Consider the following 56,719-nt stretch of genomic DNA (forward strand, 5'->3'; position numbering starts at 1 on the left):
CAACCCGATTCATCAGGACCCGGAGCTTGATCGCCCGGTAGGTCTGCCGCGGCGTGGGCCGATCCGCCGCCTGCTGCGCTGGGGCGGCTTTGGCTGCTTGCTGGTAATCGCCCTGGTGTTCGGCGGTTTTCTGCGTTTTGCCGATTCGGTGACGACACTGAGGCCGCCGGCCGAGCCGAAAGCGGATGCGATCGTGGTACTGACGGGCGGCTACCAGCGCATCGACCAGGCCGTGGAGCTGTTGCAGAAGGGTGCCGGCAGGCGCTTGCTCATCTCCGGCGTCCACCCGACGACGACGCCGGCACAGATCCGCAAGATGACGCAGGGTTCGGCCGATCTCTTCTCGTGCTGTGTCGATATCGGCTACGATGCGATCGACACGATCGGCAATGCTGAGGAAGCTTCGAACTGGATCCACGCCAAGGGATACCGGAGCGTTCTGATCGTCACCAACAATTACCACATGCCGCGAAGCCTCGCCGAACTCTCCTATGTCGATCCCGACATCGAGTTCATCGCTTATCCCGTGGTCAATTCGGATTTGAAGAGCAGCAACTGGTTCACCGACCCAAATGCGATGCGCGTCATGCTTGCCGAATATGCGAAAGTGCTGCTGGCCGGCGCCCGCAACATCACCGGCTTCGGCCGCCACACCGGGCTGCGCTCGGCAAATGCGTCCGGCCAGCAATAGAGCCGCGCGTCGGATAGGACGCTCCATCGCCTTGAACGTTGCGCATAATCCGTTTCGAAAATCGATTCCGATTTTCGGGGTCATGCGCTATCTCTCACGTCTGCGCAATTCCGGACGCAAAACCGCTGCGCAGTTTTGCTGGAATTGCTCTAGGCTTTTACATCAGGGCGTCATCAAATGCTTTTTATGACCGGCAATATCGTGTAGGCCGGTCGCGTGAGCATGCCTCGGGAAAGTTTCATGATCGCTCTGCGTTCCGTTCTCTTCAACACGATCTTCTATGCCAACCTCATCATCCGGATGATCGTGCTCTCACCCTACTATTTCGCGGTGCCGCGCAAGATCGCCTATGCGATCCCGAAGAACTGGGCGCGCTCCAACCACTGGCTGATGCGGGTGATCGTCGGCACCACCTTCGAGATCGAGGGACTGGAGAACCTGCCTGACGGCAGTTACATCCTGGCGCCGAAGCATCAGTCCTTCTGGGATACCTACGCACTGCTGCCCTGGCTGAAGGATCCGGTCTACATCCTGAAGCGCGAGCTGATGTGGATTCCGCTCTTCGGCTGGTATGCGAAGAAACAGCGTATGATCCCGGTCGATCGCGGCGCCCGCGGCAAGGTGATGGTGGAAGTGCTGAAACGCACGAAGGAAGAACTGTCGACCGGCCGCCAGCTCATCATCTATCCCGAGGGCACCCGCCGCCCGCCAGGCGCAGAGCCGCTCTATAAATACGGCATCGCCCGCATGTACCGCGACCTTAACCTCCCCGTCGTGCCGGTCGCCATGCATCCCGGTCTGTTCTGGCCGCGGCGGAGCATTCGTCGTTATCCCGGTCATTTCAAGGTGAGAATCCTGCCGCCGATCATGCCGGGAATGGATCCGGACGCCTTTTTCGCCCATCTGATCGAGGTATCCGAGCGGGCAAGCGACGAGCTTCTGCTCGAAACCGTCGAGCGAAATCCGCATCTGCCACTCCCGCCGACGGCGACAGAAAGGCTGGCGGAGCTGCGCAAACTGAACGCGGCGACGGCCTGAGACTACAGCACTTTGATTCGCTGCATAATTTTATCCTTCAATCGCTTCCGATTTAAGGAACTGTGCAGTAGTCGGCGCGCAGCCTCTCCACTTCGTTGACGACCTGCTCCAGCCAATGGTCGCGAATGCCCATCTGCTTCAGATGCGCAAGCGTATTGAAGACATAGGCATCATTCGGACCTGACTGGCCGTTTGCTTCGTTCACCACCCGTGCCGCCGCAAGCGCATCGAGCGCGCCGGCATATTGCTCATGCTCGCGATCGGTGATGTAGGCGACCGCCTCCACCCGGCGCCGGCCGGCAAGCTGCAGCCGCACCCGGCGCTCGAGGTAGACATTGGTGACCAGCTCGCGTGCGCGGAGATAATCGATCACCTCATCCCATTTTTCCGCAGAAATGCGGAAAGCCATGCCGCGGCAGGCGCCCCCCCTGTCGAGACCGAGAACCAGGCCCGGATTGTCGCGGGTGCCGCGATGGACAAAAGAGCGGACGCAAAGCGAACGCCTGTAGCCGTAGACCAGGGCCTCTGCCCGCTCCATGAACTCGAAGCCCGGATTCCACATCAGCGAACCGTAGCCAAATACCCAAAATTCGTCCATATCGCACGCCAGACCGGAATCACCTTTGTGATTCACCATTGGAGAACATCATGGCAGCGTCAAGCCGATCCGGCAGCAGCCAATCCGGCAGCGGCAAGAAATTCTGGTTGCTGGGCGGAGGCGTCCTCCTGGTAATCGCGCTTTATACCGGCGGCTGGTTCTATGCGGCGTCAGCATTGAAGACCACCGTGCTGAAAGCCATCGCGCCGCGCGATCAGGCAGGCGTCAGCGGCGAATGCTCCGATATCGAATTCCGCGGCTATCCCTTCCGTATCGGCCTGTTCTGCTCCAAGATCGACGTCGACGACAATGTCAACGGCGTCTCCGCCACCTTCGGCGCGCTGCGCTCGGCAGCACAGGTCTATGCGCCCGGCAATATCGTCTGGGAACTCGATTCGCCGGCCGAAATCCGCACCAGCAACGGGCTTTCGATCTCGGCCCAATGGACGAACCTGCAGGCGAGTCTTGCAACCAGGCTGCAGGGCGTCGACCGCAGCTCGACCGTCATCGAGGGTCTGAAGGCGATGGCCGTCTCCTCCTACACCGGCCAGACCATCAGCTTCGATGCCGCCCGCACCGAAATCCATCTGCGCCAGAACGGCGCCGATCTCGATGGCGCGATCTCCGTGCAGGATGCGAATACAGCCATCAAGGACTGGCCGCAGATCTTTCCGAAAATGTCTGCCAGCATCGATCTGACCGTCGCCGGCAAGGCCGGCCTGATCGACGGCAGCGACCGGAGCGGCCTCAATGGCACCACCGGTGAACTGCGCCGCATCGTCGCCGACATCGGCGATGGCAAGGTGATGACGCTGACCGGCCCCTTCTCCTTCGACGAACAGGGGCTGCTCTCGGGAAAATTCAAACTGGAGATCGAACAGCTCGGCCCCTGGGGCGACAGCCTGAAACAGGCCTTTCCGGATATCACCTCGACCGTCAACACGGCAACGAAGCTCTTGAAAGCGCTCGCCGGCGGCGGCGACAAGGTCTCTGTCGATCTCGTCGTCGATCGTGGCAATGCCACCGTCAGCGGTTTCATCCCGCTCGGCCGGATTCCGCCGATCTGATGCATCTCGCCCAAAAGTGTCCAGCGGTTTTGGGATAACGGGATGCATAGGAAATAGGAAAAGCCTGAAGCGCGTCGCATGATTCCGGTTCGACGCGATGCGCTTCAGGCTATTTGCTTGATGAAGAAGACTTCCGGCACCGATTGCAGGCCGGGCAACTCGATCGCGCCAGTTTCGGAAAATCCGTTGCGGCGATGCCAGTCCTGAGGTCGGCTTTCGTCGCATTCGCTCGAGGTCATCAGCATGCGGGCGCCGTCGCCGCGCATGGCTTCTTCCCAGGCGAGAAACAGCGCCGTTCCAACGCCCGACCGGCGATGCTCGTGCAGGACGCGGATCATTTCCATATAGGGAACCCTGCCCCAGAAACGGGAGAAGCGTAGGAAGCCGACGATCTCGCCGGCCTCTCTGGCAACCAGATATTCGCCGAGCGCGACGCAGCGCGATACCCATGCCTCACCGGCGCCGGCATCCTCGCGAACCAACCAGTCAATATCCGCCCGGCCGGCACGTGCCACCTCCACCATCGCGGCGGCTACTTCTTGTCCAGCGCATGACGGCCGAAATCGGGCGCGTCGACATCCTGGCCGGCCTGGACGATTGAACGGCGGATGGCGCGCGTGCGGGTGAAGAGTTCGAAAATCTTGTCGCCCTCGCCCCAGCGGATGGCGCGCTGCAGATAGGCGAGGTCCTCCGAGAAGCGCGCCAGCATTTCGAGGATCGCATCGCGGTTGTGCAGACAGACGTCGCGCCACATGGTCGGGTCGGAGGCGGCGAGGCGGGTGAAATCACGAAAGCCAGAGGCGGAATATTTGATGACCTCAGACTCCGTCACCGTCTCCAGATCGTCGGCTGTGCCGACGATATTGTAAGCGATGATATGCGGCAGGTGCGAGACGATGGCGAGCACCTTGTCGTGATGCTCGGCATCCATTTCGTCGACCTTCGAGCCGAGCGATTCCCAGAAGCTGCGCAGCCGCTTCAACGCTGCCTCGTCTGTGCCGGCGACCGGCGTGAAAATGCACCAGCGGCCTTCGAACAGGCCGGGAAAGCCGGCATCCGGGCCGGATTTCTCCGTACCTGCCAGCGGATGGCCGGGGATGAAATGCACATTATCAGGCATATGCGGCAGCATCTGCGCAATGACAGAAGCCTTGGTGGAGCCGACATCGGTGACGATGGCCCCGGGCTTCAGGCTTGCCGAGATCTCCTTCGCCACACTTTCCGAAGCGCCGACCGGCACCGAGACGATCACCAGATCGGCATCCTTGACGGCATCCTGCGACGACGTCGTGTAGCGGTCGCCGAGGCCGAGTTCTTCTGCACGCTTCAGCGTATCGGGGCTGCGTGTGGCGACGACGATCTCCCTTGCAAGACCAAGCCGTTTGATGTCGTAGGCAAGCGAAGAGCCGATCAGGCCGATGCCGATCAGCGCAATCCGGTCGAACTGCACGCTCATGCCTGATGTCCCATGAATTCGGTGAGCGCGGCAATCACGCCGCGATTTGCCTCCTCGGGACCGATGCTCATGCGCAGCGCATTGGCGAATCCATAGCCGCGCACAGCGCGCAGGATGTAGCCGCGGCTCGTCAGCAAATCGTCGGCATCCGCAGCGCGCTTGCCGTCGATCTCGGGGAAATGGATGAGGACGAAATTGGCGACGGACGGCGTCACCTTCAGCCCGATCGCTTCAAGCGCCTGGGTGAGCGTCTCCACCCACATCTGGTTGAAGGAGACAGTCTGCTGGATGAAGGCCTGGTCGCGGATGGCAGCGGCAGCGGCGGCGATTGCCGGCGCGTTCAAGTTGAACGGCGCGCGCACGCGGTTCAGTGCGTCGACGATCTCGGCGGGCGCATACATCCAGCCGACGCGCAACGCCGCAAGACCATAGGCCTTCGAGAAGGTGCGGGTCATCACCACGTTGGCATTGGAGGATACGACCTCGATGCCGGCTTCATAATCGTTGCGGCGCACATATTCGGCATAGGCGGCATCGAGCACGAGGACGACATGTTTCGGCAGTCCGGCCTGCAGGCGACGGATCTCGCTGACGGAAACATAGGTGCCTGTGGGGTTGCCGGGATTGGCGATGAAGACGATTTTCGTCTTCTCCGTCACCGCGGCAAGGATGGCATCGACATCGACGGTGTAGTCCTTCTCCTTGACGACGACAGGCGTGGCGCCCGCACCCAGGATCTGGATCTTGTAGACGAGGAAGCCGTGCTCGGTGATGATGCCCTCGTCGCCGGCGCCGAGATAGACATGGCAGAGCAGGCCGAGCAGCTCGTCCGAACCATTGCCGCAAAGGATGTTTGCCGGATTGAGACCATGCACGGCGGCGATTGCCTCGCGCAGTTCGATCGCCTGCCCGTCAGGATAACGCCCCAGATTGTCGGCAACCGTCTTGAAGGCCTCGATTGCCTTCGGGCTGGCGCCGAGCGGCGTTTCGTTGGACGAAAGCTTGTAGACGCGGGCAACACCCGGCGCATGTTCCTTGCCCGGCACATAGGCTGCGATATCGAGAATACCGGGACGCGGAACGGGCTTGCTCATCTCAACGCTCATGGGTTCGACCTTGGAATTGCCGGAAATCCGGGCTGAAAAACACCAAGTGGCATTAAAGCGGAATGCGATTGTTGTCGAGAGGTATGGGCGTGACACAAGCAGTTGGAGACCGCCGGGAGCGACGTCAGCTCCTGCATAATTCCCTAAATCGGAATCGATTTAGGGATAAAATTATGCAGCATTCAAAGTGCTACAGCGTCCTTTGCGCGTCTGAAAAGACGCGCGGCGCTGTCGTGCGTGTTGTCGGCACGCCATGCGGTGCGAGAACCGGCACGAAGACGCGGCGGGAGGCCCGCGCCGCAACCGGCAGCCCCTGATAGAGCCGCTTCTGCGCTTCGACGATGATGACGCCCGAGAAGGCCGGCCACAGCGTTCGGCCGATCCGCTCGAAGGCGCGGCGAAGGCGCAGGATGGTCCTCAACTTCGAGGGCGGGAAGAACAGCGCTTCAGCCGTCGCGCCCGGGGTGAAATTCGTCTCGCGCAGCAGATTGGTCAACTGACCGCGGGAATAGGGCCGGCCCGAACCGAAGGGTGTATGCTCCATGCGTGCCCAGACGCCGCGTCGGTTCGGCACGACGATGACCAGCCGTCCACCCGGCGCCAGCACCCGCCAGAGCTCCTTCAGCGTCTCGCGCGGGCTTTCGGCGAATTCCAGCGAATGCACCATCAGCACCCGATCGATCGACGAATCCGGCAGCGGCAGTTCCTCGTCGAAAATCAGCGCCGTCGTCGAGAGCGAGCCCATCGGCCAGTTCACCGCGCCCTGCCCGGCCGGCATGAAGGCGAAGGTGCGCTCGGTATCGGCCTGGAAACGGTCGAGGAAGGGCACGGCATAACCGAGGCCGACCAGACGCTCCTGCGGCAGCCGCACCCAGAGCGATGACAGCGCCATGGCGATCGACTGCTCGGCAAGACGTCCAAGCTCGGAGTGATAGAACTGGCGTAGGTCGACGATATCGGCGTGCATTGCGACAAATGTTATCAGCGGGCGGTTGGACTTCAAGGCCGGAACCTCTACATTTCCGCGAGACTCCTGGGATAAGGGATTATTGAACGATGAAACCTTTGGAATTAGACGTTTTTCTCTGCCGCACCGACAATTTCGGCGTTCTCGTGCACGATCCGGAGACAGGCTTTACCGCGGCGATCGATGCACCGGAGGAGGCGCCGATCCTGGAAGCGGCGACACGTCGCGGCTGGAAAATCACCCATATCTTCACCACTCATCATCACACCGATCACGTCACCGCCAACCTGGCGCTGAAGGAGCAATTCGGCTGCGAGATCATCGGCCCGATCAACGAGGCCATCGCCATTCCCGGCCTCGATCGGACGATGGCCGATGGCGACAGCTTCCTTTTCGGCGATCACACCGTCAACGTCATCGAGACGCCCGGCCACACCGCCGGCCACATCTGCTATCACTTTGCCGACGACAAGCTGCTGTTTGCCGCCGACACGCTGTTTGCGCTCGGCTGTGGCCGGCTGTTCGAACGTCCGGCTGCCGACATGTGGCATTCTCTGCAGAAGCTCGCCGTTCTGCCCGATGAAACCGCCGTCTATTTCGGCCATGAATACACATTGTCCAATGCCCGCTTCGCGCTGACCGTCGATCCCGACAATGAGCGACTGAAGAGCCGTGCCGCCGAGATCGAAGCCTTGCGCGCCGACGGCAAATTCACCATCCCGACGACATTGGGGCTGGAAAAGGAAACCAACCCGTTCCTGCGCGCAGCCGATCCGGCGATCCGCCGCAATCTGCTGATGGAAGGCAAGACCAACGAGGAAGTCTTTGCCGAGATCCGCAAGCGCAAGGACAATTTCTGATGTCGCCCGAGGACATTATCCGCGAACTCGGCATGCAGCCGCATCCCGAAGGTGGCTGGTACGTGCAGACATTCCGCGATACGGCGGGCGGAGAACGCGGCCACTCGACGGCGATCTATTATCTGCTGACCAGGGGACAGCGTTCGCACTGGCATCGCGTCCACGATGCGGCCGAGGTCTGGCATTATTACGCCGGCGCGCCGCTCTCGCTGCACCGCTCGGAAGACGGAACGGCAAGCGAGACACTGACGCTCGGGCCCAACCTGTCCGCAGGCGAGCGGCCGCAGGCGATCATTCCCGCCAATTGGTGGCAATCAGCCGAAACCCTCGGCGATTTCACCCTGGTCGGCTGCACCGTCTCGCCCGGCTTCGAATTTTCAAGCTTCGAGATGGCGCCGCCCGATTGGAAGCCCGGCCGCTGAAACCTACTCTGCTGCCGCAGACTGAGCCGGAATCTTGCGGCGGAACATGTCCTGAGCGGCGAGCACCGCCCCGCCGGTGACGAGCAGGCAGGCAAGAGCAATGCGCCAGCCCAGCTCGGCAAATCCGAACAGCACCAGAATAAGCGTCGAAAGCAGTGGTGCTGCGTAACTTGCCGCGCCGAGGATCTGGATATCGCCGTTCTTGACGCCGTAGTCCCAGGCGTAGAAGGCCGCCCCGACCGGAAAGAGCCCGAGCCCGGCGACGGCGACCCACTCGAAACTCGTTGCCGGCCAGACGGTCGTCTCCAGGCCGTGATGGCAGAACAACGACAGCATGGAGGTCGCAAGGCAGAAGCCGGTGACGACATCCGTGGAGACGGCGTCGAAACGCCGCGTCAGCAGCGAATAGCCGGACCATGTGAAGGCGCAGAGAAAGGCGGCACCGTAACCGACGGCATAGGCGCCGTCGAAATCGATGCCGTTGCGACCGACGATCAGGAAGGTACCGCAAAGTCCGGCAAGCGCACCCGCCACATGATACCAGCGCAACCGTTCGCCCGGCAGCAGCGCCGAACCGACGACGATCAACAGCGGCCAGAGATAGGCGACCAGCCCCGCCTCCACCGCCGGCGCGTTCCGGAGCGCGGTAAAATAGAGGAAGTGATAACCGAACAGCCCCGCAATGCCGGTTATCCAGACCTTGGCCGGCTGCTTCAGCAGCGCCAGTCGCGCGGGATTAAGGATAAGTACCACAAGGCCGGGAATGCTGCCGATCGCAAAGCAGACGGCCGAAAGCTGGAACGGCGGCATCTTGCCGGAGGCGGCCGTGAACAACGCCAGGAACGACCACATCAGAATGGCCGTAAAGCCGATCAACGTCGCGCGAAGCTTCACCTGTCCCCCTTCACGGAGGCAGAAGCCCCGTCAGCTGTTGCTGCCGTATTTGACGGCAGTGATCGTCACCATTCCATATTCGGTTGGAATGCGCACATAAACAGGAGCGTATACATTTGCCGCGTCCGACTTGGCAAACCAGATTTCCATGCGATCGCTCTTGCTTAGATAATCGATGTCCTTGCGGCCCTTCTTGTAGCCCGAGCGCGGCACGAAGCGGACGCTGCAGACGGTCGCCTTGCCCTTGAACCCATTGGTGGAAAAATCCTCGTCGCCCTTCGGCGACAGCACCAGATCCATGCGCGTCTCGCCGTCGAAGATCGGCAGCGTCTGCGAGCAGACCTTGGTATCGCCGGTGAAGACCAGGCCGGAGATCGGATCGAGCACCGAGCGCATGTCGCGCGGCGTGACGTCGATCCAGTTCTTCGGACGCTTCGGCATCGGTGTCGTCGTCGCCGAGATGATGTTGCCGTTGCGGTAGCTGACCTCGTAGACGCGGGCCTTCCTCTTGCCGCTCTTGTAGTAGAGCGAGTATTTCTGCGCCTGCAATCTGTCATTGCGCACGACGCCGCTCACGCTGGTCTTGGCCGAAATCGTCGTGATGAGATCGGCAAGACCGGCGGAATTGATGCTCCCGGCGATCTTGTAGCTGTGATCGTCCTCGATCTGCGTCAGGAACGCGGCGCGCGCGATCGGCAGCCCGGCGAGCGCCACCCGGTATTCCGTCCGATGCTGGATTTCGGCCGCCGATGCCGGTATGGCAAGAAGTGCGGCGATGGCCGAAATGAAAATCCGTCTGCCCGAATGAGCCATGGAAAAAAGCCTTGTCTTGCTGCGCGCTGGCAACCTTTGCTGAGCGGTCTATACTCCTGCCGCGAAGGGAAGAAAACAGCAGCTTTTTGACAGAATTGCGGGAAAGGCCAAGGTTTGGCTTGACGCGAGCAGCCTGTCTGACTATAGAACCGCAACTTTCCAATCATGCCCGTTGGATTGCGCGCCTGGCTTTGCCGGGAATGGCAATTCGATGGCCCGAGAAAAACAAGAATAGGTGTTCCATGTCCCGCGTGTGCGAATTGACCGGCAAGGCCGTCCTGACTGGTAACAATGTCAGCCATGCCAACAACAAGACCAAGCGCCGGTTCCTGCCGAACCTGTGCCAGGTCACGCTGATTTCCGACGCTCTCAACCAGCGTTATCGTCTTCGCGTTTCGGCTGCCGCTCTTCGCACCGTCGAGCATCGTGGCGGCCTCGATGCCTTCCTGCTGAAGGCCAGCGAAAACGAATTGTCGATGCGCGCGCGCCTGTTGCGCCGTCAGATCGCCAAGAAGACCGCCGAAGCCGCTGCTGCGTAAGCTTCTGCCCTTCTTTCATACGGCTTCAAAAGGCTTGAACGGATAATACCGGACAAGCCTTTTGCTTTGCCGGTTTGCTCCTCCAACTGGTGGCATCACCCAGGATAAAAAAATGCTGAAGACCCGCTATACCATCGCCTATGTCGCGCTGATGACGCTCGTCGTCGTCGCCTCCAACTTCCTCGTCCAGTTTCCGCTGAACGCCGAAGTCGCCGGTATCAACCTTGCCGACATCCTGACCTGGGGCGCCTTCTCCTATCCGATCGCTTTCCTGATCACCGATCTGACCAACCGTCAGTTCGGCCCGAAGGCAGCCCGCAAGGTCGTCTTTGCCGGCTTCGTCGTCGGCGTGACGCTCTCCTTCTTCACTTCGGTGCCGCGCATCGCCATCGCCTCCGGCTCGGCCTATCTCGCCGGCCAGCTACTCGATATCGCCGTGTTCAACCGCCTTCGCCGCCAGGCCTGGTGGCGCGCGCCGCTGGTCGGCTCGCTGATCGGCTCGGCGCTCGATACGGTGATGTTCTTCTCGTTGTCCTTCGCCGCGTTCTTCGTCTTCCTCGGCCCGAACGATCCCTTTGCGCTGGAAGCAGCCCCCATCCTCGGCGTCTTCGCCACCGAGGCTCCGCGCTGGATTTCCTGGGCGATCGGCGATTTCGCCGTGAAGATGATCGTCGGCCTCGTCATGCTGCTGCCCTATGGCGCGCTGATGAACGTGCTGCGGCCGATGCAGGCCGCTCGCGCCAGCTAATCACGGACGCCGCCGGACCGCACCGGCGGCGATCGCGGGATGCAGCAGAGCCTCTGCAACCAGATCGTCGATATCTCGTGACGAATCGAGCCGCAACACCGGCGCCGTCTGCGTTTCCAGCCATTGTTCATGCACCGCAAGGCTGCGACGCTCGGGGCCGGCCGTGTCATAGCTGGCCGCCCATTCCAGGAATTCCCCGCTTTTAACTTCCATATCGCCACCAGGCCCGATCCTGTTTCCATATCGGGCAATCTCCCGCGCGCGGATGCGCGCCATTCGAAGCCCCGGCTCGATCCTGAGGAATAGGATCAGATCATAAAGCGGCTCCAATGGCCCACCCCATTTCAGCGCGGATCCGGAGAGCCGTGTCGCTTCATCGAGGAGCAGCCGGATGCGCTCGTCGGCATTCCTCGGCGTCGTGAACGGCGGATCGGTCGGCATCCAGAAGAAATCGTCAGTGTCGAGATGGGCGATATCGAGCCTTTCGGCAAGCGCACGGCCGAGCGATGTCGTACCGGAACCGGACGCGCCCATGACATGAATATGCACCATGAATCTCCCTCCGAAGACTGCTCTCCCGATGCCGTGGGGGATAGCCGAGGCATATGACATCGGTCTGACGTCTAGAGCGCCGTGCGTCCTTTAGGACGCACAAAGGACGCTCTAACATTTTGAATCTAGGCATCGTGCTTTCCGAAAATCGATTCCGATTTTCGGGCCGATGGCTTGGATTAATTCCGCTCCTGGGAACTCGGCGCTGCCCACGCGGCCTCTTCCGAAAGCCGGAATTCCAGCATCAGATTGCGCTGCAGGATCGAATGATTGTCGTCCGACACCAGAATGATATGGGTCGTGCCGTCGGCGGCCTGAAAAGCATCGAGCCCTTCCATATTGTCGATCTGCGAGTTGAAATTGCCTTCCAGCAGCAATTCGCCTTCAACGACGGCGCCAGGCCTGATATCGGCACCCTTGATGCGCCGAAGACGCATGCCGATGCCTTCGGCCATGTTGAAGCGGCGTTCCAGCAGCAGCAGGTCGCCGTTCGGCAGGAAAGCGCCGTCCGTGATGTCGAAGCTGCCATCCCGCTCGACCGAGAAACGCCCTTTCAGTGGCCCGCTGAGAATGGCCGCCAGCCGGTTGCCGTCATTGTCGAGACCACGCTCGGAGACGATGACCACCCCGCCTTTGAGCGGGCTCGATGCCGGCGCCACGGTGATGGTCTCGATGCCGCGATTGTCGTCCAGCATCGTCCGCGGGATGAGGATCGGCAAAGTGGCGATCGCGCCCGAATCGGCAAAGCCGGGGTCGGAATAGACATCGACGCGATGGTGCTGCTCGAAGGAGACCAGGATCCGATCGCCGTCAAGCGCCAGGCCTTCGGCATCCATATGTCCCTTCCCCTCGAAGCTGCGCCCGGCGCTGTTCTTCATCGGCGTGATCTCGACATCCGAAAGGCCGGAAAGCCTGCCCTTGAGGTCACGCTCGATGCTGCCGGTCAGCCACTGGCCGGTATCGAGCACGACGACGAAATGTTTTTGGTCCTGCCGGAAACGGATGGAGGAAAGCGAGCCGAACAGCGCTCTGCTGGAGACCATCTCCAGCCCGCCGAGAAATTCCAGCGATCCGAATTTCGTCTCCGAAGAGCCGATCCTGAAATCAGAGATTTGCCGGCTAATGACCGGCACGTCATCACCGGCCCATGACGGTGAAGCGCCGGCTGCGATGCAGAGAGCGATCGACGCCGCACGGCAGAGGCGCTTGACCGTCATTCTTCCCGCGGCGTCAGCCGGCACGGCGTATCCGGCCGCCGCGCGGCTGGGCGGATTGGTCTTCGAACAGCGAGGCAAGCTGCTCGGTCATCGCACCGGCGAGCTCGTCCGCATCGACGATCGTCACGGCGCGGCGATAGTAGCGCGTCACGTCGTGACCGATGCCGATCGCCAGCAACTCGACAGGCGAGCGTGTCTCGATCTGTTCGATGACGGCACGCAGGTGCCGCTCCAGATAATTGCCCGGATTGACCGACAGCGTCGAATCGTCGACCGGCGCCCCGTCCGAGATCATCATCAGGATGCGGCGCTGCTCACGGCGCGCGAGCAGGCGATTATGCGCCCAGATCAGCGCCTCGCCGTCGATATTTTCCTTGAGCAAGCCCTCACGCATCATCAGCCCGAGATTGGCGCGCGCGCGCCGCCACGGCGCGTCGGCCGACTTGTAGATGATATGGCGCAGGTCGTTGAGGCGGCCCGGCGTCTGCGGCTTGCCGCCGGCGAGCCAGCTTTCACGCGCCTGCCCGCCCTTCCAGGCCTTGGTCGTAAATCCCAGGATCTCGACCTTGACACCGCAGCGCTCCAGCGTGCGGGCGAGAATATCGGCGCAGGTGGCGGCAACCGTGATCGGCCGGCCGCGCATCGAGCCGGAATTGTCGATGAGCAGGGTGACTACCGTATCGCGGAACTGGGTGTCGCGCTCCATCTTGAAGGAGAGCGCCTGCATCGGATCGATGATGATGCGCTGCAGCCGGGCCGGATCGAGATAACCCTCTTCCAGGTCGAAATCCCAGGAGCGGTTCTGCTGCGCCATCAGGCGGCGCTGCAGCCGGTTGGCGAGACGGCCGACCGCGCCTTGCAGATGCGCCAGCTGCTTGTCGAGGAAGGCGCGCAGGCGCTCCAGCTCGGCGGCGTCGCAGAGTTCCTCGGCGGTGATGATCTCGTCGAACTCTTCGGTAAAGACGTGATAATCGACCTTTTCGTTGAAATCAGCAAAAGGCGTGTTCGGACGGCGGGTCTCGCCCGGCGTTTCCGAATCGTCCTCGCCCTCTTCCATCATGTCGTCGTCGGAGATTTCGGCGCCTTCGGTCTCGCCGTCCTCCATCTGCTCGTCGGCGACCTCGCTGTCCTCGACAGGGGCGGCATCCGTGCCGGCATCCTCGTCGACCTCGTCCTGGTCCTGCTCGTCGCCGCTCGACTGGTCTTCCTGCTCCGACTGGTCGTCATTGTCGGCATCGCTGTCGTCGTCACCGTATTCCTCGGCCATTTCCATGGCCGACAGCATGTTGCGGATGACCTTGGCGAAGGCCTGCTGGTCGTTGATCGCGCTCGACAGGTTGTCGAGTTCGGACCCCGCCTTATCCTCGATAAAGTCGCGCCATAGGTCGAGCACCTTGCCGGCGGAGGCCGGCGGGCGCTGGCCGGTCAGCTTCTCGCGCACCATCATCGCAACGGCTTCGCCGACCGGTGCGTCTTCCTGACGCTCGATGCCAGTGAAATTCGCCTTGGAATATTTCTCGTCCGTCATGGAGCGCAGGTTCGACGCCATGCCCTCCATGCGCAGCGCGCCGATCGATTCGACGCGCGCCTGCTCGACCACATCGAAGATCGCCCGGGCGTCCGAGCCCTGCGGCGCCATCGTCGCATGCACCTTCTCGTCATGGCAGGCAAGGCGCAGCGCCATCGAATCGCCGAGCCCGCGGGTGACCGCCAGCTCATGCGCCGTCGGCCGCTTGGAAAGTTCCGGCAGCCGAATGCGCTCGCCGCTCATCCCCGGCCGTTCATTGGCGAAGGTCACCTCGACATCACCGTCGCCGGCGATCGAGCGCACGCATCCGGTTATCGCCCGGCGCAATGGCTCGACGTCGACAGGCGCGCCGGGTTTTGCTTTCGAATTGTCACCGCGAGCTGCCATGATCGGTCGGTCTCAAGCCCCGAGAACGATGTTGGCGGCACTTTCCTTCAGCTCGACGCCGAAGGCGCGCTGATAGTGTTCGGCGACCAACGGGCGTTCCAGCTCGTCGCACTTGTTGAGGAAGGTGACGCGGAAGGCGAAGGCGAGATCGCCGAAGATCTCGGCGTTCTCAGCCCAGGTAATGACCGTGCGCGGGCTCATGACTGTGGACAGATCACCGTTCATGAAGGCCGCGCGCGTCAGGTCGGCGACGCGCACCATCTTCGAAACCGTCTCCCGGCCGTTCTTGTCATTGCCGAAGCTCTTCACCTTGGCGGCGACGATATTCACTTCGTGATCATGCGGCAGGTAGTTCAGCGTGGTGACGATCGACCAGCGGTCCATCTGCGCCTGGTTGATCTGCTGCGTGCCGTGATAGAGGCCGGTCGTGTCACCGAGGCCGATCGTGTTCGCCGTCGCAAACAGACGGAAGGCCGGGTGCGGCCGAATGACGCGGCTCTGGTCGAGCAGCGTCAGGCGGCCGGAGGATTCGAGCACGCGCTGGATGACGAACATCACATCGGGGCGGCCGGCATCATATTCGTCGAAAACGAGCGCGACATTGTGCTGGTAGGCCCAGGGCAGGATGCCATCCTTGAACTCGGTGATCTGCAGCCCGTCCTTGACGACGATCGCATCCTTGCCGACGAGATCGATACGGCTGACATGGCTGTCGAGGTTGATGCGCACGCAAGGCCAGTTGAGCCGAGCCGCCACCTGCTCGATATGCGAGGACTTGCCCGTGCCGTGATAGCCGGAAATCATCACGCGGCGGTTATGGGCGAAGCCTGCGAGAATGGCGAGCGTCGTGTCGCGGTCGAACAGGTAGTCGGTATCGAGGTCCGGCACATAGGCGTCGCCCTTGCTGTAGGCGGGAACGCGAATGTCGGAATCGATGCCGAAGGCCTCGCGGACCGAAACGGTGGTATCGGGCAGTTCTGATATATCCAGGTCGATCTTGCTCATCATGTCTCCAAGGCGGGTGATGCCACCCGGCCATACTATCTCAGGCCATGTCGCAACCGTGACGCCGCGTTTTTTATTCCGCGCCCGTCCAGGTCGGAACGTCGGCGATGCTTCTCCGGGACTGAAACGAAACCTCGGCGGGATAATGACCGCGTGCGAGCATTCTTGAAAGAGTCCCGGACAAGAAACGCCGCGTCCGGAAGGTCGGCGGAGGCGATGTCGGGAAAACGCACAAATATGAGCCGCGTTTGCCTGCGGCCTCAGCCGATTTGGACCATACCCGATTGAAGCCCAAGAGCAAGGACGGGAATTAACAAAAACCGTTCTGCTTCAACAATTGATAGGCCTGGATGACGGCGCGGAAACGCTCCTCCGAGCCGCGGTCGCCGCCATTGGCATCGGGATGGTGTTTCTTCACCAGCTCCTTGTAGCGGCTCTTGATCTCCGCCGATGTCGCATTGGCGTCGAGACCCATCGTTTCGAAGGCCTTGCTTTCCAGCGATTTCAGCTTGCGCGCCTGGGGAAAACGCGGCCCGCTGCCCTTGCCGCCTTCCTTGACGAAGCCGAAAGGATCGCGAACACGCGTATAGGCGCCGGAGCGGATCTCCGAATGCAGCGGACTGTCCTTCGCCGCCTTGTTGACGCCGACCGTCCATGTCGGCCGGTGGCCGGTGATCGCCTCTTTCTGGTACCGCGCGATCTCGCCGTCCGAAAGACCGGAGAAATAATTGTAGCCCTTGTTGTATTCCTTGACGTGCTCGAAGCAGAACAAGAAGAACTGGCCTTCCGCATTGCGGCCGACGGGAGCGCGATGCGCCCCCTTCTTGTCGCACCCGTCCCATTGACAGGTAGGCGGCGCCTGCTCTGTTTCCGGCTCGCGTTTGCGGCGTGTTCGGATGCGATCGAAATATTTGGAATCAAGTCTCATGACGGCGCTAATTATGGGGCTGTCGCGAAGCGACAACAAGAATTGACAAATGGGAATGTTGCAGGCTTGGTAGGAACCCTTTTCGCGAACCAGCAAGACCGGATGATGACCCTGCGAACCCGCATCGAAGAAAAACTTGTTGAAGCCTTCGCGCCCGAACGCGTAAGCGTCATCGACGAAAGCCATCTGCATGCCGGCCACCAGCCCGATATCACCGGCGCCGGCGAAACCCATATGCGGGTGAGGATCGTTTCCGGGAAATTCGCCGGCATGTCGCGGCTGGCGCGTCACCGGGCGATCACCGACCTGTTGAAACCGGAGCTCGATGCCGGCCTGCATGCGCTGGCCGTCGAACCGGCTGCACCTGATGAACCGACCCGCTGGTAGCGGCACGCAACCCATATAGGCATTGGCCGTCTACGATCCAAGCAGAATCAGGCTGGCTTTGCGCCGTCTTCTCCGGCCGGGCGGATGCGCAGCTTGGTGATGCGGTTCTTCTCCCGCTTCATGACGACGAAACGCTTGCCGTAGAAGGTGAAGGCCTGACGCTCTTCCGGGATGGTCATCGATTCGTGGATGACGAGGCCGGCGATCGTCGTCGCCTCCTCATCGGGCAGGTTCCAGTCGAGCGCGCGGTTCAGGTCGCGGATCGGAACGCCACCGTCGACGACGACGGAACCATCGGCCTCCTGACGCACGCCCTGTATCTCGATATCGTGTTCGTCGGAAATGTCGCCGACGATTTCCTCGAGAATATCCTCCAGCGTGACGATGCCCTGCACCTCGCCATATTCGTCGACGACGACGGCGAAATGCTGCTTGCGCCGCAGGAAGGCGTTGAGCTGGTCCTCGAGATTGGTGCTGTCGGGCACGAACCACGGCTTCTGCGCGATCTTCACGATATCGAGGTTCTGCGGCTCCATGTTCGGCTCGGCAAGCGCCCGCAGCAGATCCTTGGCGTGGACGACGCCGATGATGTTGTCGATCGTGCCGCGCCACAACGGCATGCGCGTATAGGGGCTTTCGAGGATGGCGCGCACCACCGCCTCCGGCGAATCTTCGGCATTGATCGCCCGCATCGCGGTGCGGTGAACCATGATGTCGGAGAGCTCAAGCTCGCTGAGATCCAGCACACCGCCGAGGCGGTCGCGGTCGGCCTTCACCACCGATCCCTCGCGGTGCAGCAGGTCGACGGCGCCGCGCAACTCCTCATGCGCCGTCAGCATCGATGTCTCGCGTGAGAGATTGATACCGAACAGCGAAAGAATCTGCCGGACGATCGCATTGACGAAGGAGGAAACCGGGCCGACGACGGTGACGAAGAGCTTGGCCGGAACGGCGATGGCGAGCGCGAAGCGGTCGGGCGTCGAAATCGCCCAGCTCTTCGGCAGCACTTCGGCGAAGATGACCAGGATGACGGTCATCGCAAGCGTCGCAAGCGCCACGCCGGAATTGCCGAACAGCCCGAGGAAAAGGCTGGTGGCGATCGAGGAGGAGAGAATGTTGGCGAGATTGTTGCCGATGAGCAGCGCGCCGATCAATCGATCGCGCCGTTCGATCAACTGCCGGACGAGGCCGGCGCGCTCGTCGCCGTTCGCCTCCAGTGTATGGATGCGGCTGCGCGAAACGGCGGTAAGCGCGGTTTCCGAGCCGGAGAAAAAGGCTGACATGAGCACGAGCGCCGTGATCGAAAGGATTTCCGGCCAATATGTTTCCAGAAATGCCAGAGCGCCTTCGATCGCTATCAAGGGTGTTTTTCCCTGAGAAAGCTGATCACTTCGGATGCCGGCACGTCGTCGGCGACGAAGGACTGGCCGATGCCGCGGGTCAGGATGAAGGTGAGCTTGCCGCTCTTGACCTTCTTGTCCTGGGCGATCGCGTCCATCAGCGTTTCGGCCGGCGGGAGTTCGCCTGGAATGTCGGACATCCGGGTCGGCAGGCCGACCTCCTTCAGATGCCGCTCGACGCGCCGCGCCTCGTCCGGGCTTGCAAGGTTCATTCGTGCGGAGAATTCGTGCGCCAGCACCATGCCGATCGAAACGCCCTCGCCATGCACGAGGCGGGAGCTGTCATAGGCGGTCGCCGCTTCCAGCGCATGGCCGAAGGTATGCCCGAGATTGAGCAGCGCCCGCGGGCCGTTCTCGCGCTCGTCGGCAACGACGACGTCGGCTTTCGCCTGGCAGCTCGCGGCAATCGCCTCGATACGCGCGGAGCCGCCGTTAAAAACCGCCTTCCAATTCGCTTCCAGCCAGGCAAAGAAATCCGGCTTGTCGATCAGCCCGTATTTCGCGACCTCGGCGTAACCTGCGCGGAATTCACGCTCGCTCAGCGAATTCAGCACATCCGTATCGGCCAGAACCAGGTCCGGCTGATGGAAGACGCCGATCAGATTCTTGCCGTGGCGGGAATTGATGCCGGTCTTGCCGCCGACGGAGGAATCGACCTGCGACAGAAGCGAGGTCGGCACCTGGACGAAGCGCACGCCTCGACGGACGATGCCGGCCGCAAATCCCGAAAGATCGCCGATGACGCCGCCACCGAGCGCGATGACGTAATCGTTGCGCTCGACGCGGGCTTCGAGCACCTTGTCGCAGACAGTGATCAGATGCTCGAAGCTCTTGGTCTTCTCGCCGGCCGGCAGGACGACCTCAGCCGAGGCGATACCTGCTTCATCCAGACTTGCGACAAGGGCTTTGAGATAGAGCGGCGCGACATTTTCATCGGTGACAACAGCCGCCTTGCGGCCCTTGAGGCGAGAGGCGATCTCGGCGCCGGCCCGCGCAATCAGCCCCGGCCCGATCAGGATGTCGTAGGCGCGCTCGCCGAGCGGCACATGCACCGTTCGGATGGCGGGGGCGGAGGTTATCGCATTCATGACGCTGCACTTTCCTTCTGAGCTTCGATCAAGGCCTTTAAGACTTCGTCGGCCATGATTTCCTTGCGGACGTCGCGCGAAAGCACGGTCAGATCGGCCTGCGCATAGATCGGATAACGCGCATTCATCAGGCCTTCGAGCGTCTGCTTCGGATTTTCGGTCTTGAGCAGCGGCCGCGTGTCGCGCTTGGCGACCCGGTCCCAGAGCACGTCGAGATCGGCCTTCAGCCAGACGGAAAGGCCGCCCTTCTTGATATGTTTGCGCGTCCGGTCGTTGATGAAGGCGCCGCCTCCGGTGGAGACGACCCGCGGCCCGCTCTTCAGCAGCCGCTTGATCACCCGCGCTTCCAGCGCCCGGAACTCCTGCTCGCCATAGGCGGCGAAAAGCTCGGCGATCGTCATGCGCGAAACCCGCTCGATCTCGAGATCGCTGTCGATGAAGGGAATGGCAAGCTGGCTGGCGACGATGCGCCCGACGGAGGATTTTCCGGCGCCCATCAGGCCGACAAGGATCAGATTGCGTGAACCGAGCGCGGCGCGAGCTCTGTCTTTCAAGCTGTCAGCAACGGTCAGCAGTTGTTCACTCATCGGTCCATTCACACTTTGTTTGCAAACGGTATCGACAAATGCAGATGGAGCGTCAAGTCGCGGACAAGGGAATCATGGCTTGAATACCGCTTCTTGCACTTGCAGATAGGCTTCTTATAACAGAAGCAGAGCATGAAGGAGTTGCTGGATGCCGACCCTGTTCCGTTTCCTGTTCGTCTGCGCGATCCTCGCCGGGACGGTCTACGGAGCGATGCTGGCGCTTGTGACCTTCGTGGAGCCGCAGCAGCGTGACGTGACGATCCGCATCCCGTCCGAGCGGGTCAATCCGCCCGCCACGGGCGCGATCGACACGACCAGGAAGTGACCGGCATGGTGGATCTCGGTCGCGTCCATGTGGAATCTTTCCTGGAAATGATGAGCGCCGAGCGGGGTGCTGCCGCCAACACGCTGCAATCCTATGAACGCGATCTCGACGACGTCCGCTCCTTCCTGAAGGAGCGCAGCGTAAGGCTTACCGAAGCCGCCTCCGCCGATCTTGCCGCCTATCTCTCCTCGCTCGCCGGAAAGGGCTTCAAACCCTCCTCGCAGGCGCGCCGGCTTGCGGCCATGCGGCAGTTCTACAAGTTTCTCTATGCCGAGGGCCTGAGGACCGACGACCCCACAGGCATTCTCGATGCGCCGAAGAAGGGCCGTCCGCTGCCGAAGACGATGGGTGTCGAGGAGGTCGGCAGGCTGCTTTCGCAGGCCGAGGCCGAAGCGGAGGATGCGGCTCCGGGCCAGTTGCACCGCCTGCGCATGCTGGCGCTGCTGGAACTGCTCTATGCCACCGGAATGCGTGTCAGCGAACTCGTTTCGCTTCCTGCCCGCGTGCTCGATCAGGAAGGCCGGTTCCTGATGATCCGCGGCAAGGGCAACAAGGAACGGCTGGTGCCGCTGTCGCATTCGGCGATATCAGCCCTGAAATCCTACGGGCGCCTGCTGGCGGCGGAAAATGCAGCAGTGAAGGAACCGCAGGAAAGCCCCTGGCTGTTTCCCTCCACCTCGAAGGAGGGATACCTGCCGCGCCAGGTTTTTGCCCGCGACCTCAAGAACCTGGCGATCCGCGCCGGCCTGACGCCGTCGCTGATCTCGCCGCATGTCATGCGCCACGCCTTTGCCAGCCACCTGCTGGCGAACGGCGCCGATCTGCGCGTCGTACAGGAACTCCTCGGCCATTCGGACATTTCGACCACGCAGATTTACACACATGTCCTCGAAGAGAGGCTGCAGCAGCTTGTCCAGACGCATCACCCCCTTGCCAAACAGGCGAAAAAGCACGAATAGGACCGGCGACATGGGGCGGAGCCAGGAAAACGCCCCGGGCACAAGGAACGGAAACGCACCTCATGCACAATTATCTCGACTTCGAAAAGCCGATCTCCGACCTCGAAGGCAAGATCATCGAGCTGAAGAAGCTCGCAACGGAAGACGAGAGCATCGACACCACCGATGAGATCGGCCGGCTGGAGGTTCGCGTCCGTGAGGCGATCGTCGAGATCTATTCCAAGCTCAACCCCTGGCAGAAGACGCAGGTCGCCCGCCATCCGCAGCGCCCGCATTTCGTCGATTACGCCAAGACGCTGTTCCAGGAATTCACGCCGCTCGCCGGTGACCGCAAGTTTTCCGAGGATGCCGCGATCCAGGCAGGCCTTGCCCGCTTTCGCGGCCAGCCGGTCGCCGTCATTGGCCAGGAAAAGGGCAACGACACCAAGAGCCGCATCAAGCACAATTTCGGCAGCCCCCGTCCGGAAGGCTACCGAAAGGCGATCCGCATCCTTGAAATGGCCGATCGTTTCGGCCTGCCGGTGATTTCGCTGGTGGATACGGCAGGCGCCTATCCCGGCGTCGGCGCCGAAGAGCGCGGCCAGGCCGAGGCGATCGCCCGCTCGACGGAAATGTGTCTCGGCGTCAAGGTTCCGCTGGTTTCCGTCGTCATCGGCGAAGGCGGCTCGGGCGGCGCCATCGCCATCGCCACCGGCAACAAGGTCTATATGCTCGAGCATTCGATCTACAGCGTCATCTCGCCGGAAGGGGCCGCCTCCATCCTCTGGCGCGATTCCACCCGCGCTCGGGAAGCGGCGACCAACATGAAGATCACCGCCGAGGACCTGAAATCGCTCGGCGTCATCGACGGCATCATATCCGAGCCGCTCGGCGGCGCGCACCGCGATCCGGACAGCGTCATAGCCGCAACCGGCGACGTGATCGCCAATGCTCTGGCCGAAATGGCATCCCGTTCAGGCGAGCAGCTGCGCAACGACCGCCGCCAGAAATTCCTCGCCATGGGCCGCAATCTCTAGCGGACATTCGGGTCTTCGCCGATTGGGGCCAAATCTTGGCCACATTGATGTTATCTGTAACACTCGCGCTTGCGGGGACGTTCGTGGCAAAGTCATAGGCTGGTAAGGTTTTATAAAGTATAAGCCGCCTATGATTCCTTCTGATGCCCGGACTCCATAGGCGGACCGGGTCGCATTATCATTATGGGCTAGTTTGGATGCGCATACGTCATTTTGCCTATATTTCCCTCATGGCGCTGGCTCTGTCCGGCTGCAATGACGCGTTGGAAACCGCGCAAGTCGATCTTTCCAAGGTCAAGAACAAGGTCGAGCAGCCGCTTCCCAGCCATATCCTCGCTCAGATGTCCGCCAAGGGCATGGACCGCAATTCGCCGATCATGATCCGCATCTTCAAGGAAGAAGGTGCCATGGAGATCTGGAAGGCGAAGACCGACAACCGTTTTGACAAGATCGCCGATTACAAGATCTGCGCCTGGTCCGGCCGTCTCGGCCCGAAGGTAAAGACCGGCGATCGGCAGGCGCCGGAAGGTTTCTACGACCTGACGCGCGCCAACCTGAACCCCAATTCCAAATATTATCTGGCGATCAACACCGGCTTCCCGAACCGCTACGACGCGGCGAACGGCCGCAGCGGTTCCGATCTGATGATCCACGGCGCCTGCTCCTCCTCCGGCTGCTATTCGATGACCGACCAGCAGGTGCTGGAGATCTACGCCTTCGCCCGCGACGCTTTCAAGGGCGGCCAGGCGACGGTGCAGTTGCAGGCCTTCCCCTTCCGCATGACAGCGGAAAACATGGTGAAGCATCGCCTCGACAGCAGCTACGACTTCTGGAAGATGCTGAAGGTCGGCTACGACAATTTCGAAGTGACGAAGCGCCCGCCTGAAGTGAATGTCTGCGAGAAGAAATACGTCTTCAATCAGCAGGCAACCGACGGCGGCGCCTTCAATGCCGCCGGCAAGTGCCCGGCTATGTCGACGCCGCCGGCGCTGACCGCGGCTCTTGCCTCCTACGGCAAGACCTACGATGCCGATTATGCCAAGGCGATGAGCAAATTTGACGGCATGGCCTGGTACGATCCCACAGAAGCCGAGCGCAAGGCCGTGGTCGCCAAGCTGCGCAAGGGCCGCGAACTTGCTTACGCCCCGACCGGCACCTCGCTGGAAGCCGGCCGCATGGTCAAGGTCGCCGAACTCGAAGACCTGATGGCCAAGCGCACCGCGCAGGGCCTCGCCGCCAAGACCGCGCCGGGCGCCACGCCTGTGGCACCTGCCCAGCCGCAGGCAGTGGCAGTCGCTGCCGCAACACCTGCGGTCGTGCCGGTGCCGATGCAGAACCCGCTGGCCTTTGCGGCGCCCGAACCGCAGGAAACGGCGGAAGCCACGGCAAAGAAGCCGTTCTGGAAATTCTGGGCGAGGAACTGAACGGCTTGAACCCCGTTCTCTACGATCTTCGCGGCCTGAAATGCCCATTGCCCGTGATCAAGACACGCAAGAAGCTCGCCGCCATGGCGAGCGGCACGCTCATTCGCGTCGACACCACCGATCCGCTTGCTGTGATCGACATGCCGCATTTCTGCAATGAGGACGGCCACGAACTGGTCGAGACCGAAAAGACCGAAAGCGGCCACCGCTTCCTGATCCGCAAGCGCTAAAGCGCGTCGCGATCTTTCAGATTCGCTTGCCGCACTTTAGGTCTTTGTTTTCCGCATGTCTTTGGCGCAAAACCGCTGCACACTTTTGCGCGACATGCCCTAAATTCTAAGGCCGGGAATAGCGAGCGGGTTGTCGGAGAGCGCCGCACGATCGGGCATATCGATGCGCGGCTTGCCGAGGAAGGCGTCGAAGAGATCCTTCACGAAGGCTTCCGGCAGATCCCTGGTGATCAGCACCATGCGTGTGCGCCGGTCTTCCCCCGGCCAGGCGGGAAGCCGCACCGGCGGATGGAAAATGCTCTGCACCCCATGCAGCACCAGCGGCCGATCCGGCCGGTCGGAGACCGACACGATCGCCTTCATCCTCAACAGCTTCTCGCCATGGGCCGAACGCAGGAGATCGATGAACATCTCAAGCGCCATCGGATCGATCGGCTTCTCCTCAATGATCGAGAAAGAACGGATCGAGGCATCGTGACGATTGACGTCATGCGGATCCTGATCCGCATGAGCGTGATGGTGGTGGTGACCATCATGATCATGGCCATGATTGTGATGTCCATCACGACCGTGGTCGTGATTGTGATGCGCCTCGTGCGCATCCTCGTCCTGCAGCCAGCGGCCGACATCGGCAATCTTCGTCGCCAGATCGTAGAGCCCGTTGACCAGCACTGCGGCACTGCCCGCTTCGGCGCTGTCGGCATCCATCATCACGGCACGCGGATTGAGCGCCCGCAGGCGCTTTTCCAGCCCGTCCGTTGCCTCGGCCATCGCCTTTTTCGAGACGATCAGCCGGTCGGCGACCGCCGCCTGCTTGCGCGCTTCCTCGTGATTGTCGAGCGTCTGCAGCCCATTCACCGCGTCCACGACGGTGACGACGCCGTCAAGCTCGAAATTCGTGGCGATGACGGGATTGCCCATGATCGCCTGCATGACCGGCGAAGGATCGGCAAGGCCCGTCGTCTCGATGACGACACGCTTGACCGGCTTGACGCGGCCCGTCTGCACCGCGTCCATCAGGTTCGCCAGCGTATCCACAAGTTCACCCCGCACGGTGCAGCAGAGGCACCCATCGGAAAGTTCTATGATCGAATCGCCGGAACTTTCGACCAGGAGGTGGTCGATGCCGACATCGCCGAATTCATTGATGATAACAGCCGCATCCTTCATCACCGGATCTTTGAGGATGCGGTTGAGCAGCGTCGATTTGCCGGCGCCGAGAAAGCCGGTCAGGATGGTGACCGGAATCCTGTCGTTGAGCGCGCTCATGTCATTTTACCTTAAAAGCTTAAAAGGATGTCGGGCGCGGCATCGGCACCGGCACATTGGCGATCGCTCCCGCGGTATCGCCCCGCGCCATTTTTTCCGGCTGCGCAGCCGGCTGCGGATCCTGGCCCGGAATGAGGCCGGCAAAGACGAATTGCGGATCGTGGTCCATTGGCTGGATGTAGGGCGACTGCACCCTCATGCGGCCGACCTCGTCGCGCGTTTCGCTGCGCACCTTGGCGCCCTTGGCGCTGCAGATGTCGGCGGTGATGTCGGTAACCTGGTCTTGTCCCGAACCGTAGGGCCTCAGCGAACCCAGCGTGTCGTTGCCGGGAAACTGCGCGGTGAAGCCCTTCTGCAAAAGGTTGGCTGTCGCATCCGCGCGCGCCGCAAGGCTGTCGGTGCCGAGCACAACCGAGATCAACGTATGACCGTTGCGGGTCGCCGAACCGATCTGGTTGAAACCCGAGGCGCAGATGAAGCCGGTCTTCATGCCATCGGCGCCGGCGAAGCGGCCGATCAGCATGTTGAGGCTCGGCACGTTCTGCTGACCGGTCGTGAAGCCCTCCAGCGAGAAATAACCGGCATATTGCGGAAAATCGCGGCGCAGCGCCACCGTCAGCACCGCAAGGTCGCGCGCCGTCGTATACTGCCCCTTGCCGGGCAGGCCGTTCGGATTGACGAAATGCGAATCCGTCATGCCGAGCTTCAGCGCCTCGCCGTTCATTCGCGTGACGAAGCCTTCCTGCGTACCGCCAATGGCTTCGGCGACCGCGACCGCGATGTCGTTAGCCGATTTCACCATCAGGATCTTCAGCGCGCTGTCGAGCGTCAGCTTCTGGCCTGGCTTGAAATACATCTTGGCGGCGGGCTGCGCGGCGGCGCGCTTGCTCATGACGATGGGCGTATCGAGGCTGATCTGCCCGGCGCGGATTGCATCGAACACGGTATAGACGGTCATCAGCTTGGTCAGCGAGGCCGGATACCATTTGCGGAAGGCTTCTTCATGCTCGAGCACGCGGCCGGTCTGGACGTCGACGAGAATATGCGGATTGGCCTGGGCAAGCGAAACGGAGCCCAGAAAAACGGCAGTCGCCGCTGATACGAAAGAAAGCGGCCGCAAGGCAGCAAACAAACGGAAGTGGCGCGTCGACACGGTTCGTCCTTCAGATATCAGGAAAATCTCGAAATCTTCCCCTATTTAGCCTATATGGCTATGACATGGCAAAGGTCATTGACTAAGTAATTTCCACAGCCTCACACCCTTGTGATGCGATGAAAGATTGTCGAGATTTCATAACAGGAACGCCGATATGCCGATTTTGAACAGAGCCGCGGAGTTGCAGGACGAGGTCGCCGAATGGCGCCGCCATATTCATGCCCGGCCCGAACTCCTCTTCGCGGTGGAAAATACGGCCGCCTTCGTTGCCGAAAAACTCAAGGAATTCGGCGTCGACGAGATCGTCACCGGCATCGGCCGCACCGGTGTCGTCGGCCTGATCAAAGGCAAGGGCGAAGGCCGCCGCACGGTCGGCCTGCGCGCCGACATGGACGCCCTGCCGCTCACCGAGATCACTGGCAAACCCTGGGCTTCGAAGACACCGGGCAAGATGCATGCCTGCGGCCATGACGGCCATACCGCCATGCTGCTCGGCGCCGCGAAATACCTGGCCGAGACCCGCAACTTCAACGGCAATGTCGCCGTCATCTTCCAGCCCGCCGAAGAAGGCGGCGGCGGCGGCAATCTGATGGTCAAGGACGGCATGATGGAGCGCTTCGATATCGAAGAGGTCTACGGCATGCACAATCTGCCGGGCCTGCCTGTCGGCCAGTTCGCCACCCGCAAGGGCGCGATCATGGCGGCGACCGACGAATTCACCGTCACCATCAAGGGCCGCGGCGGCCACGCCGCCCAGCCGCACCGGACGATCGACCCGATCGCCATCGGCGCCCAGATCGTCGCCAATCTGCAGATGATCGCCTCGCGCAGCGCCGATCCGCTACGCTCGGTCGTCGTCTCGGTGACCAAGTTCAATGCCGGTTTTGCCCATAACGTCATTCCGAACGATGCGACCTTCGCCGGGACGGTTCGTACCCTCGACTCCGAGGTGCGCACGCTCGCCGAGACGCGGTTCCGGCAGGTCGTCGAGGGATTGGTCTCTGCCCACGGCGCCGAGGCCGAAATCAGCTTCCACCGCAACTATCCCGTCACCGTCAACCACCCCGATGAAACCGAGCATGCGGTGGCCACCGCCAGCGCCATCGCTGGCGAAGGCAACGTCAACGCCGAGATCGACCCGATGATGGGCGGCGAGGATTTCTCCTACATGCTGAACGCCCGCCCCGGCGCCTTCATTTTCATCGGCAACGGCGACAGCGCCGGCCTCCACAACCCGGCCTACGACTTCAACGACGAAGCCATCGCCCACGGCATCTCCTACTGGGTCCGCCTCGCCGAACAGCGCCTCGGTCTCTAGCAACAATTAGGGCTTGGCTTCCCGCCAAGCCTTTTGTATGCATGGCACTCAAGTGGTCCCGTAGCTCAGCAGGATAGAGCACCAGATTCCTAATCTGGGGGTCGCGCGTTCGAATCGCGCCGGGATCACCAGTCAATCAGATGGTCACCTCCCTTGACAGAACGCACGTTCCTGCAGACATGCAAGAACGCAATAATGATGTCATGAGAAACCGGCCTTTGATCGGTAATAGCGAGGCCAAGTGTCGCGCTGAGGCCGCCCGACCGAGCTCTTGGGACGAAGAAATTGCCGATCGATTGGACTCGTTCAACTGGCTAGTTTTTCAACATCGGCGTCGATCCACGGTCAGTTCGCTCAAAATTGACGATCGCGTCTCAGCGCAGACCGCCCCACCAAAAAAGCAATCGTGCCAGAACCACTGGATCAGGACGATCAACGAATATTTGCGCAATCAGTGTTGAGCCGGACGCAAATCTGCGCACATCGGAGCATGTTGTCGTAAAGTGGATACAACCACTATTGAGAATTAGCTACCCTAAATTGAAAACAGTCTCTGCGATAGCCGCGCCGCGTGAGCGGTCATGGTCCGGCCATGCGAAGCCTTCGGCACGGCTGCCTCGGTATATCAGCTCATAAGAATGGCACGCTTCTTGCGTTGCTTGGCGTAGAGCCGAACATGCTCGGCGGAAGCCCACGAATTCTCACAACCGGAAGGTGGACGAGTTCTCGGGCATTGAGAATAGGCTGATCGACGGCCAGGAGCAGATGACAACATATTCGATCGTTCTAGGACGCGAACGCCATGTCTTTCAGGATCTGAAATCGGTCTTGGCTTGCGCTTCGCCGCTGAAATCCGGTGACGTGCTGGCCGGGATCGCAGCGTCAAGCAACGAGCGGCGGGTGGCCGCACGCTATCTGCTCGCGGATATGCCTCTCAAAACTTTCCTGGAGGATCTCGTCATTCCATACGAGGTCGACGAGGTCAGCCGACTGATCGTCGACCGCCATGATTGGATGGCATTCGCGTCGGTATCTCATATGACGGTCGGTGAGTTTCGCGATTGGCTTCTCTCTTATGAGGCGACCGCCGAAAGACTGCTTGCCATTGCACCAGGCCTCACCCCCGAGATGGTCGCGGCGGTCTCCAAGATCATGCGCAACCATGATCTGATCACCGTCGCCGGCAAATGTGAGGTGGTCACGGCCTTTCGCTCCACGATCGGTCTGCCCGGCCGACTGTCGAGCCGTCTTCAGCCCAACCATCCCACCGACGATCCTGAAGGCGTTGCCGGCTCGACGCTCGACGGACTTCTTTATGGGATCGGCGATGCGGTGATCGGCATCAACCCGGCTACCGACAATCTCGAAGCCTGCACAAGGTTGATGGTTCTTTTCGACCGGCTGCGCGAACGGTTCGATATCCCGACCCAATCCTGCGTATTGACCCATGTCACCACATCAATCAAGGCGATCGAGGCTGGAGCGCCGCTCGACCTGGTGTTCCAGTCAATCGCCGGCTCGGAAGCCGCCAACAAGGGTTTCGGCGTCGATCTCGCCGTCCTCAGGGAAGGCCAGCAGGCAGCACTTTCCATGAAACGCGGCACAGTCGGAAACAATGTCATGTATCTGGAGACCGGCCAGGGCAGCGCGCTCTCGGCCGACGCCCATCACGGTGTCGACGAACAGACGATCGAGACGCGGGCCTATGCCGTTGCACGTGAACTCAATCCGTTGCTCGTCAATACGGTGGTTGGCTTCATTGGCCCCGAATATCTTTTCGACGCCAAGCAAATTATCCGCGCCGGGCTCGAAGATCATTTCTGCGGCAAACTGCTTGGCGTGCCGATGGGGGTCGACGTTTGCTACACGAACCATGCGGAAGCCGACCAGGACGATATGGATAATCTGATGGTATTGCTGACAGTCGCGGGCGTCAGCTTCCTCATCGCGGTGCCCGGCGCCGACGATGTCATGCTCAATTATCAGAGCCTTTCCTACCACGATATTGTCGGCCTCAGGCACCAGTTCAATCGTCCGCCCGCTCCGGAGTTCGAAGCCTGGCTTCATCGCATGGGCATGATTGATCACACGGGTCGTCTTGCGCCTGCCAGCGCCTCGGGCGCCTTTTCTCGCAATCTCTTGAGCTACAGGGCATCGGCATGACTCCCTTCGAACGAGATCCGTTTGCGCGGTTCCGCAACGCCACCCGCGCCCGAATTGGGCTTGGAAGGGCGGGCGACGCCTTGCCGACATCGGCAATTCTCGACTTCCAGCTTGCCCATGCCCGGGCGCGGGATGCCGTGCATGGGCAAGTGGATTTTGTCGCCCTTGCCAAGCAGCTTGCTCCCGTGCCGACGGTCCGGATTCGCTCTCGCGCCAAAGACCGTACGATCTATCTGGCGCGCCCGGATCTCGGCCGTCAGACCAACGCAGCCGATCTCCCGAGCTCAGGCGATCGCTATGATATCGCCTTCATCATCGCAGATGGGCTTTCGGCCTCGGCGGTCGAGCACCACGCGGTGCCGCTGTTTAAGGCATGTATAAAGCGTCTCGGCGGCTTCAGCGTCGCCCCGGTGATATTGGGCGAGCAGGCGCGTGTGGCGTTTGGTGATGAGGCAGCGGCGGCGTTTGGTGCTGAAGTTGCCATCGTGCTGATCGGCGAGAGGCCGGGACTAAGCGTGCCTGACAGTCTCGGCGCCTACATCACGTTCCGACCGCAATCGGGACGGCGTGACAGCGAGCGCAACTGTATTTCGAATATTCATGCCGATGGGCTCAGTTACGAGGTCGCAGCAGACAAGATCGTTTGGATCGTCCGGGAGGCGCTTCGCTTGCAACTGACCGGTGTCGATCTCAAGGAAAATGCCGAAGGCGCCATAGAAGCGCTGCCACACCAAGAAGCATAAAGTTCAATCTACAAAAAAGGGGAACAATCATGTCAAATTCTCAACCGACGCTCGCCAAGAGCCTGACTGGGCTGCATTTATGGGGACTTGCGGTCGGCCTCGTCATCTCGGGCGAATATTTCGGCTGGAGCTATGGCTGGGCGGCTGCCGGCACACTCGGCTTCTTGATCACCACGATCCTGATTGCCGTCATGTACACCACCTTCATTTTCTCCTTCACGGAGTTGACGACGGCTATTCCGCATGCCGGCGGACCGTTTGCCTATGCGCTCAGGGCCTTCGGCCCGCTCGGCGGCTTCGTTGCCGGTTTTGCGACATTGGTTGAATTCGTCTTCGCCCCTCCGGCCATCGCGCTGGCCATCGGCGCCTATCTCAATGTGCAGTTCCCGGGGCTCGATCCGAAAGTGGCGGCTGTCGGCGCCTATATCGTCTTCATGGCGCTCAATATTGTCGGCGTTACCATCGCAGCAACCTTCGAACTCTTCATCACCATTCTGGCGATTGCCGAACTGCTGATCTTTATGGGTGTCGTCGCGCCGGGCTTCTCTTTTGCCAATTTCGCGGCCAATGGCTGGGCTGGCGCCCCTGAATTCTCGGTCGGTGCCATTGGAGGCATCTTTGCCGCCATTCCATTTGCCATCTGGTTTTTCCTGGCGATCGAAGGCGCGGCCATGGCCGCAGAGGAAACCAAGAACCCCACCCGTACCGTGCCGATTGCCTATATTGCGGGTATTCTGACACTCGTCTTCCTCGCCTTCGGCACCATGATCTTCGCCGGTGGCGTCGGCGACTGGCGCACGCTGTCCAACATCAACGATCCGCTACCGCAGGCGATGAAGGCGGTCGTGGGCGAATCCTCCGGCTGGCTGCATATGCTGGTCTGGATCGGTCTGTTCGGCCTGATCGCATCGTTCCATGGCATCATCATGGGCTATTCCAGGCAGATCTTCGCGCTGGGTCGCGCAGGCTACCTGCCGGAAGTTCTCGCGAAGATCCATCCGAAATTCCGCACGCCTTACCTCGCAGTCCTTGCAGGTGGCGCCGTCGGCATCGCAGCCATCTTTTCCGACAGCCTGATCCAGATCGGCGGCTTGCCGCTGACTGCCAATATTGTCACCATGTCGGTGTTCGGCGCGATCATCATGTACATCGTCTCGATGGCATCGCTGTTCAAGCTGCGTCAGGCCGAACCTGAACTCGCCCGACCCTTCAGGGCCTGGGGTTATCCCGTGGTGCCAGCCATTGCCCTCGGGCTCGCCCTCGTCGCACTGGCGGCGATGATCTACTACAACTTCCTGATCTTTGTGATCTTCCTCGCGATGGGCGTGGTGGCATTCGGCATTTGGCGTTTGCTTTCAGGTGGCATCGCCAAGGAAGCGGCAGCGTCCACGTAACAAGGCTCTCTGGCCCGATCACCGGGAAGGCAACCGGGCGAACCGGTTCCAATCAATATCGATGACTCCCGCCGAAGTTTGGCGGGGGTCATTTCAGCGCAAAGCTTGGCTGATATCATTACGTTCCGGGGCCAGTGCCACGTTCGCCACCGGTTGGTTCACCGCACCTGACGATGGACTCGCCGCGTCCTCGTGACCCGCCGCGCACCCAATCCCAGCAGTACAGCCACGACCCAGCCGCCGAGAAATCCGATCGCGCTCCAGACGAGACCCGCAAAGCTAACGGGCACGCCGGGCACGAAGTCGCGCCAGGTATTGGCGAAGACGACGTCATCGGCATTCCCCAGCAGCACAAAGGGCTTGGCGACGGGTGCGGCGGTGCCGAGGTGGAGCTGCTGCGACAGCAGCGATTCGTAGCGCGTGATCGTGCTGCGCATCGAGACGCCGCGGTCGCGCAGGAAATCGTCGGATGATTGCGCATAGGCGTTCAGCGCCTGCTGGCGATCGAGATGATGTTCGGCCGCCTGGGCATTGAAATCCTCGACGATGACCCGCAATTCGTCGATCGCCCCGCCGATCCGCTGGCGGTATTGCTGCGCAAATTCCGGCGCCTGCGAAAACACCGTGCCGCCGGCAAGCCCGGCGACGACGGTAATGATCCTTGCAATCGGTCCCATGATCTATGCCTCCGGCTGTCCCCCTGCGCTAACGATCCGCGGCGGGAAAGGTTTCTGCCTCCGTCACAATCGGTAACTCTATGTGATTGAACCGACTGTGCTTCCGGCGAGTTGATGCCGTGACCAACTCAGAAAGAGAGACTTGTCATGAAACAGATTATCCTTGCCTGCACGCTCACTGCTGCGTCCATCTTTTCCGCAATGCCGTCCCAGGCGGCAAGTGTGACCATCACCACGGATGATTCGCGCCCCACTTACCGTCATGCGGAACGGCCCTATTACCGCCATCACATGAGGCCGCGCCACGTCTCCCAGGACTGCTTCACCAAGACGGAAAAAATCCGCCGTCACGGCCATACGGTCGTCAAGGAAACCCGAATCTGCCGATAAGGCAAATCCATGCAGGAAAAGCCCGGCTGAACTTCCCAGCCGGGCTTTCCATTTGATCTCGCCCAGATCTCGACGATGGAACTTCGCAATATCAGCCGCGTTAATCGTGAAGCGGGAGTATTCATCATGCGTATCAAGATGATTCTATTGGCTATCGCTTATGTCGCCGTCAGCGTCGTGCTGCTTGCCATCGCCTATCAGCCGCAGAGTCCGGGCGCGATGCAGAAAACCGATCGTCTGGCCGGCTCGTCCTTTCTCGTCGAACGCTTCGCCGGTTGATCAGCTGAGCGCCGGCTTATAGGCGACGACGTGGAAATATTCCTGGTCCGGCATGTCTCGCCCGGAGCAGCCCGCCGTTTGGTCAATGCGGACCGTCAAGCGAAGATCCGCCAAGCAGAATCCGGTTCTGCACCAAATGCACCCCCTCGACGGCCTTGGCGACAGCAGTCGCCCGTTCGATCTCGCCGACCGTGCCGACGGTGCCGCTCAGCACGATCTGGTCGTTCTCCATCGTCACTTCGACATCAGACGCATCGATGCCGCCGGCGATCGCAAGCGCATTGGCCACGGCCGCTTCGACTGATGCGCGATTGGCGATTTCGGCTTCCATCTCGGGTTCGAGCCCGTGAAATGTCTGCTCCTTGAAAACCATGATCCATTCCTCCGTGAAACCTGCGGAGGAAACGCCCTTCGACAGAGTTTGGTTTCAACGCCGCTACCAGTTAACGCGATAGCGGAGATTGACGCTGCCAGCCTCATCCCCCGAAAACGGATCGTTCATCGACGCATCGAGATTGAGGTTCGGCAGGATAGTCTGGCTGACCGCCACCGTACTCGAGAAGTCGCCGGTGACATTGCTGACGCCTGTGCCTGCCGAAAGCGAGGTTCCCGTCCAGGGATGGATCAGTTTCAGAGCCTGCGATGCCGTCACAGAAGCCTGCCGGGCATCGACCGCATCAAATTGAACGCTGATGGACCGGCTCGATTGCATGTCGAGCGAATCGGACAGGATCCAGCTGCGCGAGCGGCTAAGGGTCAGCGCGCCGCTGCCGCGCAGCGTATCGACGCTGACGCTCGCGCCCTGTTGTGACTGGCTTGCCGGGGTGACGCTCGTCCTGGTGATCCTGCCCCAGAGCATTGCCTGTTCGGAATCGGGCAGCGGCGCCCCGCCCTTGGTCGAGGCAAGCGCGATATCGGCGCCGGCGCTCGTTTCCCATTCCGCCGGCAGGCGAAAACCCATCGTCGCCTTGTAGGACCGGTCCGAAAGCTTGGCCGGCGACCAGATCAGCAGGTCGTCCGCCCGCGCTGCAGTGGTGAGCGAGGGCAGGATGGCGAAAAGAATGCATGCTATTTTGAATATCGTCATGAAATCCGATCGTTTAACCTGACGCGGGGCTCCAGCGCCGAAACCGACGCGACAGCACCTATGAAAGCGCTCGCAACGAGCGCGATGGGATCGTGGCCAAGCCCGCGATAGAAATCACGGCCAAGCCGTCGATCCCGGTTTCATCCTCGATTTAATTTTGGCCGGAAAGCCTGTGGCACCGAGTGCATGTTCTTCAATGGACGCCGCAGCGTCCCGAATTGCCCATGCGACCGTGAACGGTCGCGGCGGAACCTCCCAATCCCCGTAAGGATTGTTATTAGGATCACATCCGGCCGCCGCTCTGTAAACCCCTCAAGGGTTGAAATCTGCTGCACCGCACACTTGCCGCCCCCTCCAAACCCTAGTAGAGCCTGAGCCTACGAGAGAAATTTTCGCGAAATTCCACATGATGACCGGCAAAAGTGCGCCGCGGCGCCTCAGCATCTTCGGTTCGACGGGTTCGATCGGCCAGAATACACTCAATGTCGTCGATCATCTGGGCGGACGGGAGAACTTCGAAATCTCCGTGCTGACCGGCAGCGGCAATGTCGAATTGCTGGCGCGGCAGGCGAAATCATCCGGCGCGCGGCTGGCGGTGACGGCAAACGACCGGCATTACGAATCACTGAAGAGTGAACTTTCCGGCAGCGGCATCGAGGTCGCCTCGGGAAAATCCGGCCTGATGGAAGCCGCCGACCGCGAAGTCGACTGGGTAATGGCGGCAATCGTCGGCACTGCGGGCCTGGCGCCGACGCTTGCCGCTGCACGCCGCGGCGCCGATATCGCTCTTGCCAACAAGGAATGCCTGGTATCGGCCGGTGATCTCTTTATCGCAGCGATCCGCGAAGGCGGCGGCAGGCTGCTTCCTGTCGACAGCGAGCACAACGCCATTTTCCAGGTGCTGGAAGAGAACCAGCGCCACGCGGTCGAGCGCGTCATCCTGACGGCATCAGGCGGCCCCTTCCGCACCGCCTCGCTGCGTGACATGGCTGATGTGACGGTGGAAACCGCGCGCGCCCACCCGAACTGGTCGATGGGATTGAAGATCTCGATCGACAGCGCCTCGATGTTCAACAAGGCGCTGGAGATGATCGAAGCCCGGCACCTTTTCGGTCTCAGACCCGAACAGATCGAGGTCATCTTCCACCCGCAATCGATCATCCATTCCATGGTCGGCTATACGGATGGGTCTGTGCTGGCGCAGCTCGGCGCGCCCGATATGCGCACCGCCATCGGTTATGCCCTGTCCTTTCCGCGCCGGCCGAACCTGCCGGTCGAGCGGCTGGATTTCGCCAAGCTCGCCAGGCTGGATTTCGAGGCACCGGATGAGGTGCGGTTTCCGGCGCTGCGGCTCGCACGCCTGGCCATGACGCGCGGCGGCGTTCAGGGCGCGGTGCTGAACGGCGCCAAGGAAGTGGCGCTCGAAGCCTTCATCGAAGGGCGGCTGTCCTTCCTCGCCATGGCCGAGGTCACCGAGAGGGTCATGGACGATCTGGCCGGCCTGCCGCCGGCTTCCAGCATGGACGATGTCTTCGCCGCCGACAGGCAGGCCCGGCAAAGTGCGGCGGAGCTCATGACGCTGGCGATCGCCGAGTGAAGTTCAGACGGGCCGATCGCGAAGTGGTCGCCCGCCTGTGATCCTGACGGCCGCTATTCGCGCAACCGGTTCCCACCCTCGTCGAACAGTCTGCAATCCGACGGTTCAAACAGCAGGCTCACCTGCTCGCCCGCCGCAATACTGATCGGTGACCGATGCTCGACGGTGAGCGATTGGCCATCGGCAAGCTGGCAGTAGAGATATTGCGTTCCCCCGAGATATTCCGAAAAATCGACCCTGGCGGTCAGGCTGCCCGATAGGTCGGATGCCACCTTCAGATGCTCCGGCCGTAAACCGAGCGTCACTGCGGCACCGATCGGCCGGTTTGCGGGCGGAAGACCGCTTTCGATGCGCGTGCCTGCGACTTCGACCAGGCCTCCCTCACCCCAGCGGGCATTCAGCAGGTTCATCCGGGGTGAGCCGATGAAGCCCGCCACGAAGGTATTCGAGGGATTCTCGTAGATTTCCCGCGGCGTTCCCGCCTGTTCGACGCGGCCGTCGCGCAGCACGACGATCTTGTCGGCGAGCGTCATCGCCTCCGTCTGGTCGTGCGTGACATAGATCATCGTGTTGCCGAGTTCGCGGTGGAGGCGGGCGATCTCGATGCGCATCGAAACGCGCAGTTCGGCATCGAGATTGGACAGCGGTTCGTCGAACAGGAAGACATCGGGCTTGCGCACGATCGCCCGGCCGATCGCCACACGTTGCCGCTGGCCGCCGGAAAGCTGTCCCGGCCGCCGGTCGAGAAGATGGTCGATCTTCAGGATCGCGGAGGCGGCCTTGACGCGCGTCTCTATCTCCGCAGCATTGGTGCGCGCCATCTTCAACCCAAAGGCCAGGTTGTCGCGCACGCTCATATGCGGATAGAGCGCGTAAGACTGGAAGACCATGGCGATGCCGCGCTCGGATGGATCGAGATCGGTGACGATGCGTCCCTTGATCTCGACCTCCCCGTCGGTCACATCTTCCAGGCCGGCGATCATGCGAAGAAGCGTCGATTTTCCGCAGCCGGAAGGGCCGACGAAGACGACGAATTCACCCTCCGCGATCGTCAGGTCGATCCCATGGACTACCTGCAGATTGCCATAGCTTTTTCGCACGTCCTGGAGCACGACGCTCTTGTTACCCATACCGTTCGTCATCCCCAAAAAGACCTATCTGTCCGACTGGACCCAGACGAGCATCTCTCCGGGCGCGCGGTTGTCCCAGAGATGATAGGGCACGAAACGCGCGGTGGCGACCTGCCTTTCAGCCGGCGACTTGCGGTAGAGCGCTGTTCCCCAGTTCGATGTTTCCTCGCGCTCGACCTTGAGATCGAGGGCGACGGCATCATTGAGATCCTTCAGCACGACGGTTTCGGCTGTGGAGAGCTCGCGCGGCAGGACGATGGCATTGAGGTCTTCGCCATTGTCTGTGGTTTCGACGCAATAGACCAGCGGGCCGCGCATCAATGCGACGCGGCCGGCGTCCTGGCGCACCTTCGGATTGGCATATTGCGGGCGAAGCGCCAGCGGCAGGTAGAGGGCGACACGATCGCCCGCGGTCCACTCACGATCGATCCTGGCATATCCGTCCCGCATATTGGCATTGAGATCGAGCATCTCTCCATTGATGCTGAGGGTTGCGCCGTCGGCCCAGTCCGGAATGCGCAGCGACAGTGCAAACTTCGCCGGCTTCTCCAGCCTGGTGGTAAAGGCGACCGCACCTTCCCACGGATAGTTGGTGGTCTGCTCGAGTTCCACCTCGGCGCCGTTGGCAAGCTTCAGCCGCGCGGTGCTCTCGCCATAGAGGTGCACGGCGATCTCGTTGTCCGAAACGGCGTACATGTAGGAGCCGATCGAGGTCACCAGCCGGGCGATGTTGGGCGGGCAGCAAGGGCAATGGTGCCACTTCCACCGGTGGTGCTTGCCGGCACTTTCAAGCGGATTGTCATAGAAGAACGTCTTGCCGTCGGTCGAAAGCCCCGGCAGCGCGCCGTTGTAAAGCGCCTGTTCCATGATGTCGGCATAGCGCCGATCCGGCCCGCGTCCAAGCATGCGGCTCGCCCAGAACACCAAGCCGACCGAGGCGCAGGTCTCCGCATAAGCGGTATCGTTCGGCAGATCGAAGTAATCGGTAAAGCCTTCGTTGGAGGCAGCCGGCCCGATGCCGCCGGTGATGTACATCTGCTTGGTCGTCAGATCGTCCCAGAGCGTTTCCAGCGCTGCCGTCAGACTGTCGTCCTTGTATTCCGTGGCGATGTCGGCCATGCCCGAATAAAGGTACATGGCGCGCACCGCGTGGCCGACGACCTTCGTCTGCGCGCGCACCGGCTGGTGCGCCTGCGCATATTCATAGGTCTTCTGGTGGTACTCGGAGACATCGCGCCCGTCGCGGCTTGCCTCGGCGGTGAAGAAATGCGGTTCGGTGCCGCGTTCGTCGATGAAGTATTTCGACAGCTCGAGATATTTCTTCTCATCCGTCACGCGGGCGAGCTTGACCAGCGCCAGCTCGACTTCCTCATGGCCGCAATAGCCTGATATCTGGCCTTCGCCGTGACCGAAAATCTTGATCATGTAATCGGCATAGCGGCACATGATGTCGAGCAGCTTGCGTTTGCCGGTCGCCTGATAATAGGCGACCGCGGCTTCCATCAGGTGCCCCGCGCAATAGAGCTCGTGATGGTCGCGCAGGTTGGTCCAGCGGCGGCTCGGCTCGACGCGCTGGAACCAGGCGTTCAGATAGCCGTCCTCATCCTGCAGCTTCTCATACATGTCGATGATCTCATCGGCGCGCGCCTCCAGCTTCGGGTTCGGCCGGCGATAGAGCGAATAGGCGATCGTTTCGATCGACTTGCCGAGGTCGGAGTCCCAGAACATCTGCGTCGTCCCGCCCCATGGCTGTATCGGAATGACGACGCCGGGGCTCGGCTGATCGACGTCGATCGCCCTGAGCATGCCGGCCTCGACGCAGCGGTCGAGCAGGGTCTCGGCAGTGGAATTGCAGACGGCGTCCTGCCATTTGCCCCAGAAGCCGCCGAGCTCCACATCGGGAACGGCGACGGGACGAAACTGGCGGTCATTGCTTGCTTTGGTCATAGGCTCCACTTTCTCTAAGATCATTTCACCGCGCCGGCCATCAGCCCGCGCATGTAGTAGCGTTGCAGGAGCAGGAAGACGATCAGGCAGGGGATCGTCATGACGACGACACCGGCTTGGACCGCTCCCCAGTTGATGGCGCCGAGCCGTCCGGCGCGAACCGCCGTCATCAGCACCGGCAGGGTGTATTTCTCATTGCTGGAAAGCAGCACGAGTGCGGCCAGAAACTCGTTCCAGGCATTGAGGAAGGCAAAGATCGCGACCGTCGCGACGCCGGGAAGCACCAGCGGCAGAAGAACCCGGACCAAGAGCCTGAGGTCGCGCGCGCCGTCGATGCGCGCGGCCTCTTCGATCTCCTTCGGCACGGCGTCGAAGGCGTTGCGCATCATGAAGACCGAGAAGGGCAGTTGCAGCGTCACATAGACGAGCGTCAGCCCAAGCAGCGAATTGTTGAGTCCGAGCTTTGCCAGAATGATGAAGAGCGGCGTCAGGATCGATTGGAACGGGATCATCAGCGTCGCGATGATCAGCACGAAGAGCGCATTCTTCAGCGGGAATCGATAGCGCGAGAAGCCGTAGCCGGCGAGCAGGCTGACAGCGACGGTCAGCACCACGGTGGCGACCGAAACGAACAGCGAATTGATCATGTGCCGCCAGATGCCGGCGCCAAACGTATCGAGCAGCGCGTAGGAATCGATGCTGACGCCTGCGGTCGGCCACGGCGGCAAGGGCGGCAGGCTGGCCTCCGTGCCATGCCGGAAGGACGACAACAGCGTGATCACGAAGGGGGCGAGAAAGAAGATCGATATCGCGATGCCGGTCAGATGATAGGCCGACTTCGTCCGGATGGCCTTGCGCGCGCGGCGTTCACTTGAGGTGGTCATGGACGCTCCTCCCCGACGCGAAGCAGCCAGAGCTGCACGATGCTGATCGCCACCAGGATGGCGAGAAGCACGATCGACAGCGCTGCGCCATAACCGAGATTGAAGGACACGAAGGACTGATTGAAGATGTAGTAGACCACCGAGATCATCTTGTTCTGCGGACCGCCCGACGTCATGATGTAGAACTGGTCGAAGGCGAGGATCGAACCGGTGACGGAGACGATCAGCGCCAGCGCAATCGTCTTGCGCATCAGCGGCAGCGTCAGATGCCGGAAACGCTGCCAGCGGCCGGCGCCGTCGATGCGGGCGGCTTCCGTCAGCTCGGACGGAATGGCCTGAAGCCCGGTCAAAAGAATGATCATGGTGAAGCCTGCGATCTTCCAGACGACCATCACCACGATGGTCAGAAAGGCGGTGTCGAAGGTCGCAAGAAGATTGGGGCTCTTTTCCACGAGGCCGAGCGCTTTCAAGGCCGGGCCGATGAAGCCGCTATCGACATTGGCGAGCCAGACCCAAAGCAGGGAGGCAGTGGCAAGGCCGACCACGACGGGCAGGAAGATGATCGTCCGATAGGCGCCGACGAACTGCCGTTCCTTCTCGACGAAGATTGCCAGCGGAAAGGCGATCGCGAAGATCGCGATGGTGACGATCACGGTGTAATAGGCCGTGAAATTCAGTGCCGTCATGAAACGGGTGTCATTGGCCATGCGGAAATAATTGTTGAAGCCGATCCAGCGGGACGCTCCCATCAGCGGCCAGTTGTGGAGGCTCATCCATCCGGTGAAGAGGACCGGCATAATGAAAAAGACGATGACCAGCGCCATAGCGGGCGCGATGTAGACGAGGCCGCGCCAGTTCGATCGGCGCCGTCGCCTGCGCTGAGGCAATAGAATCTCTGAACCGGAACCGGTCATCAAAACGCTCCGCATCTGTCGAGTGGAATTGGCCGGGAAGCTGCCACCGCTCCCCGGCCGCGGCCGGGAGAGAGTTATTGGCCGCTATCGATGATCGATTGCATTTCCGACTGGGCGCTAGAAAACGCGCCGTCGACATCGTCGCCGAAGATCGAGGCGTTGGTGAAGCTGGCCCAGGGCCCGTTGGCGCTATTGATCAAGTCGTTGAACTGCAGCGTATAGGGTGTCTTGGCGACACCGATCGCCTTCAGGCCGACCTGCATGCGCGGATCGAGACCTTCCAACACTTTATCAGCGATATCGCCGCGCGTCGGCAGGCTGCCATACTTCGCCATGATCTTCTGGCCGTCCATCGAATACACATATTCGAGGAATTCCTTCACCGCGTCGATCTTCTTCGTGCCCTTGGTGATGACAAAGTTGTCGCCGCCGGCAAAGGACGAAGGCTTCCCGTCGACGCCAGGAATGAGGGTCACGCCGAAGTTGATATCGGGATGCTCGGTTACCAGCGTGCCGATGGCAAAGGCGCCGAGGCTTTGCTGGCCGATCTTGCCGTTGGTGAAGGTCAGGAAGTTCGCGCCGTTGTCGCTGGCGGCTCCCGCCGGCACGAGGTCCTTCTTGACCATGTTGCGGTAGATATCGACGGCCTTGCGCATCTGAGGCGTATCGAGCGTCGCGGTCTTGCTGTCGGCGGACAAGATGTCGGCGCCCGCACCCCAGACGAGCGGCGTGAAGGTGAAGATCATGCAGCCGCCGCAGCCGCCGCCGGAGAAATAGAAGCCGTAGGTATCGTCACCCAGCGCCCGGATCTTCTCGGCATTGGCGGTAATTTCGTCCCAATTCGCCGGTGCCTTTTCCGGGTCGAGGCCGGCCTTCTTGTAGAGATCCTTGTTCCAGGCAAAGACGGAGGTTTCGACCGACAGCGGCAGGCCATAGATCCGGTCCTGGTAGGTGCCGAGGCGAACATGCGATGGCGAAAGCGAGTTGAAATAGGGCAGTGATTTTGCCCAGTCCGTCAGGTCTTCCAGCTGGCCGGCCGCGGCAAAGGCAGGGTTATAAATGAGATCCATCGACAGCGCGTCCGGCGCCTGTCCGCCGGCGATCGCCGTCGCATATTTCTGCACCAGCTCGGAGAACGGCACTTCGGTCATCACGACCTTGCTCTCGTGACCGGAATTATAGGCTTCGACGACCTTCTTGAAGGCGTCGCCGATCCCCGAGCGAACCCACATTTCGACATTTTCGGCAGCCGACGCGGCCGACACCAGACATAAGGTAGCGATGCTGGTCGCCGCCAATAGACGCTTGATCATGACACTCCTCCCGATATGGCGCATCTCCTCGCGCCTTTGCTCATTCACGTGTTCTCATTCCGTGGGGGCTTTCCCCCCGCATGACTGCCGGACGATCAGCCGGCACGGCAATTTCCTCACTCCCGGCTCGACAGGTCGTCCCTCCGCAAGCGCGAGCACTGTCAATCCGGCTTGTCGCCCGAGCTCCTTCAGTTCCATGTCCACCGTCGTCAGCGGCGGCCGCGTCTGGGCCGCGACAATCTCCCAATTGTCGAAGCCGATCACCGAGACGTCCTGCGGCACCTTGACGCCGTGCTCGCGCAACGCATCCACAGCACCTCGGGCGATCTGATCGTTGCCGCAGAAGAGCGCGTCCGGTTTTTCTCCCGGTCTCTTCCAAAGCTGTTCGACCGCCTCATGGCCCCAGCTTTCCGACCAGACGCCGTAGAGCACCGGCTCGCGGTGACCTGCCACCTCGTGATAGGCGCCGGCACGCTCCCGCACCGAGAAGAAGTCCTCCGGCCCGGTGATGTGCGCAATCCGCCGCCGCCCGATCTTCACGAGCCATTCCACCGCCAGCCGCGCACCCTGTTCGTCATCAGACCGGAAGCTAACGCTGTTCTGCGTCCCCTCCGTGAACGCGTAGACGACAGGCACATGCAAATTCGACAGATCGACAGGCAAGCGCCGATCCAGGCGTTTTCCCGTCGCAATGATGCCGTCGACCTGTTTGTCGAGCATCGCGTCGACATGGATCTGGGCGAGCGCCGGATCGTCTTCGATGGCACACAGGAAGACCGAAACGCCGTGATCGACGAGAGCGTCGGAAATACCCGCCATGACAGGCAGCGTGAAACGGCCGTAAGTATCGTTCGTCAGCAGCCCGATAGTGAAACTGCGTTTGCTGAGAAGACCTCTCGCCAGCGCATTCGGCCGATATCCGATTTCGGCGGCGATTCGTTTCACCCGTTCGCGCGTTTCCGACCCCATCCGGCCGGTATCGTTGAGAGCTTTCGACGCCGTCGAGATGCTCACCGCCGCAGCCGCCGCCACCTCGTGGATGGTGATCCTGCCTCTTTTTCCTCCCGATATGTTCAGAACGTCCTCCTTCTGAAGTGACCTGAGAAAAGCTTTTACCAATCTCTATGTCAAGTGAGAAAAGGTTTTCTCAGCATCAGGAGGGGTTGGATCGAGGGAAGCACAGTTTGGGACGTACGTGATGGCGGGAGGAAGACCGGGTGCCACGCGGTCTAGCCGCTGGCATCGGGAAAATGTTCTGGATGCAATGCAGCCGGATCGCCCTACCCTGTCGAAGACAGGTTTGCTGCGGCGTCTTGTGGCAACCGAAACCAGCCACCACCAGCGCCTTCAATAGAGGCGCTGGGTTGCAGTTCGAACCAGACGATTATCGAAAAATCAGGCGACGTGCCTTGCAAGCGCGCAGCGCGACCAGAGCGAATGTAGCGCCTCGACCAGATGGGCGATATCGGCGTCGGAATGCAGCGGCGTCGGCGTGATGCGCAGGCGCTCGGTCTTCTTCGGCACGGTGGGATAGTTGATCGGCTGGACATAGACGCCGCAATTGTCGAGCAGCAGGTCGGAGATCCACTTGCACTTGGCCGCATCGCCGACCAGCACCGGCACGATATGGCTCGGATTCGGCATATGCGGAATGCCGCGCTGGTCGAGCAGCGCTCTCAGCTTGCGGACACGGTCCTGATGGCGGGCGCGCTCGAACTGGCTGACCTTCAGGTGCTGGATCGAGGCGACAGCGCCGGCGGCCAGTGCCGGCGGCAGCGCCGTGGTGAAGATGAAGCCCGAGGCAAACGAGCGGATGAAATCGCAAAGCGCCGTCGAAGCGGCGATATAGCCGCCCATCACTCCGAAAGCCTTGCCGAGCGTCCCCTCGATGACGGTCAGCCGGTCCATCAGCCCCTCGCGCTCGGCAATGCCGCCGCCGCGCGGACCGTACATGCCGACGCCATGCACTTCGTCGAGATAGGTCATCGCGCCATATTTGTCGGCGAGATCGCAGATCTCCTTGATCGGGGCGATATCGCCATCCATCGAATAGACGCTCTCGAAGGCGATCAGCTTCGGCGCCTTCGGATCGGCGGCCTTGAGCTTGGCTTCGAGATCGGCCACGTCATTGTGCTTCCAGATCACCTTGTCGCACTTGGCATAGCGGATGCCCTCGATCATCGAGGCATGATTCAGCGCATCGGAGAAGATGATGAGGCCGGGGATCTTTGCGCCGAGCGTGCCAAGGGCTGCCCAGTTGGAAACATAGCCCGATGTGAAGATCAGCGCTGCTTCCTTGCCATGCAGGTCGGCAAGCTCACGCTCGAGCATGACGTGATGGTGGTTGGTGCCAGAAATATTCCGGGTGCCTCCCGCACCCGCGCCACAGTGGTCGATGGCGTTCTTCATCGCCTCGATCACCTTCGGATGCTGGCCCATGCCGAGATAGTCGTTGGAGCACCAGACCGTGACTTCCTTCTCGCCATCCGCGGTGTAACGCGTCGCGCGGGGAAAATTGCCGCGGTGACGTTCGAGATCGGCAAAAACGCGGTAACGGCCCTCGGTACGAAGCCCGTCCAGCTCGTTTTTGAAAAACGCTTCGAAATCCATCATATGCTCCAGTATCGCGCGGATGTTCTTGATGACTGGACGTCCGCGCGTCAATGCTTACCCTTTGCTTTAACATCAACTGCGGCAAAAGGCCCAGATTTTTGAATGATTCCAGATAAAAAATATGCGAGCCGCGATCAACGAAATTGATGCCGCAGAAGGCAGCCGAGTTTGCCGACCGGGCAAAAGGCGACCCCGCCCGATCGCAAAAAAATCAGCACATCGGATGGACAACCCTTTCTTCCGACATAGTTTTCGGTCTAGCCTGACAAAAAACAAAAAGGGACGGCCTTTGCCCGCTGGGCAACAACCTCGGAGAAAAAAGATGAAGAAAGTTGTCATACTCGCATTGATCGGCCTGTCGATCGCAAGCTGCACGCCGACGCAGCAGGGCGCCGGCATCGGTGCTGCATCAGGGGCCGTCATCGGCGGCGTAGTCACCGGCAACGTCCGTGGCGCGGCAGTCGGCGCCGCTATCGGCGGCGTGTCCGGCGCCCTCATTGGCAGCGTCGCCGAACAGCCCGGCCAGTGCTACTATCGCGACCGCTACGGCCGCCGCTACATCGATAGTTGCCCGCGCTGAGAGCGCTTGGAAATCGGCAAATTCAGGAAATCCCGGACACACGTCCGGGATTTTTTGTGCTAAATTAGCGCGTTGGCACTTTAAAATGGTACACCCCGCGCGATTTTGTCGCTAAGCTGTTCATGGCTGGGCAACGAAGCTTCAATGTAGACACAACCAAAAGCGGCGGATGCGGATCAGAGGGACAGGCCCGAAAACAGGTATTGCGTATCGGCGAGCAGGCACCATGATGGTGGTCGCAGCGGCAGCTGCGTTCTCACCGGTCCTGATCGGCGACGCTTATGCCTTCAAGCTTTTCGGCATCACCATTTTCGGCAAAGAGGAAGACGAAGGCGAACAGGTGCCCGATCCGGTGCGCTACCACGTCGACCTCAGGGCCGACACCGCCGATCCCGACCTGAAAGAAGCGCTGGAAAACAGTTCCCGTCTCGTCAGCGACCAGAAGCAGCCGGTTTCCGGCGATCTCGGTATCGTCATCAAGGCGCGCGACGACCGTGAGCGGCTGATCGCCGCCTTGTATGAAAAGGCCCGTTATGGCGGCCTGGTGACGATCACCATCGACGGCAAGAATATCGACGATCTGCCGCCCAATCCGACATTCGACAGGTCAGGGCCGATCCCCGTCACCGTCGACATTGCTCCCGGCCCCGTTTTCAAGGTCAGGGAGGTACAGTTCGGCGGCGATGCTGCAAACCATAATCCCGCCGATTACGACCTCGCCCCGGGCGCGCAAGCCGGCTCACTTGCCATCATTAGGGCCGGCGACAAGATCATCGAACAATTGAAGACCGAAGGCCGACCCTTCGCCAAGTTGACCGAACGCAAGGTCGTCGCCGATCATGACAGCGACACCGTCGATATCGTCCTTGCTGCCGAGGGCGGTCCCATCGCCCCGATCGGCGATGTCGGCGTCACCGGCGAGAAGACCGTCAGGCCAGGTTTCATCCAGCGTTATTCCCGGCTGAACAAGGGCGAAGCCTACTCCCCGGAAACGCTGAAGAAAGCTGGCGAGCGCCTTCGCGCCCTCGGCGTCTTTTCGAGCGTCACCATTCACGAAGGGGATGCGCTGGCGCCGGATGGCACCTTGCCGATGACGATCGAGGTTTCGGAAGGCAAGAGACGCTACTTCGGCGTCGGCGCGCAATACTCCACCACCGACGGCTTCGGTATTCAGGGCTATTGGGGCCACCGCAACCTGTTCGGCGAAGCCGAAACGCTGAGGATCGAGGGAGCGGTCTCGCGGCTTGGCGAAACGACCGATGTCGGCAGCCTCGACTATTCCGCCGGCATCCTCTTCACCAAGCCCGGCGCCTTCTTCCCCGCCGCCACCCTGAAGGCCGGCATCGTCGCCAAGACCGAAAATCCGGATGCCTATAACGCAACGCTCGTCACCGCCTCGCTCGGCCTTTCCTACGAGCTGACCGACCAGGACACCGTCTCGGCGAGCGGCGAGGTCAGCTGGGAGCGCGACGATGACGCCTTCGGCGAGAACGACTATCTGACCTTCACCCTGCCGATCAAATATGATCGCGACGCACGCGACGACAAGTTCAACCCGACGGAGGGTTATCGCGCGACATTCTCGGCTAAACCTGGCTACGAAATCTTCAACGCCACGCCCTATGCGGCATTCGAGGGCTCGATCTCCGGCTATCTGCCGTTCGGCCAGGAAGACGGCGTGGTGCTTGCCGGCAAGGTTGCCGCCGGCGTCCTGATTGGCGGCGATAGCATTGGGGATATTCCCGCCACGCAGCGCTTCTTTGCCGGCGGCGGCGGCTCCGTGCGCGGATACAGCTATCAGGAAATCTCGCCCTATAACGACAATGGCGATGCTACCGGCGGCCGCTCCTATGTGACCGGTTCGCTGGAGGCGCGCATCAAGATCACCGATACGATCGGCATCGTGCCCTTCATCGATGTCGGCACCGTATCGGACAGCACCTTTCCGGGTTTTTCCGATATTCGCGCCGGCGCCGGCGCCGGAATACGATATGCAACGCCTTTCGGCCCGCTGCGGCTTGATTTTGCCATGCCGCTGAACAAGTACGAAGATGGCACAGATTACGGAATCTACGCCGGCATCGGCCAATCCTTCTAGAATTGCCGATTCCGCTCGTGTTTTCCGATCTGCGAGCTGTCATGAAAACGGGGTAGTGTCCGCACCGATGCAAACGCTGGCAAAAATCGTCAACTGGATCGTACGGCTCACCGGCTATGCCGTCGGCGCCACTTTGATTCTCGCTGTCGCAGCCCTTGCGATCTTCGGCTTCACCAGTTTTGGCGCTCGTATCGTTACCGAAAAGATAGCCTCCACGCTTTCCAACCGCGACATGACGATCGAGGTTCGCGAACCGCAAGGTCTTTTGACCGGCGGGCTTCGCGCCGCCGAAATCTCCATCTCCGATACCAGGGGTGTCTTTGCGGAAATTCATGGCGTCGCGATCGACTGGAATCCGCTTGCGCTGCTGACCGGAACCTTCCATGCCAAACGCTTCGAGATCGAAGCGATCAACGTGCTGCGCAAGCCGGTGCGCACCCTGCCCTCGCGGCCCGGAGCTGAAAATTCCGGCGGATTTAATCTTCCGATCAAGGTCGATATAGACCGTGTCGCGTTGCCCGATATCAAACTTGCCGCACCCGTTGCCGGCCGCGCCTTTGCGCTTGCCGCCGAGGGCAGCCTTTCGGCGAATGGCGATGGCGGCGAGGCCGTCGTCAATGTTAGCCGTCACGCGGTCCCGGATGCGCGGCTTGCCGCCGATATCGCCTATGCGCCGGCTGAAAACCGGCTGCGGCTGAAGGCGCAGCTTTCCGAGCCGAAGGGCGGACTGCTGGCGGGCTTTCTCGGCCTGCCGGACAGCCCGGCCGTCAATATCGATCTCGACGGCCAAGGGCCGATATCCGATTGGAAAGGCAAATTGCAGGCCGCCCTCGACGGACAGCAGCGCGCCGCAATCGAAGCCCGGCATCAGATCACGGCAGACGGACTGCACCACCTCGACCTCAAGGGCGGCGGTGACCTGAGCTCGCTGCTTCCATCGGCATTCCGGCCGCTTTTTGCCGGCCAGACCAATATCGATCTTGCCACCACCTTCGACGACCGCGGCAAGATCGATATCCAGACCGGCAATATCGCCACCGGCAGCGTCGTGATCGCCGCCTCGGGCACCCTCGATCCAGCCGGCAACAACAGCCTGAACGCCAATCTGCTCGGCACGTCGGGGCCTGTCGATTTCCGCTGGCCCCTCGCTGAAGGCGAAGCGCGCTTCCTCATTTCTGGCCTCAACCTGGCGCTAACCGGCGATGCGCAAGCCGCCCGGCTGAACGTCAGCGGCTCGCTCGACACCGCAACCCTTCCGCAGGCCAATATCGGCAACATCAAGCTGACCGCAAAGAGCGACACCTTCAATCTTGCCGCCCGTTCCGGCAGCGTCCAGCTACGCCTCGTTGCCGGCGATACGACCTTCACCGATCCAAACATCAATCGCGCCGTCCAAGGCCCTGTCACGATCGCCTCGCCGCTGCAGATCTCGCCCTCCGGCATCGGCTTCAACGGCACCACCGTCGAAAGTGCCAATATCAACGGCGGCCTCAACGGCTCCTACCGGTTGGCAGACAAAGCGCTGACCGGCAACCTCAAGCTCACAGTCAGCCCGGCAGCTCTGCCGGCGGCGATGACAAGCAGGTTCGACGGGCCGATCTCGCTCGAAAGCCAGGTGGTCGGCACCATCCCGTCAAAATTCGCGCTGTCCAATCTCGTCCTGAAGTCCGGCACGCTCGAAGCCGCCGGCAACGTCGCACTCGACGGCGGGACGTTGAATGCCGATCTCTCGGGCCGGCTGCCTGACATCGGCAAGCTCATCCCCGGCGCCAGCGGTGGGGCGGGTTATGCGTTGAGAGTGGGAGGTGAGCTCCCGGCAATCTCCGTGACGGCCAATCTCAAGGCCGCCAGCCTTGAAATGGCCGACCGTACGCTCGGCAACCTCAATATCGACCTGTCGGGTCTCGCCGATCCCAAGGCGCCGCAGGGCAGGATCGCCGCCACCGGCACAATCGATGGCCAACCGATCGGCATCAACGGCAACGTCACCTCGCAGGACGGCAAGATAAGCATTCCGGCGCTGACCGCCGATATCGGCGGCAACCGACTGACCGGCAATGCGGAATTCTCGCCTACCCTGGAGCCAACAGCCGCACTGACCTTCGATTTCCCCAATGTCGGCCTGCTCGCCGCACTCGGCGGACAGAAGGCCGAAGGCGATCTCAAGGGTTCGCTCGGCGTCAGCAGCGACAGCGGCAGGATTGCGCTTAAGCTGCTTGCAACCGGCGGCTCGATCCGTCGTGATACGCTTGCGATCGTCAAGCCGGATATCGATGTCACGGTCAGCGATCTCAATGCCCTTGCCGCAAACGGCACGGTCAAGGCCGAGGAGGTGAGCGCCGGAACGAACAGGCTTGCTGGCCTTTCGCTTAGGTTTGCCAAGCAGCAGAACCATACCGACTTCGATCTCGATGCTGCCTATGACGGCAATCCCGTGCTGGCCGCAGGCAATATCGAGGCGGCGGACGGCGCGATCCACCTGAACCTTGATCGCTTCTCGGCAAGCCCCCGCAATATCCCGATCGAGCTTGCCGCACCGACGCAGGTCGCCATCGGCGGCGGTGCCGCCAGTCTGAACGGACTGACGCTGAAGACCGGCACCGGTTCGCTGACCGTTACCGGTTCCGCCGGCGAAACGCTGAAGCTTGATGCAGATATCCGCGAGCTGCCGGCAGCGCTCGCCAACGGTTTCGTGCCCAACCTTTCAGCCGGCGGCACGATCTCCGGAACGATTGCCGTGACCGGAACGCCGGCAGCACCGGTAGCCGACTTCAAGCTCGACTGGAAGGATGCGACGACGGGCCAGACCAAGGGCGCCGGCCTGGCGCCGCTCGACATCACCGCCGGCGGCAAATTCGCCGACAACACGCTCGATTTCGACACGACGGTCGGCAGTGATGACGGCCTTTCGCTCAAGGCCGCCGGCAATGTCGCGCTCGCCGACCCGAAGGCACCGGTGCTTGATGTCAATGCCGATATCCTCAACCTGCCTGCCCGCATCGCCAATGGTTTCGTTGCCGATCTCGCCGCCGAAGGCACGATTACAGGAAAAGTGGCGGCCTCCGGCTCCCTCGCTGCCCCCACCGCCAATTTCGATCTCGATTGGAAAAGTGCTGCGACGAGCCAGACGAAGCGCGTCGGCCTTGCCGATCTTGGCCTCAAGGCATCCGGCAAATTCGCAGACAGCAAGCTCGATTTCGATATGGTGATCGGCGGCGCCAACCGCCTTTCGCTGAAGGCAAACGGCAATGTCGCCATCACAGGCACGACGATTGGCAACGTCAAGGTCGATGCAGCGCTGGCAAATGTCCCGGCGAATATCGCAAACAGCTTCGTCGCCGATCTCGCCGCCGAAGGAACGATCTCCGGAAAGATCTCGGGCACCGGGTCCCTTTCCGCCCCGAGTGCCGATTTCGATCTCAATTGGAAAGACGCTGCGACGAGCCACACGAAACGTGTCGGCCTTGCCGCGCTCGGCGTGACCGCATCGGGAAAATTTGCCGACAACAAGCTTGATTTCAACACGGCAGTCAGCGGCGACAAAGACCTCTCACTGAAGGCCACGGGCAATGTCGCATTGGCCGGTACGGCGATCGACAGCCTCAAGGTCGATGCCGAGATCGTCAAGCTTCCGGCCAGCCTGGCAAATGCCTTCGTTCCCGATCTGGCGGCCGGCGGCACGATATCCGGCACTGTGTCCGCCGCCGGGACACCTGCCGCACCGAAGGCCGACTTCAAGCTCGACTGGACGGATGCTGCGACCAGCCAGACCAGAAGCGCTCATCTCTCGGGCCTCGCGCTCACTACATCCGGACGCTTCGCCGACGACCGGCTCGATTTCGATGCCAATCTCGGCGGCCGGGACGGCCTCTCGCTGAAGGCCGCCGGCAACGTCGCGATGTCAGGCACCTCGGTTAAAACCCTCGACGTCAAGGCCGATCTCGCCAACCTGCCTGCAGGCCTCGCCAACGGCTTCGTCCCAGGTCTTGCCGCCGAAGGTACCGTCTCGGGCACGGCATCCGCCTCCGGCGCGCTGCCAAAGCCGGCGGTCGATTTCAAGCTCGACTGGAAGAACGCCGCGACCGCCCAGACCAAGAGCAGCGGCCTTTCGGGCCTGAGTGCTGCGGCATCCGGCAAGTTCGCCAACGACCGGGTCGACTTCGACGCCAACCTTAGCGGCAAGGACGGCGTGTTGGCCAAGGCGACGGGCGGCGTCACCATCGCGGGAACAACCATCCGGGACCTTTCGATCAATGCCGATATCCCGGCGCTGCCGGCAAATATCGCAAATGCCTTCGTTCCCGGTCTCGGTGCCGAGGGCATGCTTTCCGCAAACGCCGTGACGTCGGGGACGCCGGCAAGCCCGATCGTCGATTTCAAGCTCGACTGGAAGGATGCCGCCACCAGCCACACCAAGGCTGCCGGCCTGTCCCGCCTTGCGTTGGCGGCGACGGGAAAATACGCCGGTGACAGGCTGGATTTTGATGCCGCCCTCAACGGCAGCGGCGGCATTGCGCTGAAAGCCACGGGCAATCTCGCCATCGCCGGCACGTCGATCAAGTCTCTCGACGTCACGGCGAATACCACCAATCTGCCGGCGGGCATCGCCAACGGCTTCGTTCCCGGCCTTGCAGCCGAGGGCGCGGTCTCGGCGACCGTAAAGGCCACCGGCGCGCTATCGGCGCCCTCCGTCGACTTCAAGGTCGACTGGAAGAACGCAGCGACGAGCCAGACAAAAGGTGCCGGCCTTTCGCCGTTCAGCATCGGTGCATCAGGCAAACTTGCCGGAAACAGGCTGACGGTCGACACCAGCCTTGCCGGTGACGCCGGCATGTCGCTGAAGGGCGGCGGCAGTGTCGTGATCACAGGCAATCGCGCCATCGACATGCGGTTCAACGGCAACCTTCCCTTCGCCGTGCTCGGCGCCCCGCTTGCGCAGCAGGGCCTCGTCGCGGACGGCGTCGCCACCGTCAACCTCCAGATTGGCGGAACGGCCGCAGCACCCGTCATCAACGGCACTGTTTCGACCAACGGCGCGAAGCTCGTCGACGTCCGACGCAATCTTGCCGTCAACAATCTTGCGGCAACCGTGACCTTCAATGGCAGCCAGGCGGTGATATCGCGCCTCAGCGGCAACCTTGGCGGCGGCGGCACGATTTCGGCCAGCGGCACCATCGGCATCCAGCCGGCCGGCGGCTTTCCCGCCGACATTTCGATCAAGCTCGACAAGGCCGTCTACGTCGATGGAACGCTTGTCGTCTCGACCGTCAATGGCACGGTCGGCCTGCGCGGGCCGATCACGAATGCAACGCTGAGCGGCAAGCTTCGGCTGGACAAGACCTCGATCACGGTCCCGGAAAAATTGCCGACTTCGCTGAGAGAAGTCGACATCCGGCATAAGAATGCGCCGCGGGCAGTGCTTGCACAGCTGCGCGATGACGGTGAGCGCAAACCCGGCGAGAAATCCTCCGTAATCACGCTGGATCTCGAAATCGACGCGCCCTCGCATATCTTCGTGCGCGGCCGCGGCATCGACGCCGAGCTCGGCGGCCTGGTGACGATCCGCGGAACAGCGGCTGCACCCATCGTGACCGGCGGCTTCACGATGCGCCGCGGTCGCATGACCATTCTCAACCGCCGCCTGGATTTCTCCGACAAGAGCAGGATCACCTTTGCCGGTGACCTGACCCCGGCGCTCGATATGGAGGCGACCTCGGCCTCCGGCTCGACGACGCTGACCGTCGACGTCGCCGGTCTCGCCACCGACCCCGCGATCACCTTTTCCTCCTCGCCCCAGCTGCCGCAGGACGAGGTGCTGGCGCAGCTGATTTTCGGCCAGTCGATGTCGAAGCTCTCGCCGGTGCAAATCGCCCAGCTCGCCGACGCCGTCAGTCAGCTGGCCGGCAACCGCTCCACCTCGCTTTTCGAAGGCCTGCGTAACCAGCTCGGCGTCGACGATTTCGACGTCAGCACCGATTCCAAGGGCCAGACCAGTGTCAGCGTCGGCCGCTATCTCAACGATCGCACCTATTTCGAATTGCAGCAGGGCGGTTCGGCCGGCGCCAAGGCGGTGATCAATCTCGATGTCGGCCGCGGCGTCAAGCTGCGCGGAGCGGCCGGGGGTAATGGTGCGGGCGAAGCCGGCGTTGTATATGAACGGGAATACTGATGCATCTCGCCCTAAGCTGTGCTGCAGCTTTGGAACGACGGCACGCACAAGCTTTAAGCCGGCTTAGAAACCAGTCTTGCTCGTCTTGAGAAGGATATTGGTCTCGGTCGAATTGATGCCGTTGACCAGCCGGATGCGACGCAGCGTCTCGTCGAAGGAGGCGAGGTCACGATCCTCGAGCTCGGCGACGAAATCCCATTTACCATTGGTGCTGTGCAGCGCGCGCACCTGCGGCAGGCCCCGCAACTGATCGGCCACCCTGTCGGCGAGCTTGCCGAGCACCTCGATCATGACGATGGCACGCACGCCGGCGGAGCGCGTCTCATGACCGGTGCGGATGGTGAAGCCGACGATGGTGCCGCTGGCGACCAGCCGCTCGATTCGGGCGGCAACCGTTGCCCGTGATGCACCCGTCATTGCCGCAAGCGAAGAGACGGAAATCCGGGCGTTATGGCGAAGTGCACTCAGAAGTTCAGTATCGAGATCATCCACGCTGATCACTTTGTCAAAATAGGTTTATCAATCTGCGCAATCATAGTTCATTTCTAACATTTTTCCATCTTTTTGCTACCAGCCCTTTGTCCCAATATCAGCCGAAACAGGCCTAACACGGAGCCCTCGAAATGGATGTCCAATCACGATCTGTCACCCTCATCGGCGCGCCGCTCGAAGAAGGCTCCGGCCGAAGGGGTGCCGCCATGGGCCCTGCGGCCCTGCGCATTGCCGGCGTCGACCAGACGCTGATCGAGCTTGGTCATGACGTTGCTGATATCGGCGATCTCCGGATCGTTCCGGCGATGGACCTGCCGAACCACCCGAAAGCTCACAATCTGAGGATCGTTGGCGCCTTCACCCGCGCGCTGGAAAGCAGCGTCTATGACGTGGCCGCCTCCGGCCGTTTCCCGCTCATTCTCGGCGGCGATCACAGCCTTTCCATGGGCAGCGTCTCCGGCATGGCGCGCTACGCCGCAAGCAAAGGTCGCCCCCTCTTCGTGCTCTGGCTCGACGCCCATGCCGATTTCAACTCTCCAGCGACATCACCCTCCGGCAATATTCACGGCATGCCCGTCGCCTTCTTCTGCGGCGAGGCGGAGTTCGCCGAGATCCTGCCGAAGGGCCGCCCGTTCGTCGATCCGAAGAATGTCTTCCAGGTCGGCATCCGGTCGGTCGATGCACGCGAGCGCGAGGAAATCCACGAACACGGCGTCAATGTCTTCGACATGCGCGCGATCGACGAGCAGGGCATCGGCGCCATCATGCGTGAGATCCTCGATGTCGTGACCAAGGCGAACGGCCTGCTGCATGTCAGCCTCGACCTCGATTTCCTCGATCCCGAGATTGCTCCCGGCGTCGGCACGACGGTCCCGGGCGGCGCGACCTTTCGCGAGGCGCATCTGGTGATGGAAATGCTTTCGGATAGCGGCCTCGTCTCGTCGCTCGATCTCGTCGAACTCAATCCGTTTCTTGACGATCGCGGCAAGAGCGCCCGCATCCTGGTGGAGCTGACGGCAAGCCTCTTCGGCCGCCGCATCTTCGATCGTCCGACACGCGCCGCATAAAACGTATAGAGGGAGAACGGCCATGAACACTTCGGAAAAACTGATTGCCACGGAACAACGGCTCGGCGCCCATAACTACAAACCGCTCGACGTGGTGCTGACGCGTGGCGAAGGTGTTTATGTCTGGGATACCGACGGCAACCGTTATCTCGATTGCCTCTCAGCCTATTCCGCCGTCAACCAGGGCCATTGCCATCCGAAGATCCTCGCCGCCATGGTCGAGCAGGCGGGCAGGCTGACGCTCACCTCCCGCGCCTTCCGCAACGATCAGCTCGCCTATCTCTACGAAGAGCTCGCGGCTCTCACCGGCTCGCACAAGATCCTGCCGATGAATTCCGGCGCCGAAGCGGTGGAGACCGCCATCAAGGCGGTGCGCAAATGGGGATACGAGGTCAAGGGTGTGCCGGAGGGCAAAGCGGAGATCATCGTCTGCGCTGATAATTTCCATGGCCGGACGCTGAGCATCATCAGTTTCTCCACAGATCCCGACGCCCGCGCCGGCTTCGGTCCCTATACGCCAGGCTTCCGCATCATTCCCTTCGGTGATGCCGAGGCTTTCGCCGCTGCAATCGATGCCAATACGGTGGCTGCCCTGATCGAGCCCATCCAGGGCGAAGCCGGCGTCATCATCCCGCCGGCGGGTTATTTCACCCGCATCCGCGAGCTCTGCACGGCAAACAACGTCACCCTCATCCTCGACGAGATCCAAACCGGCCTCGGCCGCACCGGCAAGCTGCTGGCGGAGGAGCACGAAGGCATCGAGGCCGACGTGACGCTGATCGGCAAGGCGCTGTCCGGCGGCTTCTATCCCGTGTCGGCCGTGCTTTCGAATTCCGAAGTTCTGGGCGTGCTGCAGCCCGGCCAACACGGCTCGACCTTCGGCGGCAATCCACTCGCCTGCGCAGTGGCGCGCGCCGCGCTCAAGGTGCTGACGGAAGAGGGCATGATCGAGAACGCCGCTGTTATGGGCGACTACTTCCTCGAAGGCCTCAGGTCGATCCGCTCGAACATCGTCAGGGACGTGCGCGGCCGGGGCCTGATGATGGCCATCGAGCTGGAACCCGAAGCCGGCGGCGCACGGCAATATTGCCATGCGCTGAAAGAACGTGGCCTTCTCGCCAAGGATACCCACGACCACACAATTCGCCTCGCTCCGCCCCTGGTCATTACCAAAGAGCAGGTGGATTGGGCCGTCTCTGAGATTGAA

53 protein-coding genes and 1 tRNA gene (2 of these 54 cut by a window edge) are annotated in these 56,719 nt (G+C 61.5%); 26 read left to right on the forward strand and 28 right to left on the reverse strand.

What is annotated here, in order from left to right:
• Together CUJ84_RS20285 and CUJ84_RS20290 are read left to right on the forward strand one after the other, a co-directional pair.
• Positions 1–691: the 3' portion of a YdcF family protein gene (locus CUJ84_RS20285; RefSeq protein ID WP_105007517.1), read on the forward strand. Its footprint begins 17 nt before the window's first position; only the last 691 of its 708 coding nucleotides appear in the window; the start codon falls outside the window, past its left edge; the stop codon is at positions 689–691.
• A gap of 240 nt (positions 692–931) precedes the next feature.
• Positions 932–1,729 (forward strand): lysophospholipid acyltransferase family protein, encoded by a 798-nt coding sequence (locus CUJ84_RS20290; RefSeq protein WP_105007518.1) that lies wholly within the window; start codon positions 932–934, stop codon positions 1,727–1,729.
• 52 nt (positions 1,730–1,781) lie between these two features.
• Here CUJ84_RS20290 and CUJ84_RS20295 read toward each other — a convergent pair whose 3' ends face one another.
• Positions 1,782–2,327, reverse strand: a complete 546-nt coding sequence (locus CUJ84_RS20295; protein WP_105008256.1) for a gamma-glutamylcyclotransferase — start codon at positions 2,325–2,327, stop codon at positions 1,782–1,784.
• A gap of 50 nt (positions 2,328–2,377) precedes the next feature.
• Between CUJ84_RS20295 and CUJ84_RS20300 the strand changes: the two genes are divergently transcribed.
• Complete coding sequence (locus CUJ84_RS20300; protein ID WP_105007519.1) at positions 2,378–3,394, forward strand: DUF2125 domain-containing protein; 1,017 nt, start codon at positions 2,378–2,380, stop codon at positions 3,392–3,394.
• Between the two features lie 104 nt (positions 3,395–3,498).
• Here CUJ84_RS20300 and CUJ84_RS20305 read toward each other — a convergent pair whose 3' ends face one another.
• The 4 genes from CUJ84_RS20305 to CUJ84_RS20320 all read right to left on the reverse strand — a co-directional run bounded on the left by CUJ84_RS20305 (position 3,499) and on the right by CUJ84_RS20320 (position 6,959).
• Positions 3,499–3,918 carry a GNAT family N-acetyltransferase gene (locus CUJ84_RS20305; RefSeq protein ID WP_105007520.1) on the reverse strand — a complete coding sequence of 140 codons (420 nt, stop codon included), beginning with the start codon at positions 3,916–3,918 and terminating at the stop codon, positions 3,499–3,501.
• A gap of 8 nt (positions 3,919–3,926) precedes the next feature.
• Positions 3,927–4,850 carry a prephenate/arogenate dehydrogenase family protein gene (locus CUJ84_RS20310; RefSeq protein ID WP_105007521.1) on the reverse strand — a complete coding sequence of 308 codons (924 nt, stop codon included), beginning with the start codon at positions 4,848–4,850 and terminating at the stop codon, positions 3,927–3,929.
• Entirely contained in the window at positions 4,847–5,944 is a 1,098-nt protein-coding gene (gene hisC / locus CUJ84_RS20315) for a histidinol-phosphate transaminase (protein ID WP_199788735.1), read from the reverse strand. The genes CUJ84_RS20310 and hisC overlap by 4 nt, the downstream gene beginning before the upstream one ends.
• Before the next feature lie 202 nt (positions 5,945–6,146).
• Positions 6,147–6,959 (reverse strand): class I SAM-dependent methyltransferase, encoded by an 813-nt coding sequence (locus CUJ84_RS20320; protein ID WP_018482771.1) that lies wholly within the window; start codon positions 6,957–6,959, stop codon positions 6,147–6,149.
• A gap of 53 nt (positions 6,960–7,012) precedes the next feature.
• On the opposite strand from CUJ84_RS20320, the gene gloB reads away from it, so the two are divergent.
• Positions 7,013–7,783 carry a hydroxyacylglutathione hydrolase gene (gene gloB / locus CUJ84_RS20325; protein ID WP_024323342.1) on the forward strand — a complete coding sequence of 257 codons (771 nt, stop codon included), beginning with the start codon at positions 7,013–7,015 and terminating at the stop codon, positions 7,781–7,783.
• Positions 7,783–8,205: a cupin domain-containing protein gene (locus CUJ84_RS20330; RefSeq protein ID WP_105007523.1), complete on the forward strand. Its 423-nt coding sequence runs from the start codon at positions 7,783–7,785 to the stop codon at positions 8,203–8,205. Before gloB ends, CUJ84_RS20330 begins: the two co-directional genes overlap by 1 nt.
• A gap of 3 nt (positions 8,206–8,208) precedes the next feature.
• On the opposite strand, the gene yddG is transcribed toward CUJ84_RS20330, so the two are convergent.
• Entirely contained in the window at positions 8,209–9,099 is an 891-nt protein-coding gene (gene yddG, locus CUJ84_RS20335; RefSeq protein ID WP_105007524.1) for an aromatic amino acid exporter YddG, read from the reverse strand.
• Between the two features lie 30 nt (positions 9,100–9,129).
• Positions 9,130–9,912, reverse strand: coding sequence for a DUF3108 domain-containing protein (locus tag CUJ84_RS20340; protein WP_012759190.1), 783 nt, complete (start codon positions 9,910–9,912; stop codon positions 9,130–9,132).
• 242 nt (positions 9,913–10,154) lie between these two features.
• On the opposite strand from CUJ84_RS20340, the gene rpmB reads away from it, so the two are divergent.
• Together rpmB and CUJ84_RS20350 are read left to right on the forward strand one after the other, a co-directional pair.
• Positions 10,155–10,451, forward strand: coding sequence for a 50S ribosomal protein L28 (rpmB, locus tag CUJ84_RS20345; protein ID WP_003543341.1), 297 nt, complete (start codon positions 10,155–10,157; stop codon positions 10,449–10,451).
• Between the two features lie 112 nt (positions 10,452–10,563).
• Positions 10,564–11,199, forward strand: coding sequence for a VUT family protein (locus CUJ84_RS20350; RefSeq protein ID WP_105007525.1), 636 nt, complete (start codon positions 10,564–10,566; stop codon positions 11,197–11,199).
• On the opposite strand, the gene CUJ84_RS20355 is transcribed toward CUJ84_RS20350, so the two are convergent.
• The 5 genes from CUJ84_RS20355 to CUJ84_RS20380 all read right to left on the reverse strand — a co-directional run bounded on the left by CUJ84_RS20355 (position 11,200) and on the right by CUJ84_RS20380 (position 16,816).
• On the reverse strand, positions 11,200–11,751 hold the full coding sequence (locus CUJ84_RS20355) for an ATP-binding protein (RefSeq protein ID WP_105007526.1): 552 nt from the start codon (positions 11,749–11,751) through the stop codon (positions 11,200–11,202). It abuts the gene before it with no gap.
• Positions 11,752–11,930: 179 nt separating this feature from the next.
• Positions 11,931–12,968, reverse strand: coding sequence for an esterase-like activity of phytase family protein (locus CUJ84_RS20365; protein ID WP_105007527.1), 1,038 nt, complete (start codon positions 12,966–12,968; stop codon positions 11,931–11,933).
• A gap of 13 nt (positions 12,969–12,981) precedes the next feature.
• On the reverse strand, positions 12,982–14,883 hold the full coding sequence (cobT, locus tag CUJ84_RS20370; RefSeq protein WP_105007528.1) for a cobaltochelatase subunit CobT: 1,902 nt from the start codon (positions 14,881–14,883) through the stop codon (positions 12,982–12,984).
• Positions 14,884–14,895: 12 nt separating this feature from the next.
• Positions 14,896–15,888: a cobaltochelatase subunit CobS gene (cobS, locus tag CUJ84_RS20375; RefSeq protein WP_027682639.1), complete on the reverse strand. Its 993-nt coding sequence runs from the start codon at positions 15,886–15,888 to the stop codon at positions 14,896–14,898.
• 310 nt (positions 15,889–16,198) lie between these two features.
• The gene (locus CUJ84_RS20380) at positions 16,199–16,816 is read right to left on the reverse strand and encodes a J domain-containing protein (protein WP_018482761.1); all 618 of its coding nucleotides are present in this window, start codon (positions 16,814–16,816) and stop codon (positions 16,199–16,201) included.
• 102 nt (positions 16,817–16,918) lie between these two features.
• Here CUJ84_RS20380 and CUJ84_RS20385 point away from each other — a divergent pair, with 102 nt between their 5' ends.
• Positions 16,919–17,203: a BolA family protein gene (locus CUJ84_RS20385; protein WP_199788736.1), complete on the forward strand. Its 285-nt coding sequence runs from the start codon at positions 16,919–16,921 to the stop codon at positions 17,201–17,203.
• Positions 17,204–17,250: 47 nt separating this feature from the next.
• On the opposite strand, the gene CUJ84_RS20390 is transcribed toward CUJ84_RS20385, so the two are convergent.
• From CUJ84_RS20390 to CUJ84_RS20400, 3 genes are read right to left on the reverse strand one after another with little or no spacing between them, the layout of a single operon-like run.
• On the reverse strand, positions 17,251–18,561 hold the full coding sequence (locus CUJ84_RS20390) for an HlyC/CorC family transporter (RefSeq protein ID WP_105008258.1): 1,311 nt from the start codon (positions 18,559–18,561) through the stop codon (positions 17,251–17,253).
• Positions 18,561–19,691: a 3-dehydroquinate synthase gene (gene aroB, locus CUJ84_RS20395; RefSeq protein WP_105007529.1), complete on the reverse strand. Its 1,131-nt coding sequence runs from the start codon at positions 19,689–19,691 to the stop codon at positions 18,561–18,563. Before aroB ends, CUJ84_RS20390 begins: the two co-directional genes overlap by 1 nt.
• Positions 19,688–20,278 carry a shikimate kinase gene (locus tag CUJ84_RS20400; RefSeq protein ID WP_018069267.1) on the reverse strand — a complete coding sequence of 197 codons (591 nt, stop codon included), beginning with the start codon at positions 20,276–20,278 and terminating at the stop codon, positions 19,688–19,690. Before CUJ84_RS20400 ends, aroB begins: the two co-directional genes overlap by 4 nt.
• A gap of 148 nt (positions 20,279–20,426) precedes the next feature.
• On the opposite strand from CUJ84_RS20400, the gene CUJ84_RS20405 reads away from it, so the two are divergent.
• From CUJ84_RS20405 to CUJ84_RS20425, 5 genes are all read left to right on the forward strand, one after another.
• Positions 20,427–20,603, forward strand: coding sequence for a hypothetical protein (locus tag CUJ84_RS20405; protein ID WP_012759201.1), 177 nt, complete (start codon positions 20,427–20,429; stop codon positions 20,601–20,603).
• Between the two features lie 5 nt (positions 20,604–20,608).
• Positions 20,609–21,562: a site-specific tyrosine recombinase XerD gene (gene xerD, locus CUJ84_RS20410; protein ID WP_105007530.1), complete on the forward strand. Its 954-nt coding sequence runs from the start codon at positions 20,609–20,611 to the stop codon at positions 21,560–21,562.
• Between the two features lie 62 nt (positions 21,563–21,624).
• Entirely contained in the window at positions 21,625–22,578 is a 954-nt protein-coding gene (locus tag CUJ84_RS20415) for an acetyl-CoA carboxylase carboxyltransferase subunit alpha (RefSeq protein WP_105007531.1), read from the forward strand.
• Positions 22,579–22,775: 197 nt separating this feature from the next.
• Complete coding sequence (locus CUJ84_RS20420; protein WP_105007532.1) at positions 22,776–24,002, forward strand: L,D-transpeptidase family protein; 1,227 nt, start codon at positions 22,776–22,778, stop codon at positions 24,000–24,002.
• A gap of 5 nt (positions 24,003–24,007) precedes the next feature.
• The gene (locus CUJ84_RS20425; RefSeq protein ID WP_017989572.1) at positions 24,008–24,232 is read left to right on the forward strand and encodes a sulfurtransferase TusA family protein; all 225 of its coding nucleotides are present in this window, start codon (positions 24,008–24,010) and stop codon (positions 24,230–24,232) included.
• A gap of 99 nt (positions 24,233–24,331) precedes the next feature.
• On the opposite strand, the gene CUJ84_RS20430 is transcribed toward CUJ84_RS20425, so the two are convergent.
• Both CUJ84_RS20430 and CUJ84_RS20435 read right to left on the reverse strand, forming a co-directional pair.
• Positions 24,332–25,501 carry a CobW family GTP-binding protein gene (locus tag CUJ84_RS20430; RefSeq protein WP_105007533.1) on the reverse strand — a complete coding sequence of 390 codons (1,170 nt, stop codon included), beginning with the start codon at positions 25,499–25,501 and terminating at the stop codon, positions 24,332–24,334.
• A 19-nt stretch (positions 25,502–25,520) separates the two neighbouring features.
• Positions 25,521–26,654, reverse strand: coding sequence for a D-alanyl-D-alanine carboxypeptidase family protein (locus CUJ84_RS20435; protein ID WP_105007534.1), 1,134 nt, complete (start codon positions 26,652–26,654; stop codon positions 25,521–25,523).
• Positions 26,655–26,811: 157 nt separating this feature from the next.
• Here CUJ84_RS20435 and CUJ84_RS20440 point away from each other — a divergent pair, with 157 nt between their 5' ends.
• From CUJ84_RS20440 to eat, 5 genes are all read left to right on the forward strand, one after another.
• Positions 26,812–27,975 carry a M20 aminoacylase family protein gene (locus tag CUJ84_RS20440; protein ID WP_105007535.1) on the forward strand — a complete coding sequence of 388 codons (1,164 nt, stop codon included), beginning with the start codon at positions 26,812–26,814 and terminating at the stop codon, positions 27,973–27,975.
• A 54-nt stretch (positions 27,976–28,029) separates the two neighbouring features.
• Positions 28,030–28,106: transfer RNA gene (locus CUJ84_RS20445), tRNA-Arg, on the forward strand.
• Between the two features lie 583 nt (positions 28,107–28,689).
• Positions 28,690–30,138 (forward strand): ethanolamine ammonia-lyase subunit EutB, encoded by a 1,449-nt coding sequence (locus CUJ84_RS20450; protein ID WP_105007536.1) that lies wholly within the window; start codon positions 28,690–28,692, stop codon positions 30,136–30,138.
• The gene (gene eutC / locus CUJ84_RS20455) at positions 30,135–30,881 is read left to right on the forward strand and encodes an ethanolamine ammonia-lyase subunit EutC (protein ID WP_105008259.1); all 747 of its coding nucleotides are present in this window, start codon (positions 30,135–30,137) and stop codon (positions 30,879–30,881) included. The genes CUJ84_RS20450 and eutC overlap by 4 nt, the downstream gene beginning before the upstream one ends.
• A gap of 29 nt (positions 30,882–30,910) precedes the next feature.
• Positions 30,911–32,275 carry an ethanolamine permease gene (gene eat / locus CUJ84_RS20460; RefSeq protein ID WP_199788737.1) on the forward strand — a complete coding sequence of 455 codons (1,365 nt, stop codon included), beginning with the start codon at positions 30,911–30,913 and terminating at the stop codon, positions 32,273–32,275.
• A gap of 158 nt (positions 32,276–32,433) precedes the next feature.
• Here the strand turns inward: eat and CUJ84_RS20465 are convergent, their stop codons facing one another.
• Positions 32,434–32,952 carry a DUF2937 family protein gene (locus CUJ84_RS20465; protein ID WP_105007537.1) on the reverse strand — a complete coding sequence of 173 codons (519 nt, stop codon included), beginning with the start codon at positions 32,950–32,952 and terminating at the stop codon, positions 32,434–32,436.
• Between the two features lie 147 nt (positions 32,953–33,099).
• Between CUJ84_RS20465 and CUJ84_RS20470 the strand changes: the two genes are divergently transcribed.
• Complete coding sequence (locus CUJ84_RS20470; protein WP_105007538.1) at positions 33,100–33,342, forward strand: hypothetical protein; 243 nt, start codon at positions 33,100–33,102, stop codon at positions 33,340–33,342.
• Positions 33,343–33,417: 75 nt separating this feature from the next.
• Positions 33,418–33,621 (forward strand): hypothetical protein, encoded by a 204-nt coding sequence (locus CUJ84_RS38020; RefSeq protein ID WP_158686951.1) that lies wholly within the window; start codon positions 33,418–33,420, stop codon positions 33,619–33,621.
• Between the two features lie 82 nt (positions 33,622–33,703).
• Here CUJ84_RS38020 and CUJ84_RS20475 read toward each other — a convergent pair whose 3' ends face one another.
• Both CUJ84_RS20475 and CUJ84_RS20480 read right to left on the reverse strand, forming a co-directional pair.
• The gene (locus CUJ84_RS20475) at positions 33,704–33,994 is read right to left on the reverse strand and encodes a BON domain-containing protein (protein WP_105007539.1); all 291 of its coding nucleotides are present in this window, start codon (positions 33,992–33,994) and stop codon (positions 33,704–33,706) included.
• A gap of 63 nt (positions 33,995–34,057) precedes the next feature.
• Positions 34,058–34,708 carry a hypothetical protein gene (locus tag CUJ84_RS20480; protein WP_105007540.1) on the reverse strand — a complete coding sequence of 217 codons (651 nt, stop codon included), beginning with the start codon at positions 34,706–34,708 and terminating at the stop codon, positions 34,058–34,060.
• Positions 34,709–35,114: 406 nt separating this feature from the next.
• Between CUJ84_RS20480 and dxr the strand changes: the two genes are divergently transcribed.
• Positions 35,115–36,305, forward strand: a complete 1,191-nt coding sequence (gene dxr / locus CUJ84_RS20485) for a 1-deoxy-D-xylulose-5-phosphate reductoisomerase (RefSeq protein ID WP_105007541.1) — start codon at positions 35,115–35,117, stop codon at positions 36,303–36,305.
• Between the two features lie 53 nt (positions 36,306–36,358).
• On the opposite strand, the gene CUJ84_RS20490 is transcribed toward dxr, so the two are convergent.
• From CUJ84_RS20490 to hemA, 7 genes are all read right to left on the reverse strand, one after another.
• On the reverse strand, positions 36,359–37,435 hold the full coding sequence (locus CUJ84_RS20490) for an ABC transporter ATP-binding protein (protein WP_199788738.1): 1,077 nt from the start codon (positions 37,433–37,435) through the stop codon (positions 36,359–36,361).
• Between the two features lie 24 nt (positions 37,436–37,459).
• On the reverse strand, positions 37,460–39,382 hold the full coding sequence (locus CUJ84_RS20495) for a glycoside hydrolase family 127 protein (RefSeq protein ID WP_105007543.1): 1,923 nt from the start codon (positions 39,380–39,382) through the stop codon (positions 37,460–37,462).
• Positions 39,383–39,402: 20 nt separating this feature from the next.
• Positions 39,403–40,266, reverse strand: coding sequence for a carbohydrate ABC transporter permease (locus CUJ84_RS20500; RefSeq protein WP_105007544.1), 864 nt, complete (start codon positions 40,264–40,266; stop codon positions 39,403–39,405).
• On the reverse strand, positions 40,263–41,180 hold the full coding sequence (locus tag CUJ84_RS20505) for a carbohydrate ABC transporter permease (protein WP_105007545.1): 918 nt from the start codon (positions 41,178–41,180) through the stop codon (positions 40,263–40,265). The genes CUJ84_RS20500 and CUJ84_RS20505 overlap by 4 nt, the downstream gene beginning before the upstream one ends.
• A gap of 74 nt (positions 41,181–41,254) precedes the next feature.
• Positions 41,255–42,493, reverse strand: coding sequence for an ABC transporter substrate-binding protein (locus CUJ84_RS20510; RefSeq protein WP_018448143.1), 1,239 nt, complete (start codon positions 42,491–42,493; stop codon positions 41,255–41,257).
• A 54-nt stretch (positions 42,494–42,547) separates the two neighbouring features.
• Entirely contained in the window at positions 42,548–43,525 is a 978-nt protein-coding gene (locus tag CUJ84_RS20515) for a LacI family DNA-binding transcriptional regulator (protein ID WP_105007546.1), read from the reverse strand.
• A gap of 363 nt (positions 43,526–43,888) precedes the next feature.
• Positions 43,889–45,103 (reverse strand): 5-aminolevulinate synthase, encoded by a 1,215-nt coding sequence (hemA, locus tag CUJ84_RS20520; RefSeq protein WP_105008261.1) that lies wholly within the window; start codon positions 45,101–45,103, stop codon positions 43,889–43,891.
• A 325-nt stretch (positions 45,104–45,428) separates the two neighbouring features.
• Here hemA and CUJ84_RS20525 point away from each other — a divergent pair, with 325 nt between their 5' ends.
• From CUJ84_RS20525 to CUJ84_RS20535, 3 genes are all read left to right on the forward strand, one after another.
• Positions 45,429–45,686, forward strand: a complete 258-nt coding sequence (locus CUJ84_RS20525) for a YMGG-like glycine zipper-containing protein (RefSeq protein ID WP_012759223.1) — start codon at positions 45,429–45,431, stop codon at positions 45,684–45,686.
• 169 nt (positions 45,687–45,855) lie between these two features.
• Positions 45,856–47,784, forward strand: coding sequence for an autotransporter assembly complex protein TamA (locus tag CUJ84_RS20530; protein ID WP_199788739.1), 1,929 nt, complete (start codon positions 45,856–45,858; stop codon positions 47,782–47,784).
• Positions 47,785–47,851: 67 nt separating this feature from the next.
• Positions 47,852–53,953 carry a translocation/assembly module TamB domain-containing protein gene (locus CUJ84_RS20535; RefSeq protein WP_105007547.1) on the forward strand — a complete coding sequence of 2,034 codons (6,102 nt, stop codon included), beginning with the start codon at positions 47,852–47,854 and terminating at the stop codon, positions 53,951–53,953.
• Between the two features lie 63 nt (positions 53,954–54,016).
• On the opposite strand, the gene CUJ84_RS20540 is transcribed toward CUJ84_RS20535, so the two are convergent.
• On the reverse strand, positions 54,017–54,454 hold the full coding sequence (locus tag CUJ84_RS20540; protein ID WP_027682612.1) for an Lrp/AsnC family transcriptional regulator: 438 nt from the start codon (positions 54,452–54,454) through the stop codon (positions 54,017–54,019).
• Positions 54,455–54,576: 122 nt separating this feature from the next.
• Between CUJ84_RS20540 and rocF the strand changes: the two genes are divergently transcribed.
• Positions 54,577–55,512: an arginase gene (rocF, locus tag CUJ84_RS20545; protein ID WP_105007548.1), complete on the forward strand. Its 936-nt coding sequence runs from the start codon at positions 54,577–54,579 to the stop codon at positions 55,510–55,512.
• A 22-nt stretch (positions 55,513–55,534) separates the two neighbouring features.
• Positions 55,535–56,719 carry the 5' portion of an ornithine--oxo-acid transaminase gene (gene rocD, locus CUJ84_RS20550; RefSeq protein ID WP_105007549.1) on the forward strand. Its footprint extends 15 nt past the window's final position, so the window shows 1,185 of its 1,200 coding nt (coding positions 1–1,185); the start codon lies at positions 55,535–55,537; its stop codon lies beyond the right edge, outside the window.

Origin of the sequence: Rhizobium leguminosarum (genome assembly GCF_002953715.1) — a bacterium.
Classification (GTDB): domain Bacteria; phylum Pseudomonadota; class Alphaproteobacteria; order Rhizobiales; family Rhizobiaceae; genus Rhizobium; species Rhizobium leguminosarum_V.

Coding starts and splice junctions, on each gene's coding strand:
- CUJ84_RS20525 (WP_012759223.1), top strand. CDS start 45,429: ATGAAGAAAGTTGTCATACTCGCATTGATCGGCCTGTCGATCGCAAGC.
- CUJ84_RS20495 (WP_105007543.1), bottom strand. CDS start 39,382: ATGACCAAAGCAAGCAATGACCGCCAGTTTCGTCCCGTCGCCGTTCCC.
- CUJ84_RS20530 (WP_199788739.1), top strand. CDS start 45,856: ATGCGGATCAGAGGGACAGGCCCGAAAACAGGTATTGCGTATCGGCGA.
- CUJ84_RS20510 (WP_018448143.1), bottom strand. CDS start 42,493: ATGATCAAGCGTCTATTGGCGGCGACCAGCATCGCTACCTTATGTCTG.
- CUJ84_RS20330 (WP_105007523.1), top strand. CDS start 7,783: ATGTCGCCCGAGGACATTATCCGCGAACTCGGCATGCAGCCGCATCCC.
- CUJ84_RS20500 (WP_105007544.1), bottom strand. CDS start 40,266: ATGACCACCTCAAGTGAACGCCGCGCGCGCAAGGCCATCCGGACGAAG.
- CUJ84_RS20300 (WP_105007519.1), top strand. CDS start 2,378: ATGGCAGCGTCAAGCCGATCCGGCAGCAGCCAATCCGGCAGCGGCAAG.
- eat (WP_199788737.1), top strand. CDS start 30,911: ATGTCAAATTCTCAACCGACGCTCGCCAAGAGCCTGACTGGGCTGCAT.
- CUJ84_RS20490 (WP_199788738.1), bottom strand. CDS start 37,435: ATGGGTAACAAGAGCGTCGTGCTCCAGGACGTGCGAAAAAGCTATGGC.
- CUJ84_RS20310 (WP_105007521.1), bottom strand. CDS start 4,850: ATGAGCGTGCAGTTCGACCGGATTGCGCTGATCGGCATCGGCCTGATC.
- CUJ84_RS20475 (WP_105007539.1), bottom strand. CDS start 33,994: ATGGTTTTCAAGGAGCAGACATTTCACGGGCTCGAACCCGAGATGGAA.
- CUJ84_RS20305 (WP_105007520.1), bottom strand. CDS start 3,918: ATGGTGGAGGTGGCACGTGCCGGCCGGGCGGATATTGACTGGTTGGTT.
- CUJ84_RS20380 (WP_018482761.1), bottom strand. CDS start 16,816: ATGAGACTTGATTCCAAATATTTCGATCGCATCCGAACACGCCGCAAA.
- CUJ84_RS20350 (WP_105007525.1), top strand. CDS start 10,564: ATGCTGAAGACCCGCTATACCATCGCCTATGTCGCGCTGATGACGCTC.
- CUJ84_RS20465 (WP_105007537.1), bottom strand. CDS start 32,952: ATGGGACCGATTGCAAGGATCATTACCGTCGTCGCCGGGCTTGCCGGC.
- CUJ84_RS20430 (WP_105007533.1), bottom strand. CDS start 25,501: ATGAGCGCGCTCAACGACAGGATTCCGGTCACCATCCTGACCGGCTTT.
- hemA (WP_105008261.1), bottom strand. CDS start 45,103: ATGGATTTCGAAGCGTTTTTCAAAAACGAGCTGGACGGGCTTCGTACC.
- CUJ84_RS20400 (WP_018069267.1), bottom strand. CDS start 20,278: ATGAGTGAACAACTGCTGACCGTTGCTGACAGCTTGAAAGACAGAGCT.
- hisC (WP_199788735.1), bottom strand. CDS start 5,944: ATGAGCAAGCCCGTTCCGCGTCCCGGTATTCTCGATATCGCAGCCTAT.
- CUJ84_RS20415 (WP_105007531.1), top strand. CDS start 21,625: ATGCACAATTATCTCGACTTCGAAAAGCCGATCTCCGACCTCGAAGGC.
- cobS (WP_027682639.1), bottom strand. CDS start 15,888: ATGAGCAAGATCGACCTGGATATATCAGAACTGCCCGATACCACCGTT.
- aroB (WP_105007529.1), bottom strand. CDS start 19,691: ATGAATGCGATAACCTCCGCCCCCGCCATCCGAACGGTGCATGTGCCG.
- CUJ84_RS20295 (WP_105008256.1), bottom strand. CDS start 2,327: ATGGACGAATTTTGGGTATTTGGCTACGGTTCGCTGATGTGGAATCCG.
- rpmB (WP_003543341.1), top strand. CDS start 10,155: ATGTCCCGCGTGTGCGAATTGACCGGCAAGGCCGTCCTGACTGGTAAC.
- CUJ84_RS20420 (WP_105007532.1), top strand. CDS start 22,776: ATGCGCATACGTCATTTTGCCTATATTTCCCTCATGGCGCTGGCTCTG.
- eutC (WP_105008259.1), top strand. CDS start 30,135: ATGACTCCCTTCGAACGAGATCCGTTTGCGCGGTTCCGCAACGCCACC.
- CUJ84_RS20290 (WP_105007518.1), top strand. CDS start 932: ATGATCGCTCTGCGTTCCGTTCTCTTCAACACGATCTTCTATGCCAAC.
- CUJ84_RS20365 (WP_105007527.1), bottom strand. CDS start 12,968: ATGACGGTCAAGCGCCTCTGCCGTGCGGCGTCGATCGCTCTCTGCATC.
- CUJ84_RS20505 (WP_105007545.1), bottom strand. CDS start 41,180: ATGACCGGTTCCGGTTCAGAGATTCTATTGCCTCAGCGCAGGCGACGG.
- CUJ84_RS20340 (WP_012759190.1), bottom strand. CDS start 9,912: ATGGCTCATTCGGGCAGACGGATTTTCATTTCGGCCATCGCCGCACTT.
- CUJ84_RS20405 (WP_012759201.1), top strand. CDS start 20,427: ATGCCGACCCTGTTCCGTTTCCTGTTCGTCTGCGCGATCCTCGCCGGG.
- CUJ84_RS20440 (WP_105007535.1), top strand. CDS start 26,812: ATGCCGATTTTGAACAGAGCCGCGGAGTTGCAGGACGAGGTCGCCGAA.
- CUJ84_RS20480 (WP_105007540.1), bottom strand. CDS start 34,708: ATGACGATATTCAAAATAGCATGCATTCTTTTCGCCATCCTGCCCTCG.
- xerD (WP_105007530.1), top strand. CDS start 20,609: ATGGTGGATCTCGGTCGCGTCCATGTGGAATCTTTCCTGGAAATGATG.
- CUJ84_RS20355 (WP_105007526.1), bottom strand. CDS start 11,751: ATGGTGCATATTCATGTCATGGGCGCGTCCGGTTCCGGTACGACATCG.
- CUJ84_RS38020 (WP_158686951.1), top strand. CDS start 33,418: ATGGAACTTCGCAATATCAGCCGCGTTAATCGTGAAGCGGGAGTATTC.
- gloB (WP_024323342.1), top strand. CDS start 7,013: ATGAAACCTTTGGAATTAGACGTTTTTCTCTGCCGCACCGACAATTTC.
- CUJ84_RS20535 (WP_105007547.1), top strand. CDS start 47,852: ATGCAAACGCTGGCAAAAATCGTCAACTGGATCGTACGGCTCACCGGC.
- dxr (WP_105007541.1), top strand. CDS start 35,115: ATGATGACCGGCAAAAGTGCGCCGCGGCGCCTCAGCATCTTCGGTTCG.
- CUJ84_RS20470 (WP_105007538.1), top strand. CDS start 33,100: ATGAAACAGATTATCCTTGCCTGCACGCTCACTGCTGCGTCCATCTTT.
- rocF (WP_105007548.1), top strand. CDS start 54,577: ATGGATGTCCAATCACGATCTGTCACCCTCATCGGCGCGCCGCTCGAA.
- cobT (WP_105007528.1), bottom strand. CDS start 14,883: ATGGCAGCTCGCGGTGACAATTCGAAAGCAAAACCCGGCGCGCCTGTC.
- CUJ84_RS20385 (WP_199788736.1), top strand. CDS start 16,919: ATGATGACCCTGCGAACCCGCATCGAAGAAAAACTTGTTGAAGCCTTC.